General features: G+C 43.8%; 57 protein-coding genes and 2 tRNA genes (2 of these 59 running past the window's edge). 30 read left to right on the forward strand and 29 right to left on the reverse strand.

Annotated features, from left to right (window positions below; translation table 11 throughout):
* Positions 1–186, reverse strand: the beginning of a protein-coding gene (locus tag LU297_RS03800) for a S6 family peptidase (RefSeq protein ID WP_263077088.1). It extends 5,124 nt beyond the left edge of the window; only the first 186 of its 5,310 coding nucleotides appear in the window; it begins with the start codon at positions 184–186; the stop codon falls past the left edge of the window.
* A 258-nt stretch (positions 187–444) separates the two neighbouring features.
* On the opposite strand from LU297_RS03800, the gene LU297_RS03805 reads away from it, so the two are divergent.
* Positions 445–1,911, forward strand: coding sequence for a porin family protein (locus LU297_RS03805; protein WP_263077089.1), 1,467 nt, complete (start codon positions 445–447; stop codon positions 1,909–1,911).
* 78 nt (positions 1,912–1,989) lie between these two features.
* Here LU297_RS03805 and LU297_RS03810 read toward each other — a convergent pair whose 3' ends face one another.
* The 4 genes from LU297_RS03810 to LU297_RS03825 form a co-directional block, all read right to left on the reverse strand.
* Complete coding sequence (locus LU297_RS03810) at positions 1,990–2,265, reverse strand: hypothetical protein (RefSeq protein ID WP_263077090.1); 276 nt, start codon at positions 2,263–2,265, stop codon at positions 1,990–1,992.
* A gap of 79 nt (positions 2,266–2,344) precedes the next feature.
* Complete coding sequence (gene mqo, locus LU297_RS03815) at positions 2,345–4,045, reverse strand: malate dehydrogenase (quinone) (protein WP_263077091.1); 1,701 nt, start codon at positions 4,043–4,045, stop codon at positions 2,345–2,347.
* Between the two features lie 407 nt (positions 4,046–4,452).
* Positions 4,453–4,950 (reverse strand): hypothetical protein, encoded by a 498-nt coding sequence (locus LU297_RS03820; protein ID WP_263077092.1) that lies wholly within the window; start codon positions 4,948–4,950, stop codon positions 4,453–4,455.
* A gap of 21 nt (positions 4,951–4,971) precedes the next feature.
* Complete coding sequence (locus LU297_RS03825; RefSeq protein ID WP_263077093.1) at positions 4,972–6,555, reverse strand: peptide chain release factor 3; 1,584 nt, start codon at positions 6,553–6,555, stop codon at positions 4,972–4,974.
* Between the two features lie 153 nt (positions 6,556–6,708).
* On the opposite strand from LU297_RS03825, the gene LU297_RS03830 reads away from it, so the two are divergent.
* Positions 6,709–7,536 (forward strand): lysozyme inhibitor LprI family protein, encoded by an 828-nt coding sequence (locus tag LU297_RS03830; RefSeq protein ID WP_263077094.1) that lies wholly within the window; start codon positions 6,709–6,711, stop codon positions 7,534–7,536.
* 260 nt (positions 7,537–7,796) lie between these two features.
* On the forward strand, positions 7,797–10,691 hold the full coding sequence (polA, locus tag LU297_RS03835) for a DNA polymerase I (RefSeq protein ID WP_263077095.1): 2,895 nt from the start codon (positions 7,797–7,799) through the stop codon (positions 10,689–10,691).
* Between the two features lie 524 nt (positions 10,692–11,215).
* On the opposite strand, the gene LU297_RS03840 is transcribed toward polA, so the two are convergent.
* Complete coding sequence (locus LU297_RS03840) at positions 11,216–11,737, reverse strand: cytochrome b (protein ID WP_263077096.1); 522 nt, start codon at positions 11,735–11,737, stop codon at positions 11,216–11,218.
* A 198-nt stretch (positions 11,738–11,935) separates the two neighbouring features.
* Between LU297_RS03840 and LU297_RS03845 the strand changes: the two genes are divergently transcribed.
* The 6 genes from LU297_RS03845 to LU297_RS03870 all read left to right on the forward strand — a co-directional run bounded on the left by LU297_RS03845 (position 11,936) and on the right by LU297_RS03870 (position 18,293).
* Positions 11,936–12,904 carry an efflux RND transporter periplasmic adaptor subunit gene (locus LU297_RS03845; RefSeq protein WP_263077097.1) on the forward strand — a complete coding sequence of 323 codons (969 nt, stop codon included), beginning with the start codon at positions 11,936–11,938 and terminating at the stop codon, positions 12,902–12,904.
* Between the two features lie 178 nt (positions 12,905–13,082).
* Complete coding sequence (locus LU297_RS03850; RefSeq protein WP_263077098.1) at positions 13,083–13,805, forward strand: response regulator transcription factor; 723 nt, start codon at positions 13,083–13,085, stop codon at positions 13,803–13,805.
* Between the two features lie 42 nt (positions 13,806–13,847).
* The gene (locus LU297_RS03855) at positions 13,848–15,425 is read left to right on the forward strand and encodes a sensor histidine kinase (protein WP_263077099.1); all 1,578 of its coding nucleotides are present in this window, start codon (positions 13,848–13,850) and stop codon (positions 15,423–15,425) included.
* Between the two features lie 64 nt (positions 15,426–15,489).
* The gene (metN, locus tag LU297_RS03860; RefSeq protein ID WP_285894531.1) at positions 15,490–16,551 is read left to right on the forward strand and encodes a methionine ABC transporter ATP-binding protein MetN; all 1,062 of its coding nucleotides are present in this window, start codon (positions 15,490–15,492) and stop codon (positions 16,549–16,551) included.
* Entirely contained in the window at positions 16,544–17,233 is a 690-nt protein-coding gene (locus LU297_RS03865; RefSeq protein WP_263077100.1) for a methionine ABC transporter permease, read from the forward strand. Before metN ends, LU297_RS03865 begins: the two co-directional genes overlap by 8 nt.
* A 223-nt stretch (positions 17,234–17,456) precedes the next feature.
* Positions 17,457–18,293: a MetQ/NlpA family lipoprotein gene (locus LU297_RS03870; RefSeq protein ID WP_263077101.1), complete on the forward strand. Its 837-nt coding sequence runs from the start codon at positions 17,457–17,459 to the stop codon at positions 18,291–18,293.
* A gap of 166 nt (positions 18,294–18,459) precedes the next feature.
* Here the strand turns inward: LU297_RS03870 and ccmE are convergent, their stop codons facing one another.
* The 3 genes from ccmE to LU297_RS03885 are packed head-to-tail and all read right to left on the reverse strand — an operon-like array spanning position 18,460 to position 19,989.
* The gene (gene ccmE, locus LU297_RS03875) at positions 18,460–18,969 is read right to left on the reverse strand and encodes a cytochrome c maturation protein CcmE (protein ID WP_263077102.1); all 510 of its coding nucleotides are present in this window, start codon (positions 18,967–18,969) and stop codon (positions 18,460–18,462) included.
* 13 nt (positions 18,970–18,982) lie between these two features.
* Positions 18,983–19,189 carry a heme exporter protein CcmD gene (gene ccmD / locus LU297_RS03880; protein WP_263077103.1) on the reverse strand — a complete coding sequence of 69 codons (207 nt, stop codon included), beginning with the start codon at positions 19,187–19,189 and terminating at the stop codon, positions 18,983–18,985.
* Positions 19,186–19,989 (reverse strand): heme ABC transporter permease, encoded by an 804-nt coding sequence (locus tag LU297_RS03885; protein ID WP_263077104.1) that lies wholly within the window; start codon positions 19,987–19,989, stop codon positions 19,186–19,188. The genes ccmD and LU297_RS03885 overlap by 4 nt, the downstream gene beginning before the upstream one ends.
* Before the next feature lie 242 nt (positions 19,990–20,231).
* Here LU297_RS03885 and LU297_RS03890 point away from each other — a divergent pair, with 242 nt between their 5' ends.
* Entirely contained in the window at positions 20,232–20,780 is a 549-nt protein-coding gene (locus tag LU297_RS03890; protein WP_263077105.1) for a hypothetical protein, read from the forward strand.
* Between the two features lie 27 nt (positions 20,781–20,807).
* Complete coding sequence (locus LU297_RS03895; protein ID WP_263077106.1) at positions 20,808–21,962, forward strand: glutathionylspermidine synthase family protein; 1,155 nt, start codon at positions 20,808–20,810, stop codon at positions 21,960–21,962.
* Between the two features lie 41 nt (positions 21,963–22,003).
* Here the strand turns inward: LU297_RS03895 and LU297_RS03900 are convergent, their stop codons facing one another.
* The 7 genes from LU297_RS03900 to rsmH all read right to left on the reverse strand — a co-directional run bounded on the left by LU297_RS03900 (position 22,004) and on the right by rsmH (position 30,996).
* On the reverse strand, positions 22,004–23,230 hold the full coding sequence (locus tag LU297_RS03900) for a multidrug effflux MFS transporter (RefSeq protein ID WP_263077107.1): 1,227 nt from the start codon (positions 23,228–23,230) through the stop codon (positions 22,004–22,006).
* A gap of 160 nt (positions 23,231–23,390) precedes the next feature.
* A complete protein-coding gene (mraY, locus tag LU297_RS03905; RefSeq protein ID WP_263077108.1) occupies positions 23,391–24,488 on the reverse strand; it encodes a phospho-N-acetylmuramoyl-pentapeptide-transferase in 1,098 nt (365 codons plus the stop codon).
* A 13-nt stretch (positions 24,489–24,501) separates the two neighbouring features.
* Complete coding sequence (locus tag LU297_RS03910; protein ID WP_263077109.1) at positions 24,502–25,977, reverse strand: UDP-N-acetylmuramoyl-tripeptide--D-alanyl-D-alanine ligase; 1,476 nt, start codon at positions 25,975–25,977, stop codon at positions 24,502–24,504.
* Positions 25,978–26,008: 31 nt separating this feature from the next.
* Positions 26,009–27,565: a UDP-N-acetylmuramoyl-L-alanyl-D-glutamate--2,6-diaminopimelate ligase gene (locus LU297_RS03915; RefSeq protein WP_263077110.1), complete on the reverse strand. Its 1,557-nt coding sequence runs from the start codon at positions 27,563–27,565 to the stop codon at positions 26,009–26,011.
* A gap of 35 nt (positions 27,566–27,600) precedes the next feature.
* The gene (locus LU297_RS03920) at positions 27,601–29,625 is read right to left on the reverse strand and encodes a peptidoglycan D,D-transpeptidase FtsI family protein (RefSeq protein ID WP_263077111.1); all 2,025 of its coding nucleotides are present in this window, start codon (positions 29,623–29,625) and stop codon (positions 27,601–27,603) included.
* 2 nt (positions 29,626–29,627) lie between these two features.
* Positions 29,628–29,978 carry a cell division protein FtsL gene (gene ftsL / locus LU297_RS03925; protein ID WP_263077112.1) on the reverse strand — a complete coding sequence of 117 codons (351 nt, stop codon included), beginning with the start codon at positions 29,976–29,978 and terminating at the stop codon, positions 29,628–29,630.
* A gap of 37 nt (positions 29,979–30,015) precedes the next feature.
* Positions 30,016–30,996, reverse strand: coding sequence for a 16S rRNA (cytosine(1402)-N(4))-methyltransferase RsmH (gene rsmH / locus LU297_RS03930; protein ID WP_263077113.1), 981 nt, complete (start codon positions 30,994–30,996; stop codon positions 30,016–30,018).
* 301 nt (positions 30,997–31,297) lie between these two features.
* Between rsmH and gltX the strand changes: the two genes are divergently transcribed.
* The 5 genes from gltX to LU297_RS03955 all read left to right on the forward strand — a co-directional run bounded on the left by gltX (position 31,298) and on the right by LU297_RS03955 (position 34,726).
* On the forward strand, positions 31,298–32,800 hold the full coding sequence (gltX, locus tag LU297_RS03935; protein WP_263077114.1) for a glutamate--tRNA ligase: 1,503 nt from the start codon (positions 31,298–31,300) through the stop codon (positions 32,798–32,800).
* 324 nt (positions 32,801–33,124) lie between these two features.
* A complete protein-coding gene (locus tag LU297_RS03940) occupies positions 33,125–33,595 on the forward strand; it encodes a Dps family protein (protein ID WP_263077115.1) in 471 nt (156 codons plus the stop codon).
* Between the two features lie 162 nt (positions 33,596–33,757).
* Positions 33,758–33,833: transfer RNA gene (locus tag LU297_RS03945), tRNA-Ala, on the forward strand.
* A 73-nt stretch (positions 33,834–33,906) separates the two neighbouring features.
* Positions 33,907–33,982 (forward strand) — tRNA-Glu (locus tag LU297_RS03950).
* Positions 33,983–34,051: 69 nt separating this feature from the next.
* Positions 34,052–34,726, forward strand: a complete 675-nt coding sequence (locus tag LU297_RS03955; RefSeq protein WP_263077116.1) for a metal-dependent hydrolase — start codon at positions 34,052–34,054, stop codon at positions 34,724–34,726.
* A gap of 2 nt (positions 34,727–34,728) precedes the next feature.
* Here the strand turns inward: LU297_RS03955 and LU297_RS03960 are convergent, their stop codons facing one another.
* The 7 genes from LU297_RS03960 to LU297_RS03990 all read right to left on the reverse strand — a co-directional run bounded on the left by LU297_RS03960 (position 34,729) and on the right by LU297_RS03990 (position 42,566).
* Positions 34,729–35,172, reverse strand: a complete 444-nt coding sequence (locus LU297_RS03960; RefSeq protein ID WP_263077117.1) for a hypothetical protein — start codon at positions 35,170–35,172, stop codon at positions 34,729–34,731.
* A complete protein-coding gene (locus tag LU297_RS03965; protein WP_263077118.1) occupies positions 35,169–36,023 on the reverse strand; it encodes a DUF3025 domain-containing protein in 855 nt (284 codons plus the stop codon). Before LU297_RS03965 ends, LU297_RS03960 begins: the two co-directional genes overlap by 4 nt.
* An 84-nt stretch (positions 36,024–36,107) precedes the next feature.
* Entirely contained in the window at positions 36,108–38,582 is a 2,475-nt protein-coding gene (locus LU297_RS03970; RefSeq protein WP_263077119.1) for a TonB-dependent receptor plug domain-containing protein, read from the reverse strand.
* A 108-nt stretch (positions 38,583–38,690) separates the two neighbouring features.
* Positions 38,691–39,779, reverse strand: coding sequence for a cytochrome-c peroxidase (locus LU297_RS03975; protein ID WP_263077120.1), 1,089 nt, complete (start codon positions 39,777–39,779; stop codon positions 38,691–38,693).
* A 284-nt stretch (positions 39,780–40,063) separates the two neighbouring features.
* Positions 40,064–40,948, reverse strand: coding sequence for a class II glutamine amidotransferase (locus tag LU297_RS03980; RefSeq protein WP_263077121.1), 885 nt, complete (start codon positions 40,946–40,948; stop codon positions 40,064–40,066).
* Positions 40,949–41,110: 162 nt separating this feature from the next.
* Positions 41,111–41,575, reverse strand: coding sequence for a GNAT family N-acetyltransferase (locus tag LU297_RS03985; RefSeq protein ID WP_263077122.1), 465 nt, complete (start codon positions 41,573–41,575; stop codon positions 41,111–41,113).
* On the reverse strand, positions 41,559–42,566 hold the full coding sequence (locus LU297_RS03990) for a homoserine kinase (protein ID WP_263077123.1): 1,008 nt from the start codon (positions 42,564–42,566) through the stop codon (positions 41,559–41,561). Before LU297_RS03990 ends, LU297_RS03985 begins: the two co-directional genes overlap by 17 nt.
* A gap of 132 nt (positions 42,567–42,698) precedes the next feature.
* On the opposite strand from LU297_RS03990, the gene hisF reads away from it, so the two are divergent.
* The 9 genes from hisF (at position 42,699) to LU297_RS04035 (ending at position 48,836) form a co-directional block, all read left to right on the forward strand.
* Positions 42,699–43,469 carry an imidazole glycerol phosphate synthase subunit HisF gene (gene hisF / locus LU297_RS03995; protein ID WP_263077124.1) on the forward strand — a complete coding sequence of 257 codons (771 nt, stop codon included), beginning with the start codon at positions 42,699–42,701 and terminating at the stop codon, positions 43,467–43,469.
* An 83-nt stretch (positions 43,470–43,552) separates the two neighbouring features.
* Positions 43,553–44,047, forward strand: a complete 495-nt coding sequence (gene ribH / locus LU297_RS04000; protein WP_263077125.1) for a 6,7-dimethyl-8-ribityllumazine synthase — start codon at positions 43,553–43,555, stop codon at positions 44,045–44,047.
* A 105-nt stretch (positions 44,048–44,152) separates the two neighbouring features.
* Positions 44,153–44,698, forward strand: coding sequence for a transcription antitermination factor NusB (nusB, locus tag LU297_RS04005; RefSeq protein ID WP_263077126.1), 546 nt, complete (start codon positions 44,153–44,155; stop codon positions 44,696–44,698).
* 63 nt (positions 44,699–44,761) lie between these two features.
* On the forward strand, positions 44,762–45,634 hold the full coding sequence (locus tag LU297_RS04010; RefSeq protein WP_263077127.1) for a WG repeat-containing protein: 873 nt from the start codon (positions 44,762–44,764) through the stop codon (positions 45,632–45,634).
* A gap of 9 nt (positions 45,635–45,643) precedes the next feature.
* A complete protein-coding gene (thiL, locus tag LU297_RS04015) occupies positions 45,644–46,609 on the forward strand; it encodes a thiamine-phosphate kinase (protein ID WP_263077128.1) in 966 nt (321 codons plus the stop codon).
* The gene (locus tag LU297_RS04020) at positions 46,609–47,187 is read left to right on the forward strand and encodes a RelA/SpoT-related domain-containing protein (protein WP_263077129.1); all 579 of its coding nucleotides are present in this window, start codon (positions 46,609–46,611) and stop codon (positions 47,185–47,187) included. The genes thiL and LU297_RS04020 overlap by 1 nt, the downstream gene beginning before the upstream one ends.
* Before the next feature lie 17 nt (positions 47,188–47,204).
* Complete coding sequence (locus LU297_RS04025) at positions 47,205–47,615, forward strand: S24 family peptidase (protein ID WP_263077130.1); 411 nt, start codon at positions 47,205–47,207, stop codon at positions 47,613–47,615.
* Positions 47,616–47,645: 30 nt separating this feature from the next.
* A complete protein-coding gene (locus LU297_RS04030) occupies positions 47,646–48,272 on the forward strand; it encodes a phosphatidylglycerophosphatase A family protein (protein ID WP_263077131.1) in 627 nt (208 codons plus the stop codon).
* Positions 48,273–48,836, forward strand: coding sequence for a hypothetical protein (locus tag LU297_RS04035; RefSeq protein ID WP_263077132.1), 564 nt, complete (start codon positions 48,273–48,275; stop codon positions 48,834–48,836).
* Here the strand turns inward: LU297_RS04035 and murI are convergent.
* Complete coding sequence (gene murI, locus LU297_RS04040; protein ID WP_263077133.1) at positions 48,819–49,661, reverse strand: glutamate racemase; 843 nt, start codon at positions 49,659–49,661, stop codon at positions 48,819–48,821. The two genes, LU297_RS04035 and murI, sit on opposite strands and share 18 nt — an antisense overlap.
* A gap of 528 nt (positions 49,662–50,189) precedes the next feature.
* On the opposite strand from murI, the gene LU297_RS04045 reads away from it, so the two are divergent.
* Positions 50,190–50,462, forward strand: coding sequence for a hypothetical protein (locus LU297_RS04045; protein ID WP_263077134.1), 273 nt, complete (start codon positions 50,190–50,192; stop codon positions 50,460–50,462).
* 10 nt (positions 50,463–50,472) lie between these two features.
* Entirely contained in the window at positions 50,473–50,769 is a 297-nt protein-coding gene (locus LU297_RS04050; protein ID WP_263077135.1) for a hypothetical protein, read from the forward strand.
* A 43-nt stretch (positions 50,770–50,812) separates the two neighbouring features.
* Here the strand turns inward: LU297_RS04050 and LU297_RS04055 are convergent, their stop codons facing one another.
* Positions 50,813–51,184 (reverse strand): hypothetical protein, encoded by a 372-nt coding sequence (locus tag LU297_RS04055; RefSeq protein WP_263077136.1) that lies wholly within the window; start codon positions 51,182–51,184, stop codon positions 50,813–50,815.
* Positions 51,185–51,294: 110 nt separating this feature from the next.
* Between LU297_RS04055 and LU297_RS04060 the strand changes: the two genes are divergently transcribed.
* On the forward strand, positions 51,295–52,956 hold the full coding sequence (locus LU297_RS04060; protein ID WP_263077137.1) for an electron transfer flavoprotein-ubiquinone oxidoreductase: 1,662 nt from the start codon (positions 51,295–51,297) through the stop codon (positions 52,954–52,956).
* Between the two features lie 65 nt (positions 52,957–53,021).
* Here LU297_RS04060 and ahpF read toward each other — a convergent pair whose 3' ends face one another.
* Positions 53,022–54,575, reverse strand: coding sequence for an alkyl hydroperoxide reductase subunit F (ahpF, locus tag LU297_RS04065; RefSeq protein WP_263077138.1), 1,554 nt, complete (start codon positions 54,573–54,575; stop codon positions 53,022–53,024).
* Between the two features lie 225 nt (positions 54,576–54,800).
* On the opposite strand from ahpF, the gene LU297_RS04070 reads away from it, so the two are divergent.
* A complete protein-coding gene (locus tag LU297_RS04070; RefSeq protein WP_263077139.1) occupies positions 54,801–55,022 on the forward strand; it encodes an HP1242/YdcH family protein in 222 nt (73 codons plus the stop codon).
* A gap of 62 nt (positions 55,023–55,084) precedes the next feature.
* On the opposite strand, the gene ahpC is transcribed toward LU297_RS04070, so the two are convergent.
* The gene (gene ahpC / locus LU297_RS04075) at positions 55,085–55,651 is read right to left on the reverse strand and encodes an alkyl hydroperoxide reductase subunit C (protein WP_263077140.1); all 567 of its coding nucleotides are present in this window, start codon (positions 55,649–55,651) and stop codon (positions 55,085–55,087) included.
* Between the two features lie 258 nt (positions 55,652–55,909).
* On the opposite strand from ahpC, the gene LU297_RS04080 reads away from it, so the two are divergent.
* Positions 55,910–56,806, forward strand: a complete 897-nt coding sequence (locus LU297_RS04080; RefSeq protein ID WP_263077141.1) for a hydrogen peroxide-inducible genes activator — start codon at positions 55,910–55,912, stop codon at positions 56,804–56,806.
* Here the strand turns inward: LU297_RS04080 and LU297_RS04085 are convergent.
* Both LU297_RS04085 and LU297_RS04090 read right to left on the reverse strand, forming a co-directional pair.
* Positions 56,801–57,478: a M48 family metallopeptidase gene (locus LU297_RS04085; protein ID WP_263077142.1), complete on the reverse strand. Its 678-nt coding sequence runs from the start codon at positions 57,476–57,478 to the stop codon at positions 56,801–56,803. The genes LU297_RS04080 and LU297_RS04085 overlap by 6 nt on opposite strands.
* Before the next feature lie 128 nt (positions 57,479–57,606).
* Positions 57,607–57,671, reverse strand: partial view of a YiaD family glycine zipper/OmpA-like lipoprotein gene (locus LU297_RS04090; protein WP_263077143.1) — the 3' end only. 610 nt of this gene lie beyond the right edge of the window; the window shows 65 of its 675 coding nt (coding positions 611–675); its start codon lies off the right edge, out of view; its stop codon occupies positions 57,607–57,609.

Raw genomic sequence — 57,671 nt, forward strand, 5'->3', positions numbered from 1 at the left:
GATGCCCTGTTTGTTCACAATATCGATATTGCTCGCCCCAGCATAAAACTCACCCTTATTTTCTGCCAAATCACGAAAATATTGATAATCAATATCATCTCGCACAGTCGACGCATGAGCGACATTGGATAAAATGGAAGTAATGACGACAGCCAGCACAGATGGCTTAAATAAGTAATGTTTCATGGGTACAATCCTCAGCGTTGGTCGTAGCCAAAACTGCTCTAATACAACAATCTTCTCTATGATTTATTATAGTTCGATGTCAAAAATTTTCAATGACTCCTTCCCCTATCTTATCCACATTACAACAATATGATACAAAACATTACGCAATCACCTTATTGACAATATATTTAATAATAAGTATCATTTACATTTTGTCATTTAGCTTGATTTTTTATCAAACTTGATTCGATTGATGGGTTTAGACAGGATTGTTGTATGCAGATATTTTTAAAGCGTGCTTTATGGACAACGATGGCATTCTTGGCGGTCAATATCCTCATGCCCAACGCCCACGCCAATGATGAAGAGATATTAAACAATCAAGACGACAGACGCTGGCAAAACAATCAAACCGCCACGCTCATTTCGCCACCGATAGACTCTTTTGACGCCCCAAGTCTGCCCATCAATAATGATGGCGTCGCCCAAGTTGATGAACAGATTTTGCTTGCCAATCCAGATTTATTGTCTCGTGCGATGCTGTCCGCCTTGATTTATAATAATCTTGAAGGCGTGGCGGTATTATTACCCATCTACCAAAAACAAACCGATGAGCTGATTGAAACACAGATGGTTGCTTGGGCAAAAGCAGTCTTGGCAACCAAAAATCAGGATTTTGCCGCCGCAAGCCAACTGTATCAGACGCTGCATGAACAATATCCCACCAATTCCCTATTTGGCATTCGCCTGATTCAAAGCCTCTTTGCCAATCGGCATTATGTTGAAGCCAAAACCCTGCTGGAACAACAGCCAGACTACATTCAGGCACAGCTGATTGATTACAAAAACGCCCTGCATGAACTTGGCAAGCCAACACTGCAAATCGGCGGTCATGTCATCATGGACAAAAACATCAACAACGCCCCAAAACAGACCGACTTAGGTGGTGGTTGGACAGCCAATGCCGCTCAATCAGCACATGGCGTTGCCCTAAATGTCAGCGTGGACAAAAAAATCCTACTGCCAGATGGACTGTCTTTGACACCCGCTCTAAGCCTTCAAAGCAAGCTATATCAAGACACCAAGCAGTATAACGAATTATTGGCACGGGCAGGGTTGTCGATGGGCAAGGCAAATCACAAAACCAGCCTTAGCATCACGCCTTTTTTTGAGCAAACCCACTATGCTGGCGGTCGAGCCGAACAGCACCAGCTCAAACATTTCTCCGATGTTATTGGCATAGGCATTGATGCCACCCAAAAAATCAGCCCAACAAGCCAGCTTGGCGTGTCTGCTGAAATCAGCAAAAACTATCACCAGACTCGCCCACATCTGGACGGACACAGCATCAGTATCAGCCCAAGTTTTGCCACTCGCCCTACTTGGCTGACGCATGGCTCATTAAGCCTTGTGGCGGATTATCAATACACCCACACCCAAGACAAAGACGACTCTTATTATCGCATGGGTCTGCGTGCATCGGCTCATCAGCAATGGCAACATTTGGGGTTGCGTGGTAGCATTGGCATTGCCCAAAGACGATACCTTGCCCCAATGCCCATCTTTAACCAAACCCAAATCAATGATGAATACACCGCAAGCCTAAGTCTGTGGCACAGAAAACTCGCTTATCAAAATTTGATGCCACGCCTGACTTGGCAATATCAAAAAACCGACAGTAGCGTCGCCCTATACAGCTATGATAAAAGCCGAGTCTTTGTGGAGCTAAGTCACGCTTTTTAAGCCATGACGACCATAGCATCAGATGTTGTGTCTTTTGGTATGCTAAACCATAAGACCGCCTACTGGCGATTGGATTGTCTATAATGCTCCGTACTGTTGCCAAGTGCCTGCTTGATTTTGTATGGATTTTTGGTGCGTGTGCGTTTGATAGGCACGCACCTGATGAACGGCAAGCATCATCAAAATCAATAACAGACCAAATATTTGCCAACCCTTAACACAAAATCTGCCGCCAACCATCAGCACCAAAGGCAACAACCATAACCAAAAACTTTGTCCAAATAGCCACAAATACAAGCCAAATAGTATCAAACCACCAGCAAAAATACGCATCAATTTTTGGGCAATCTTCATTTTTTGCTCCATCATTCAAAAACATAATAAAAAAATAAGGGGTCATCAAACCCCTTATTTCATTCATCAACGCCGATGCTTAGGCAGCAGGTTTTTGGGCTGCTGGTGCTGGCACGACCACTTCATCAGAAGTTTCATTGAGGCGTTTGATGTTCTCTTCATTGGCAGGTGTCGCAACTGGTGCGGCATTTTTTGGCGTATAAACCAATCCCAAAGTACGGCTGGTATCAGTACGCACACGGTCTAGCAATGCTGCATCTTTTGACAAATCCTCGCCATAAGATGGGATGATTTCTTTGATTTTGGCGTTCCACTTGCCAGCGACTTGCTCTGGGAATGATTTTTCAAGCAAGTTTAGCAAAATGTGCGGAGAAGTTGAAGCACCTGGCGATGCACCCAATAGGGCTGCCACTGTACCATCTTCTGAGGCAAAAATCTCAGTACCAAATTGCAATTTGGCAGGCTCATTCGGCAATTTTTTGATGATTTGCACACGCTGACCACCTTGGCTGGCCTTCCAATCTTCCAGCTTAGCATTTGGATAATATTTTTGCAGCTCTTTTAGGCGTTCTTCATCAGTCAGCATGACTTGGCTGACCAAATATTTGACCAAATCAGTATTTTCAAGACCAACCGCCGCCATTGGCAAAGCATTATCTTTGGTGGCTGATGCTAACAGGTCAGTTTGCGAACCATTTTTTAGGAACTTGTTCGAATAGGTCGCAAACGGTCCAAACAGGACATATTTTTTACCATCGATATAGCGAGTGTCGATGTGTGGTACTGACATTGGCGGTGCACCAAGCTCAGCCTTGCCATACACTTTGGCAGTATGTTGCTCAGTGATGGCAGGATTGTCTGTCATCAAGAATAGACCGCCCACAGGGAAGCCTGCATAGTATTTGCTTTCTGGTAAGTCGGTGTATTGTAGTAGTTTGATGGCTGCACCACCTGCACCAACGAACACAAACTTCGTCTTGGTATGTGAAGTCTGACCTGTTTTGGTGTCTTTGACGCTTACTGTCCAAGTTTTATCAGCATTACGACTGATGCCAACCACTTCTGAATTAACAGACAGCTTAAATTTATCACTCTTAGTCAAGCCATCAATCAGCTGAGTGGTGATTGCACCATAATTGACATCAGAGCCAATATCCATGCGAGTGGCGGCGACTTTTTGATTGGCATCACGACCTTGCATGACAAGCGGTGCCCAGCGTTCAATCTCTGCCTTATCTTCGGTATAAATCATGCCCTCAAACAGTGGAGATGCAATCATCGCCTGATGGCGTTTTTTTAGAAAATCCACTTCGTTTTCCCACACAAAGGCAATGTGTGGCACAGGATTGATGAAGCTTTTTGGCTCGCCCAATCTGCCTTGTTTGACTTGATATGCCCAAAATTGCTTGGCAACCTCAAACTGGCTGGCGATTTTTTCGGCACGCTCGATGCTAATTTTGCCATCATCGCCCACTGCCGTATAGTTCATCTCCATAAAGCCAGAATGCCCTGTGCCTGCGTTATGAAAACCATACGAGCTTTCTTGACCGACCGCATCAAGGCGTTCAAACATACGAATCTGCCAGTCAGGTTCAAGCTCACTCAAATAAGTGCCTAGCGTGGCACTCATGATGCCACCGCCAATCAACACCACATCAACCACAGGCTCCTCATCAAGCCCGCTCACTTGCTTGCTCGCCACAGGACGGAATAAATAAGCAAGTAAAATAATCAACAAAAGCAAAGCAAATGCGATTAAAAACTTTAAAAACTTTTTCATAAAACCAACTTTTATACAACTGTTTTTTGCTGTGTGGACAAACCAAACGAGCGATTTGCTCAAACAGCAAAAAGACAAAAAAAGACAGCCTAAATCACTAGGCTGTCCAAATAGCGACTTATATCAAAGATAAGTTACGCTATTATAAACAAAAATTAGCGTAAAGTCGGTAAAATTTACCCATCGTAACAATTTTATACAGATGATAAAGCCAATGGGTATGGGGTGCGTTGGTATTGGTTGTTTTATGAGCAGTTGGCAGTTCTAAACTCTTGATAAAATGCTTTATCGTCATAACTTGGCGGGTTTAATTGGTTCGTTATACACCCAAGTTTCAAAATCAGACAATGAACCTTATTCTAATAGGAGTGTAAAGAAAGGTTTTTGTCAGTCAAAGGGTAAAGTTTTCATTTTTTCTGACCATTATCATACACCCATCGACGACAATCATCATATTGATAAAAACCGACATACAACCTTATATGATATAAATTGTCAAAATTATAATCACCCACCGATATGGCATTTTCGCCCACGCAAAACCGCCTTTTAAAAGAATGACTGCTGGTGTCGTAGACAGATAATTCTGTGTCAGAAATTTTTTGAATGTTTTTTAGTAGCGTTTCAATATCGCTTACTTTGGGATTATGATAATGGTAGGAAATGCTAATGGATTTTGCATCAGTCTTTTTATAATCCTCTCGTTTATCAAATTGGGGCAAGCCAATGGTAATGGTGTCTAATATGTATTGCAATTCGATTTTCTTTTTATCATAATCTAGTTTGATAGGCTTATGAAATTCAGCATTTTTAAACCTATCCACCCAAGAATAAATCATGATGGGCAACATACAAGCCAAAACAGCGGCGATAAAAACACTACGAATCACTGTTTTGATTTTCATATTACCCAATTCACATTCATATCAATGCTCCCTCGTACTTCTAAACTCCACCTCAGGATAGCGTTCTTGCATTAACTGCAAATTAACACGGCTTGGGGCAAGGTAGGTCAAATAACCACCGCCATCAAGCGACAGCTGGTCGTGGGCTTTTTTCTTAAATTTTTCAAACGCCACTTTATCATCACAATGTACCCAGCGGACGGTGGCAATAGAAATCGGTTCAAAGGCACATTGCACCTTGTATTCTTCTAGCAAACGATGAGCCACCACTTCAAATTGTAGCACGCCCACCGCCCCCAAAATCAGGTCGTTATTGATTTGGGGCATAAAGACTTGGGTTGCTCCTTCTTCGGATAATTGTTGCAGTCCCTTTTGTAATTGTTTGGATTTTAAAGGGTCTTTTAGCACCACACGGCGAAACAGCTCTGGGGCAAAGTGCGGAATGCCTGTAAAATTAAGGGTTTCGCCACTGGTGAAACTGTCGCCAATCTGAATCGTGCCGTGATTGTGCAAGCCGATGATGTCGCCAGCATACGCCTCTTCAAGGCTTTCACGGTCGCCTGCCAAAAACATCAACGCATCTGATACTCGCACTTCTTTGCCGATACGCACATGGTTTAATTTCATACCTTTTTCGTACTTGCCAGAGCAAATCCGCATAAAGGCGACACGGTCTCTATGTTTGGGGTCCATATTGGCTTGGATTTTAAAGACAAAACCTGTGAAATTGGGTTCGTCTGCTTTTACCACTCGCTCCACGGCATTGTGGTCTTTGGGGGCTGGGGCGTATTTGGTTAGGGTATCTAGCACCATATCCACGCCAAAATTGCCAAGGGCTGTGCCAAAGAGTACAGGCGTTTGCTTGCCTGCCAAAAACTCATCAATATCCCAATCGCCAAACGCCATTTCGGCAAGCTCCACCCCTTCCAAAAACTCATTCCAAAGTAGCTCGCCAAGTCGCCCCTTAATCTCATCGTGGTCGTAGCCGTCTAGGGTTTCAATGTCGGTTAATTGCGTGCCAAAGCCTTTTTTGTATAGATAAGTTTTGTTATCAAAAAAGTTATACACCCCCACAAAATCCTGCCCCATACCAATGGGATAACAAAACGGCACGCATTTGATTTTTAGTACGCTTTCAATTTCATCAAGTAGGGAGAGCGGATTTTGGATTTCACGGTCCAATTTATTGACAAAACTGATGATGGGCGTATCACGCATACGGCAGACTTCCATCAGTTTAATGGTGCGTTCTTCCACGCCCTTTGCCCCATCAATGACCATCAAGGCACTATCAACGGCGGTCAAAGTGCGGTAAGTATCTTCACTAAAATCAGCGTGTCCGGGGGTGTCAAGTAGGTTTACCATACAATCGCCATAAGGAAACTGCATTACCGAAGTGGTAATCGAAATACCCCGCTCCTGCTCCATACTCATCCAGTCGGAGGTGGCGTGTTTGTCAGTTTTTCTGGATTTTACCTCGCCTGCGGTTAAGATGGCTTTGCCCCACAAAAGGAGCTTTTCGGTCATTGTGGTTTTGCCTGCGTCAGGGTGGCTGATGATGGCAAAGGTGCGGCGTTTTTGGATTTGATTGAGTGTGTTTTTCATAAAATAATTAACAGATTTATCTAAATAAAGTCGAATGAATTATACCATAAATCAACTTCATTGAACACACCCAAAGAGCGTTGCTGTTGGCTTGATTTTCTGGATAAATTTGCTTAAAATTGCACCATCGGATTACACAGATTGGGAAATATAATGCAAGCAAAAAATTGGTGGTATATTGCTCTTGTTGTCGCAGGGAGTGTTGTCTTGACTGGCTGCCCTTTTGACAAACACACAGGGTGCAGCGATGAAGAGGGACTGGCTGCATTAAAAGAGATAATTCTTGAAAGCACCAATAAAGAGCTGACGGAACGACTGGGTGCAGAACAAAACACTGCCATCAAAAATGCTCTTGAATCCATCAATTTTGATGTCATTGGCGTTCGCACCATTGACAAAAGCTCAAAAAATACCCAAGTATTTTGTGAAGCCACACTACAAACCTCCCTGCCAAATACATTGCTTGCCAACGCTGATGAAGCCTTGAAGCTTGATGGTAGCAGCCAAACTGCACAAGAGATTCTAAACAGTAACTCTTACCAAAATAATGACGACGGCACTTTTGACTACGAAATTGGCTACACCTTACAGCCTAGCGATGATGGCAAATGGATTTATGCCCAGCTAGACAAAGGTCAGCCTGCACAAGGGCTGACAGATATGCTTTATTGGAGTCTATCCAAAGAACAAATCGCCACAAAAATCCAACAGCAAAACGAGCAAGAAGCTGCCGACCTAGAACAGGCGAACGCCAATTATCACGCTGCTGTCGCCCGCATTAACCGCACTTGGAACTCGCTAGACCCCTATATTCAAGATATGCTACGCCCAGAACAAAAGTCCATCAACAACCAGCGAGAAGCAGAGTGCCGAGCCGAATCATTAGGCGTGGACGGTTCATTTGCCGCCCAAGAAATCTACCGTCTAAATTGTGAGGTTGAACGCCTAGACAGTCGCAACGAGGAGCTTGGCTACTACTAACATTAGCCAGATGGTTTTTAAATTTGATATCTTTAAACCTGATGGTAAAACAAATCAACATTCAAGCTGTTTTTGTCAATAAGAATCTCTTCAAAAAACAAAAACAGCTTGTTATTTTATCCATAACGCCAAAGAAATCTATCAAGAAAATTATCAAAATATTTAAATAAAAATTTAAAATTTATCATCATAAAATTTTAAAATATCGCCCAAAATGTGCTATACTGGTCGTCAATAATTATGATGATGAACCAAATTTGATGACCGCAATGAACAATTATCAACAAATTCCCAATCTTGCTCACTTTGACACAAGCAATATCGACACATCTGCCGCTCCTGTGGTGCTGGTCGATGGTTCTTATTATTTATTTCGCTGTTTTTATGGTCTGCCACCCTTATCCAACAAAGACGGACTGCCCACCAATGCCGTGCGTGGCGTGCTAAATGCCCTAAACAAGCTCATCAAAAAATACAAGCCTGCCTACATGGCGGTCGCTTTTGATACCAAAGCCCCAACCTTTCGCCACGAATTATCGGAGGCTTACAAAGCACATCGCCCACCGATGGAAGATGATTTGCGAGTACAGATTCCTTATGTGCATGAACTGATTAAACAGCTTGGCATTCCCCTCATCACCATTGATGGCTATGAAGCAGACGACATCATCGGTACACTGGCTCATACCGCTTGCCAGCACAGACTGCCTGTCGTCATCTCAACAGGCGATAAAGACATGGCACAGCTTGTCAATGATTGCGTCATCTTAGAAGACAGCTTTACTGGCAAAATCACCGATAAAGCAGGTGTCATCGAAAAATTTGGGGTGCAAAATACCCAAATTGCCGACTACCTAACGCTGATGGGCGATGCCTCTGACGGCATTGCAGGAATTCCAAAAGTAGGACAAAAAACCGCCGCCAAACTGCTTAATGATTATGGCGATATTGATGGTATTTTGGCAAATATCGAACAAATCAAAGGCGTGGTTGGCAAAAACATCAAAGAGCACCAAGATACCATTCCGCTCAATCGTACGCTGGCAACCATCGTAACCAATTTGGATTTGCCCATTGGTTTTGAAGACATCAAGCTGGGCGATGCTAATGACGATGCCAAAGAACAACGCTTGACCAGTTTGTTAAGTTTTTATCAAAAGCTAGAATTCCGTCAAGAAATTACTGCCGTTTCAGAACAACTTGCCAAGCTAAACTTAGACCCACAGCACAGCACGCCAGTCGAGCAGACAGACGACCAAAATGATGCTGGCATCGTACCAAGCCTGCCTGCCGACACCGTGCAATATCACACCATCAGCACCGCACAAGAGCTTGATGATTTGGTTGCCACGCTGGCACAATCGCCCTATTTTGCCATCGACACCGAGACAACACACCTAGATTGGCAACAAGCATCATTGGTGGGTGTCAGCATCAGCCACACCCATCATCAAGCATACTACATTCCCATCAATCATGTTGATGATTTGGGCACAAGACACGATGGACAGCTTGATGAAAACACGGTTTTGGGTGCTTTAAAGCCGATTTTACAAAACCCTGCCATCGGCAAAATCGGTCAGCATCTTAAATACGACACGCATATTTTTGCCAAATACGGCATTGATTTGCTTGGCGATATTCACACCCAGCCTGACAACTGGCACATGGACACCATGTTGGCAAGCTATGTGATTAACGCTGCTGCCACACGGCACAATATGGACGACTTGGCAAAACACTATCTAAACACCACAACCACCACCTTTGAAGAAGTGGCAGGCAAAGGAGCCAAACAAATCACTTTTGATAGAGTGGACATCGATACAGCCAGCCACTATGCCTGTGAAGATGCGGATATTACTTTTAGATTATTTACGATATTCTCACAATATCTTGCCAATGACCATGCTGCCTCCAAGCTACTTCATCGTCTTGAAATACCCACCGCCAAACTATTGACCCAGATGGAGCGGGCGGGTATTTTGATTGATATTGATATGCTAAGCAAATTATCACATCAATTTGATGAAGAAATTTTGGCATTAGAACACCAAGCTCACACTTTGGCGGCAGAGAATTTCAACCTTGCCAGCCCAAAACAGTTGGGCGAAATTTTGTTTGAAAAACTTGGCATTGCAGGCGGTAAAAAAACCAAAACAGGACAGTATTCCACCTCAGAAGCCGTTCTATCCAAAATCGACCACCCGCTGGTTGAGACCGTTTTGGCACATCGTAGCTTATCAAAACTAAAAAGCACCTACACCGATGCACTTGCCAAAGCTGCTGATGACGCAGGGCGAGTACATACCAGCTATCATCAGGCATTGACCAGCACAGGCAGACTGTCGTCATCTGACCCAAATCTACAAAATATCCCCATTCGCACCGATACAGGTCGCCTGATTCGTCAGGCATTCATTGCACCAAAAGGTCGTGTGATTTTGGCAGCTGACTATTCACAGATTGAACTTCGACTGATGGCACATTTTAGTGGAGATGAGCGATTGATTGCCGCCTTTAATGATGGGCTAGACATTCACACCGCCACCGCTGCTGAAATCATGGGTAAATCACTTGATGAAGTAACCAGCAATGAACGCCGTGCTGCCAAAGCGGTCAATTTTGGTCTGTTGTATGGCATGAGTGCCTTTGGGCTTGCCAAACAATTAGGTGTGGATAGAAGCACCGCCCAAGACTACATCAAACGCTATTTTGCTCGCTATCCTGCAATTCATGACTACATGGAAAACACCAAAAATCATGCAAAACAGGCAGGCTATGTAAAAACCTTATTGGATAGAAAACTCTACTCGCCAGACATCAATAACAGCAACCGCATGATAAAAGAGGCTGCCGAACGAGCCGCCATCAACGCCCCGCTTCAAGGGTCGGCAGCTGAGCTGATTAAACTTGCGATGATTGCGGTGGATAAAGTATTGCCCAAAGAGCACGCCAAACTATTGCTACAAGTCCATGACGAGCTGGTGTTTGAAATTGATGCCGATAAAGCACAAGAGATTGGCACACTCATCAAAAATGCCATGCAAAATGTACTGACCGACACCGCCAAAACGCTTGGCTGGACGGTGGATTTTGCTGTACCGCTGCTTGTCGAGATTGGTACAGGTGATAATTGGGACGAGGCTCATTAACACCCCAAGCCCAACATCAAAAAAAACCGCTTGTTTTGCCCAGTTTTGGACATATTAAACAGGCGGTTTTTTTGATAAGTGGTACATCATCAATCATCGATAAAATCAAAGCCATGCATCATCTGCAAGCTCATTCATCGGCTGTTTGGACAATAGGTTGTTAAAAGTTAGCATTAAGAAAAACCGTTCGTGATAAGCTAAGTTTCAGCCATCAAGGGTTTCACCACTCTTGGGCAAGTCTTTGAGCGAACACAAAATCCAGCATGAAAAAATCTCATAAAAAACAACGGGTCAGACCAAAAAGCCTAACCCGTTGTTTTTCCAAGATTTTACCAAAAGTAAAATCCGTATCCTTACCAACCTTCCTTGAATAGCACCTCATCCCTGCCCTGCTCCATCAGGGTTCTCCATTGCTATGAGGCGTATTATGCTGGATTTATGCCAAAATAAAAAGACGCAAAAATCGTCAATCCATGTAAGAAATTTCCTACAAATCTACCATCAGCATACCACATACTTTGGCATTAACGCATTCTGGCAAGCAGATTGTCTTTTTTGACAAATTGATGATACAACGCCGCACCGATATGTAGCACCACTAATGCCAATAAAGCATTCCACATCAACCCACGATGCACACCCATCAAAGTACGAGCCAAATCACGGTTTGCCTCAGCCGCCCCTGCTATCTGAAAAATACCAAAGACATCAACGCCATAACCGCCAAAATATGCCGACAAAAAACCAGTTACAGGCATGCCAATCATCGCCACATATAACGCCAGATGCGTCAAGTGCGATATGGCAGTTTGCCACGCTGGCATCGGCAGAGCAGCAGGTGCTTTGCTAACAACACGATTGATGAGACGAAGTAGCGTCCAAATCAAAAAACTAAAACCCACCGCTTTATGCAAACCGATAAAATCCTCGCCTTGCTCCACCAAAAACCAAGCTGTCACAATCAATAATGCACCCACCCAGTGAAACAGGCGAGCGGCCAGATTGTATTTTTGAATTTGCATTGCATTTGTTGCTAGCTGTGTCATCATATCACCAAAAAAATAAGCCATAATTGCGATTATTCTATCAAGCCAACCTTAATTTTTGATAATAAGATTGTAGAAATTTTGTATATTTATTCAGCAATACGCATTAAATACGCATTGATGATTAGGCGGGTCGATTGGCAAGCATCAAAATATGTTAAAATGCTGTTTGTTGTACTTAGTTGATTGATTGATTTTATGAACCATTTTGCCTTGGGCGTATGCCTGATGATGCTTGCTTGCCTGCTGTCATTGACCGCCTGCAAACCAAAATCCGCCACGCCATCGCACGACACGCCCATCACTCTTAGCACCGACCAAGTCGCCAGCGTCAAAATGACTCGCTATCAGCCCAGCTTAACTTTGGCTGGCACCATCAAGCCACATCGCAGCCAACGATTGCACATGCCGTTTGATGGCAAGATTCTCTACATCGCCAAAACAGGTACTCATCATCAAGCAGGCAGCCCATTGGTGCAGATTTTGCCAATTCATCAGAGCGACATTCAGATGCTCACCACGCTCAAACAGTACGATGCACACAGTCAAAGTTATCAGCTGATGGTCGATTTTGATGGCACGATTGACCAACAATTTGTCCAAACTGACGATGAAGTGCTTGCTGAAAGTACGCTATTAAATGTGGTTGATACTAAGACACTTGACATGGTCAGCCTTGCTCCTGTCAGCATAAAATCATATTTGCACATCGGTACAACCGTGCAGCTGAACACCCAAAACACCCAGCAAGGTCATTTTTCAGGGCAAATCAGCCAAATCGATGAAGAACAAAATCTGCTCAAAATCCACATTCGTATCAAACCAAAACCCGACCAAGCACCACTTGCTCTTGGGCAATCAGTCTATGGCAGCCTAGACTATGGGCAATCTGCGGTGGCTGGACTTGTGCCATATCTTGCCATCAGCAATGAGCAAGGCAAATCTTTATCATTGGCACAGTTTCACCCACCTCGCCCTGCCCTGCCTGTCAAAGGTTACATTTGGCTCATCAAACAAGACCATACTTTGCACAAAAAATTGGTCGATGTCATCGAATATCGTCAAGCGTCCAATCAATTTTTGGTCACAGGTGTCAGTGAAGACAGTCTGGTCGTTACCACACCGCCAAACGATGCACTTGATGGGCGTACTGTCAGACTGCACTAAACGCACGATGTCAGCTTGCGTTACATTATTGCTGACAATTTGCCAAAATCACGGATTTGTGTGCCAATTGGCAAAAAATAATGCAAATCACTACAATTTTGTGCTTGCCAAGCTGTACAAATATTGGCAAGATATAGCAATTAAACAGTTATCCGATAAAAGCAAGATAAGGCTTAACATGAATAAACAAATTTTATTGATTGAAGACGATCCAGATTTGGCAGAATTGATTAGCGACTATCTGTCGATGAACTACTACGAAGTACACCATGCTGCCACAGGGCAAATGGGTCTGGATATCCTAGAAGCCAAAGAACGAGAAATCAGCCTGATTGTGCTGGATTTGATGCTACCTGACATGGATGGCATGCAAGTTTGCCAAAAAGTGCGTTCATCAAAAAATACACTCATCAACAAAGTGCCAATCGTAATGCTGACCGCCAAAGGCGACACCACCGACCGTGTTTTGGGCTTGGAAATGGGTGCAGATGATTATGTCGCCAAGCCCTTTGAGCCACGAGAGCTGTTAGCTCGCATTCGTGCAGTATTGCGTCGCCATGAAACGCCCAACCAAGCAGATGCCAATTTGGGTAGTCTTAGCTTTGGTCGCTTATCGGTATTTCCCGACAGCCATGAAGTGACCATCGATGAAAAGCCTGTGCGTCTGACCACACACCAGTTCCAACTACTTCATTATTTTGCCACTCACGCTGGCAAAGTGCTAAGCCGTGAACAGCTGTGGCAAGCAATGCCAAATGATGACAGCTCTGAGAATATTGACCGTGCCATTGATGTGCACATCTCTCGCCTGCGTGCCTTGATTGAAGACAATCCACGCCAACCAAAACGCATCATCACCGTGCGTGGCGTTGGTTATCAATTTGCAACCGATCAGGTCTAATGAGACATTGGCGTGCCAATCGGTACGCCTTTTTGGTGTTTTATGCAAAATCAACATGGTAAATTCGGCTTTCGTTCTGTGGCGGCACGCTTATTCATCAGCGTGTTTTTGGCGTTAATCACTTTTACAATTGCATTCATCTTACTATCCCAATTTGCCCACAATAATTCAGATGCTGCTCGCTCTCGTGCCATCGCCAGCCAGATTCTAAGTCAAATAGACCCATTTTTGATTGAAGCTGAAACACTCAGCAGCCAAAACAACCTACTACAAGCCAGATTTTCTATGGTGGTCATCAAAAAAAGTTTTGATATTTTTGATGAAAGCCTTAGTGCCAAGATTGGCTTATACGCTCCTGATGGTCGTCTCATCTTACAAACCGAAGACACCGAGTTGCCACAGCAGCTACCACCCAACCCGCCTTGGCTAAGCACTTTGTTTGCCCCAAGTCCGCCTCATACCACCATCACCAACCCACTGGGTTACACCATTTGGTATGAAAGTCGCACACCGCCAATCCAGCGACCTTTATCAGGCTGGTTTAACTTATTTTCTGGGACGATTTTACTGTTGGTCATCATGTCGGCGGTGCTGTGGTGGATTTCACACAACATCACTTGGCGTATCAATCAGATGAGCCGTCAAATTGGCAGATTGGGCGATGGTGATTTTAGCGTCAGGGTCAGCGAAGAAGGCAATGATGAGATTGCTGCTCTTGCCTATGGCTTTAACCAATCTGCTCAAAAAATCGAACAACTCATCAATGCCAACAGCCTGCTTTTGGCACACGCCTCACACGAATTTCGCACCCCCATCACTCGCATTCGCTTGCAGATTGAGATGATGGACATGCTGGCTGCCAAACTAAGCGAGGAAGATAAAGCCAAATTTGACAAACGAGCTTTTGCCATCAACCGTGATTTGACGGGGCTAAATGACCTTGTCGAGAGTATCCTGCTGATCAGTCGCCTTGATGCAGGACACGCCCTACAAGCCACCGAGCAAGTTGATTTGTATGAGCTGGTTCGCCAAGAATGCCAGCATTATCCAGAAGCCAGTCTTGCTGCCGAAGCCATCGTTTTGCCCGCTCAGCCTAAGCTATTGACACATCTGGTTCGCAATCTGCTTAATAATGCCATGATTCATGGCGTGCCACCCGTACAAGTCTATCTATACGGTGTCAGTACACCTGACGATGCCCAACTCATTCCACAGGCACTCATCGACTGCATGAACGATGACTGCACCAGCGATGTCTTGTTTGAAAATACGTCAGATGATGAGGATAATACCCACAAAAAAACCGCCTTTTTAAAACGGTTTGGCAAAGATAAACCCAAAGAAAAGCCTAAGCCAAATTTTGCCGTACTGTCTTTCATCGATCAGGGCGATGGCATTGCCGAAGACAAACGCCAAGATATTTTTAGCCCCTTTGTTCGTCTAAAACAAGAGAAAAAAGGCTCAGGATTAGGCTTATCATTGGTATCGCAGATTGTCGAAGCCCACAACGGACAAATCTATACCGACACCTATCAAGGCAAAACTCGATTTGTGGTCATCTTGCCCACCAAGCCCAAAGCCACCTTTGATGACACCACCGACAAATCCGCCACAAAATAAACCAACGATTTTGTCAATTTTGTGCTATATTATGAGGTTTTAAATTTTATCACCTCATCAATTTATGAATACAGCCAAGCCCATGATACAACTGGACAATGTCAGCAAAGAGTTTTTGCTTGAAAAAGACGGCAAGCACACGCCATTTTTGGCGGTCAAACCCACCACTTTACACATCAAACAAGGCGAAATCTTTGGCATCATCGGTGCTTCTGGTGCAGGAAAATCCACACTAATCCGCTGTGTCAATCTGCTTGAACGCCCCACCACAGGCTCGGTGGTGATTGATGGCGAAGATTTAACCAAACTAGACGACCGCCAGCTCATCGCTGCACGCCGTCAAATTGGTATGATTTTTCAGCATTTTAATCTATTGCATTCTCGTACTGTCTTTGACAATGTAGCATTGCCACTAGAATTGTCAAACACCCCAAGACAACAAATCAAACAAAAAGTCGATGAATTATTGGCATTGGTGGGCTTGACCGAACGACAACATGCCTATCCTGCTAACCTGTCTGGTGGACAAAAACAGCGTGTTGCCATCGCTCGTGCCTTAGCCTGCGACCCAAAAGTCCTGCTGTGCGATGAAGCCACCAGTGCCTTAGACCCTGCCACCACACAGTCTATCCTAAAACTACTCAAAGACATCAACGCCACGCTTGGCATCACCATCTTGCTCATCACGCACGAGATGGAAGTGGTCAAACGCATCTGCCATCAAGTCGCCATTATGGATCAAGGACAACTCATTGAACAAGGTAGTGTCAGCGATATCTTTGCCAATCCGCAAACCGCACTTGCCAAACAATTCATTCAGTCCACACTAGACATAGGCTTGCCCGATGAATACATAAAGCGTCTATCCGCCAAGCAAATCGCTGGCACATATCCTGTCATCAAGATTGAGCTGACAGGAAATTCAGACGACTTACCTTTATTATCCCAACTTGCCAAACGCTTTGATGTCGAATTTGACCTACTAAGCTCGCAAGTAGAATATGCAGGCGATGTTCGTTTTGGATTTATGATTGCCAGATTGGTCGGCAGTCAAGATGCCATCAATCAGAGCATCGAATTTTTGCAAACGCACCAGACCACCGTAGGAGTACTTGGCTATGTTTAATGAAATGTATCAAGATTTTCTGAACGAACTTAGCCCAAAAATGTGGGAAATGGTCGGTACTGCTACTTATGAAACGCTGTACATGGGGCTGGCATCAACCCTGCTGGCGGTGTTGATTGGCTTGCCACTTGGATTTTTGGCATTTTTGACGGATAAAGGTCGCATTTTGCAAAACCGCACCATCTTTAACCTTCTTGATGTCATCATCAATGTCGGTCGGTCAGTGCCATTCATCATTTTGCTGATTGTCTTATTGCCTATCACTCGTATGCTGGTTGGCACAACACTTGGCACGACAGCCGCCATCGTACCACTAAGTATCGCTGCCATTCCATTTTTTGCCAGATTAACCGCCAACGCTTTGGTTGAGATTCCCACAGGTCTGACCGAAGCCGCCAAATCAATGGGGGCAACGCATTGGCAAGTGGTCAGTAAATATTATCTGCCAGAAAGTCTGCCCATCATCATCAATGCCATCACTTTGACGCTGGTGTCGCTCATCGGTTATTCAGCGATGGCAGGTGTTGTCGGTGGTGGCGGTCTGGGTAGTCTTGCCATCAATTATGGTGAGCATCGCAATATGATTTATGTCAAATGGATTAGCACCATCATCATTGTCGCCATCGTGATGATTTGCCAAAAAATCGGTGATATCCTAGCAGCAAAAGCAGACCATCGCTAGATGATTATGCCATTTTGGCATGAAGTTTTTTCATTTTAACTTGAAAAATATTGTTGTGAATCATTGTCATTTTATGGTTTAATATGCACAAGCAAACTTGGCGTCGATACCGCCCATTGTCTTTATACCAAAAGCAAATCGGGCAAGTCATTCGGTGCCAATGAAGTCAAGGAATGTCTTTGACAGGCTTTATGATTGGTTAATTTTTATTAAGGAATAAATCATGCAATTAACAAAATTATTTGGTATCTGTGCCATCGTGTCAGGCTTGGCATTGGCTGGCTGTGGTAATGATAAAAAAGCAGAACAACCTGCCGCTGATACTCCTGCTGCCCAAAGCATCAAAGTGGGCGTGATGAGCGGTCCTGAACACGCTGTTGCCGAAGTGGCTGCCAAAGTCGCCAAAGAAAAATATAACCTTGATGTGACTTATGTCGAATTTAACGACTATGCCCTGCCAAACACCGCCGTTTCCAAAGGCGATTTAGACGCTAACGCCATGCAGCATAAGCCATATCTGGACAAAGATAAAGCCGAAAAACACCTAGACAACCTTGCCATCGTGGGCAATACTTTTGTCTATCCATTGGCAGGCTATTCAAAGAAAATCAAAAACATCTCAGAATTGGCTGATGGTGCGACTGTGGCTGTGCCAAACGACCCATCAAACCTAGCTCGTGCATTGATTTTGCTTGAAAAACAAGGCTTGATTAAACTAAAAGATAACAACAACCTATTCTCAACTTCACTGGACATCATCGAAAATCCAAAAAATCTAAAAATCCAAGAAGTGGATACTTCTGTTGCCGCTCGTGCCTTGGACGATGTGGATTTGGCAGTGGTTAATAACACCTATGCAGGTCAAGTTGGTCTAAATGCTACTGAGCATGGTATTTTTATCGAAGATAAAGATTCACCTTATGTGAACATCATTGTGGCTCGTACCGACAACCAAGATTCAGAAGCGGTTCAAAATTTCGTCAAGGCCTATCAGTCTGATGAAGTAGAAGCCGAAGCCAAAAAGCTGTTTAAAGAAGGCGGCGTGGTAAAAGGCTGGTAATTTTCAAGCCCACAAAAAAAATCCCTTTTGATGAAGGGATTTTTTATTTGTTGGCTTGACCACACCAATCAAGTTCCAAGCCATTAACGCTTAACTTATGACATCATGCCACCTGTATCTTGTACGGCTCTTTTTTGGTTTTATCACTCAAATTACTGGCACTAGATTATTGGCTTTGATTTCGTTCGTCAATCTCACTCATTGGCGTTGCTGGCACAAATTGCCCATTATTCACATCTGTGCCACGCTCGCTGTGTTCGGTTTTTAAAGACTTGGCAACTTCTGGTGGCATGTAGTTTTCATCATGTTTGGCAAGCACTTCGCTGGCAACAAACACACCATCTTGAAGTTTGCCTGTGGCAACCACGCCTGAATTTTCAGCAAACAAATCAGGCAATACGCCACGATAGGTCACAGGCACAACCGATTTGAAATCGGTGATTTGAAACTGGATATTAAGCTGGTCGCTTGGGTCACGCTTGACCGAACCTGCCACCACCATACCACCTGCACGAATGCGTTTATCCTCAGGGGCTTGTCCTGTGCTGATGGCGGTTGGGTCAAAATAGTAGTCAGTTTGGTTGCGAATGGCGTATAAAATCAACGCAACAGCAACAATCGCCCCTAATAGCACCGCCATTACCCACATCATCTTTTTTTGTCGTACTACATTCATGTCATCACCACAGTCAGCTTGATTGTTGTTTGCGTTGTTTATTGGTTAGGCGTGATTGGTGCTGTCTGCCTAATCGTGCCAGCACCTGCCGTCTTTCGATTCTGGCATACATAATCAATGCAAACACCGCCACAAAAACGATGGCATAGCACAGCCAGACATAAAAACCATGCCCACCCATCGCCAAAAACGCTTGTATGCTTTGAAAATATGGGGTCATGACGACACCTCCGCAGGCTTGGTAAGTTTACGAAGTACCCACGCCTTATTATATTCTCTGCCTAAAATCAGCGAATTGGTGCGATAAATCGCCAAAGCCGCCACCAAAAAATACATACCAAGTAACATTACCAATAAAGGCAACCACATTGATGCACTCATCTTTGGGGCATTGGTCACCGTAAAAGTCGCCCCTTGATGTAGCGTATTCCACCATTCAACCGAATATTTGATGATGGGCAAATTGACCGCACCCACGATGGATAAAATCGCCGCCGCCTTGCCTTTGTTGGTGCTATGCTCAAAGGCGGTAAACAATGCCATCACGCCAGCATATAAAAACGCCAAAATCAACATCGAAGTCAATCGTGCGTCCCACACCCAATAAGTACCCCAAGTCGGCTTTGCCCAAATCGACCCCGTCAAAAGACTAAGCACGCACATCACAAACCCAATGGGAGCGATGGCTTGGGCGACCAGATTGGCGGTCTTGATTTTCCAAACCAAAAAAATCACGCCAAGCACTGCCATCGCCAGATAGATAGACATCGCAAGGCTGGCGGTCGGCACATGAATGAAAATGATGCGATAGCTATTGCCTTGCAGATAATCAGGGGGTGCAAATCCCAAACCCCAAATCGTCCCAATGGTCAATAGCACGCCTGCAATCATCGCCAGCCATTTGACCCATGGCGAAAAAATATGAAAAAATCGCTCTGTGCCAACAGTTGTCAAAAATCCCTGCCACAAACGCTCAAAAAACCCTGTCTTGGCGGCAGCTTTTGGGGTATTATTTGGCATATTCATCAACCCAATCTCATCTGATGAGAATATTTAGATATGTGTTTAAATCTGCTTATTATAACACAAAAAGTCGATTACGGCATTGCTCTTGCCATTTTATCGAAGTTTGCCAAGATACCCTGATTCTGGCAAATATGACAGCAAAAATTCTTAAAATATTAGATTGGTAAAAATCATCATAAAAACTTGTAAAATTGTTCATTTGCTTGCATAATGAATTTTTTGTTTTGGAGATTACGATGACTACTTCTTCACGCCGCTCAGCACAAATTTCTTTGGTGTTACTTGGTACAGCAGGGCTTGGCTTGACCGCCTGTTCGCCTGAACAAGCTGCCACTCCCGCCCCAGTTACCCAAGAACAAACCACAGTTTCACAAAACGCACAGCCCACCTATTCTAGCCCAGAGGCACAAGCACTCCAAGAGCAAGCCGCTGCTCTGCAAGCCCAAGCAGCTCAGCTAGAAGAACAAGCCCTACAAACCGCCCAAGCCGAACAAACAGACCAAGCGTCTGCCGACAATGGTAGTGGTGTTGGCACAATGCTTGGTGCGGCAGCAGCTGGTGCGGCGGCAGGCTATCTGGCAAGTAAAGCTGCAAACAATCGTGCCACCGCAGCCGCTCAAACCGCTCAAACACCCACCACCACTCAGCAACCTGTCCAATCACAGGCTGCCACCAATGCCAACAACCAAAAAGCTGCTGCTGCCCAAAACAGCCAAGACGCTCGCACAGGCACAAACCGTAGTGGTTTTGGAGCGACGGGCGGAGCAACAGGTGCTGGCTCATAAACAACTTTCTTAGATGGCTAAATAACGATGAAACGCATTCAAGTAACACCTCGTCCAAATTGGCAAGATGAAATGAGTCGAATTGGCTTTGATTATCACAGTATTGATGGTAATTATTGGCAAGAAGATGCCTGCTATCTGTTTGATGAGCAAGAAATTGATACCCTAGAAAGCACCACCGAAACCTTGCACGCCATGTACATGCAAGCAGTAGGACAAGTGGTCAAATCTGGCGACTATGCCAGACTTGGTATCAATGATACTGCCGCCACGCTGATTGAACGCAGTTTTGCTCGTCAAGAAATGAGCCTATACGGACGATTTGATTTATGCTTTGATGGCAAAAATCCCCCCAAGCTCTACGAGTATAATGCTGACACGCCAACCTCTTTGTTCGAGGCAAGTGTCGCTCAGTGGTATTGGTTGCAAGCTCAGACAGGAGAGCTTGCCAATGCCGACCAGTTTAACAGCATTCACGAGCGACTTTTGGTACAGTTTGGTGCATTAAAAGCACAAAGTTTGGGGGAGTTTTTCTTACATTTTACTGCCGTCAGCCGTAGTGATGAAGACCGCATTACCACCCAATACTTACAAGATGTTGCCATTCAAGCAGGATTGGCGACTGATTATCTGGACATTGGGGCGATTGGCTGGCGACAACATGACCTAAACTTTACCGACACCCAAGATAGGGTCATTCGCCATCTGTTTAAACTTTATCCTTGGGAGTGGCTGCTTGCCGAAGAGTTTGGGCAGCATATCGCCAGCAGTCAAACCAACTTTATCGAGCCTGCCTACAAGCTACTGATGAGCAACAAGGCTCTGCTGGCGGTACTATGGGAGATGTTCCCTAACCACCCCAATCTATTGCCCGCCAGTCTTAATCCCAACGAGCTGGGCGGTCAGGTTGTCAAAAAACCTTTCTTTTCTCGTGAAGGGGCAAATATTCATTTGCAATATGGCAACACCACGCTCAATACAACAGGCGACTATGGCAATGAAGGTTTTGTTTATCAAGCCACCCATCCTCTACCAGCATTCACCAACAATCACGGACAGACTGTCTATGCCGTCATCGGTAGCTGGATTGTCGGCAATGGTGCAGCTGGTATTGGCGTGCGAGAAGATGACACACTCATCACCAAAGACACCAGCCTGTTTGTGCCACACGCTTTTTTGTGAAGTAAAAAAAATCCTAAGTCAGATTGACTTAGGATTTTTGTTTAATCCATCTTGGATAAGTCCAATGTTGGGTCAAGGCGATACACCAAAAAAGTACCCATCGCCACCAAAATCGTGATGATTGTACCTAGTTTGGCGACAGCATTGACATCAGCCAAGCCGATGAGCAATCCACCAAAAATCCCCACCGAAAACTGCAACGCCCCCTGCAAGGCACTTGCCATGCCTGCTCGCTTTTTCTGAAACGCCAAAGCGATGGCAGCAGCATTTGGTTGGGTAAATCCTAAGCCTGCAATGCATAAAAAGATACTGGCAAATACCAACCAAAAATTCGCCTGCTTACCAAAAATCAAGCCCAGCCCAAGCAAGCATACAGCAAAGACCAACTGCATCAATGCCCCAAAACGCAGTAGTTGCACTAAGCGAAATTTTTTGGTTAAAAATTGATTGACCTGAATGAGTGCCATGAACCCAAACGCATTTGCCCCAAAGACGATGGCAAACTGCTGTTCAGAAAGCCCGTAATTGACCATAAACAATTCACTAGAAATCGATAAATAGATAAAAAATGCACCTTGCAATAAGCCTGCTGAAAATGCAGGAATGATGAAGGTCTTATCTTGCAATAAAGATAGGTATTGCGAAAAAGTCTCTCGCACAGGTCGAGTGTTGCGATTTTCAGGAGCGAGCGTCTCTTTGAGAAAAACCTTAGTCAAAATCAGATTTAGCACACCATAAGCGGTCAAAAACCAAAAAATCATGTGCCAACTTGCCACTTGCAGGACTGCCGCTCCAAGTGTTGGGGCTAAAATTGGAGCAACTCCCATCACCAACATCATCAAGCTAAACGCTCTGGCAGACTGGACGGGGCTAAGAGAATCTCGTACCGCTGCCCGAGTCACCACCGCCGTCACACACGCTCCCAACGCCTGCAAAGTACGGGCAGCAAACAACACATATTCATTCGTCGTGGTCGCACAGATGATGGAGGCAATGATAAAAATCGTCATGCCAAGATACATTGGCTTAACCCTGCCCACCCGATCGCTAAACGGGCCATAAAACAACTGCCCAAACACTAATCCCACAAAATAAGCTGGCACAGATTTGGCGATACTACCCACATCAACCCCAAACTCTGCCGCCATGCTAGGCAAGGCGGGTAAATACATATCAATCGATAAAGGACCGATGGCGACCATCAAGCCCATCGCCAAAATCCACAAAGTTGGTAATGGTGCTTGGCGAGCATTGGTAGAGTGTGTCATGGCATAATCCTAAATAAACGGACTGATTATTATAGCACAAACCAGCATTTGATGAAAAATCATACCGTCCAACGCCCAGATACTCATCATGTCAATGCCTAAATGCACAAAACCCCAAATCCAACCAAGTCAGATTTGGGGCTGTTGATGTATGGGGTAATCAGCGTAATTTGAGCGTCATCAAGCCAAGCACCACCAAAATGATACACACGATATAAAAACGAGCCACCACTTTGGTTTCTTTAAGACCTTTTTCTTCAAAATGATGGTGCAATGGTGCCATCAAGAAAATGCGTTTTTTACGCAGACGATACGAGCCTACTTGCAAGATGACCGACAAAGCCTCCGCCACAAAAATACCGCCCATGATGGCAAAGGCGAGTTCTTGACGGGTCATCACCGCCATCGTACCCAGCATACCACCCAATGACAACGCCCCAACATCGCCCATAAATACATCGGCAGGAGCAGCGTTGTACCACAAAAATCCTAAGCCTGCACCAATGATGGAGGCACAGACAATCGTGACTTCGGCATTATAAGTAATGAAAGGAACATGCATATAATCTGCATAATTTGGCGTGCCAGAAATATAGGCAAACACTCCCAAGCCTGCCGCAACCAACACCACAGGAAAAATCACCAAGCCGTCCAAGCCATCGGTCAGATTGACCGCATTGGACGAGCCTGCCAGTACAAAATAGGTTGCCACAATAAAGCCCAACCCAAGCGGAATGGCAGAGAGCGGAATCGTCAAATCCTTAAACATCGGAATGAGCATGTCCTGCATCGCCATCATCGTGGTTGCGTCTTGCTTGGTGGCAAGATAATACAATGAAATGCCTGCAAATAACGAGCCAACCGATAGCCAAAAATATTTTTTACGAGCAATCAGACCTTGTGGATTTTTATGCTTGATTTTTAGCCAATCATCAGCCCAACCAACTGCCCCAAAAATGACCATCACGACCATCAAAATCCATACATAAGGATTGGACAAATCCGCCCATAACAAAGTCGCCACACCGATGGCAGCCAAAATCAGCACACCACCCATCGTTGGCGTTCCCTGTTTTGCCAAATGCGTCTTAGGGCCATCATCACGCACTGCTTGCCCATATTTGAGCGTACGCAGATAATTGATGACAGGCTTGCCACCAAACAGCACGATTAAAAAGGCAGTAATTACGGCAAAAAGCGACCGTAAAGTCAATGAGCTAATCGCCAAGTCGGTTTGTTGCAACAACCAATAAAGCATAAATCAATCCTTATTATTCTTTGTCTTTTGTCAAATCGGCAATCAAACTTTCCATTTGCATGCCACGAGAACCTTTAAATAGTACCGTAGATTGCTGATTGAGCAACTGTGTTAAATGGGCAAATAAGGCAGCTTTATCAGCAAAATGCTTAGCAATGAGGCGTGTTTGATTGATGGCAATGGCTGTTTGCTCCATGTGCTTACCTACCGTCAAAACAGCATCCAATGCCAATGTCGCCAATGCCTCTCCCAGCTTAAAATGCTCATCATCGGCAGCATCGCCCAGCTCAAAAATATCGCCTAATACCAAAATTTTTTGCCCCATTTCACCTTCCAATACTTTGGCAGCAGCAATCATTGAGGTTGGGTTGGCATTATAAGTATCATCAATCAGCGTATGCTCGCCAAAACTTAGACGGGTCAATCGACCTTTTGGAGCAACTGCCTGCTCCAAGCCTGATTTAATCTGCTCAATCGACACGCCAAGTGCATGACAAGCAGTGGCAGCCGCCAACGCATTGATGATGTTATGCTCGCCAATGAACGGTAGTTTAATCAATGCACTTTGAATCTTGTCATCGTCTTGGATATTTAGGCTAAAAGTGCTGTGTGTCGCTAAACATTCGGTATCATCAGCAAACACATCGCCCATCAATAGCACCTGCTCAACACCCTCTTGACTTAGCATCTGGCGGTCTTCTTGGGTTAGGTCAGCTTCATCAAGACCGACCAATCGTTCGCCAAAACTCAGTTGCTTTTGGGTAAATTTGCCAGCTTCATTGGTAAGTAAATCAACAAACTCATCGCCAAATGGCAACACCGCCACACCATCTTGGCTTAGTGCAGTATAGATTTCTGATTTGGCACGAGCAATATTTTCTCGCCCACCAAATTCGCCCAAATGAGCCGTGCCAATATTAAGCACACACGCCACATCAGGACGCACCATGCTGGCGGTATAAGCAATCTCGCCCAAATGGTTTGCTCCAAGCTCCATCACGGCAAAACGATGCTCGTCTGATAAACGAAGTAGCATCATTGGCACGCCCAAATCATTATTCAGATTGCCATGCGTCATCAGCGTTGGAGCAAGTTGCCCAAAAATCGCCCCAATCATCTCTTTGGTGGTGGTTTTGCCACTTGAACCTGTCAATGCCACCACCGTCAAATCAGGGTGTGCATCACGGCGATATCTGCCCAAATCGCCTAGGGCAAGTTTACTGTCTGCCACCACTAATTGAGGAATGTCACACGCCACCACTCGCTCGACAATCGCTGCCACCGCACCAGCATCTTTGGCAGTCTGCACAAAATCGTGTGCATCAAACTTATCGCCACGAATCGCCAAAAACACATCGCCAGCCTCAATCTTGCGAGTGTCGGTGATGATATTGGTGCTACTGATGGGCTTAGGCAGTTGATGCCAAGAGCCATTGGTTGCAGCAGCCAGACTGTCTGAATGCCAAGTATAGGCGGTGAGTGTGGTCATTTTTTTACCTTAATGTTACTCAAATCGCAAATTATTTTTGATACTTTTTTAATAAATCATTTAAAATAGCCAAGTCATCAAAGTCATGTCTTACGCCTTTGATTTCTTGATAAGTCTCATGTCCCTTGCCTGCAATCACTACAATATCTGACGCTTTGGCAGAACTAACTGCTAATTCTATCGCTTTTTTACGATCTGCTTCTATAAGAATTTTGTAATGCTCTTCGCAGCTTAATCCTTGTTGCATGTCCGACAAAATGGCTGATGGCTCTTCGCTTCTTGGATTATCAGCGGTCAAAATCACTTGGTCAGCATAGTCTAAGCCTGCCCGGGTCATCAATGGGCGTTTGGTTTTATCACGGTCACCGCCACAGCCAAAGACAGCAATCAACTTGCCAGTGCAATGCTTGCGTAAGCTGGATAGCACCTGCACCAAAGCATCGGGCGTGTGTGCATAATCAACAATGAACGACCCTGTCTGGGAATTGGCTCTTTGCATTCTACCCCTTGCTCCTTCTAGGGTTTGCACCATCTTGGGAATGTGTCGAACCTGCTGTGGATACAAACTGGCGAATGCCGCTACGCTTGCTAGTAGATTATCCACATTAAACAAGCCAAGCAGTGGGCTTTGTAGCGTCATTGACCCATGAGGCGATTGCAATTCAATGCGTACGCCGTCCAAACTTGGCTCAACCGATGTCGCCACATAGTCGCCCTGTTGCCAAGAATAACGATATACAGGATAATCCACCTCATCGTCCAATAAAGCATATTGTGCATCGGCATTGACCACGCCTGCTTGCAAGGTGGGAAATAATGCTGGATTAAACAATCTGGCCTTTGCCAAACGATACTCTTCCATGTTGGCATGATAGTCTAGATGGTCGTGTGATAGATTGGTATAAACCGCCACCGCCACAGGCACGCCTTGCAATCGATACTGGTCAAGTCCATGCGAACTGGCTTCTAACGCCACTACTTGCACACCTGCCTGACCCATCTGATACAAAAATTTTTGGACAAGTAGCACATCGCCTGTGGTGTTGGCAGATTGGACAAGCTGACCTAGCTTACCATTGCCAGCCGTGCCCATGATGGCAGCAGAGATGCCTGATGCCTGACACAGCTGAGCGATGAGCTGACTGACGGTTGTCTTACCATTCGTGCCTGTGACGGCAATGACTTTTGGTAAAGTCACGGCAGATTGTAATTGCAAAGAAGCGGCTATCAAATCACCCAGCACCGTGCGAATCTTTGGCACAAAAACCATCGGCACTTGACTCTCTGATAATGCCAAATCAGCCGCATCAAACTCGCTGATGATGACACTCGCTTTATCCTTGACCATCTCAATATATTCACAGGCTCGCTTGCTGGCGGTCTGTTTGTCTTGACTGCTGCTTTTAAGTAGCACAAATGCACAGTCTTTTGTCGCCTGACGACTGTCCAGACAAAACTCACTGACCGACTGCTCCAAAATCGGTGCAAACCATGCCAACAACTCGTCTGCACCCAAAGCCTGTGCGTGCGTCTGCTGGGTGTTTACTGCTTTCTCGATGATTTGTTTGATGGTCATTGAGTGTGTCATTGGTCGCTCCGATAAAATGTTACTATTGTCCTGCATCATTGAGTTTTTGGTTTGTCATGACTGTCAGTCTGTGTATCGTTTTCAACATACAAAGGCTTATCATAAGGCACATTATACAATCTTAGCGTCTCTTGCATCACATTGTGAAACACAGGGGCAGAGACTTGACCTGCATAAAACTGCTTTCTAGGGTCTTCCACCAAAATCGCCGCCACAAAGCGTGGGCTAGACGCTGGTGCCATGCCTGCAAAAATCGCACGATGCTGGTCGGTATAATAGCCGCCCTTTGGATTGGTGCGTCGAGATGTCCCTGTCTTGCCAGCCACACGATAGCCATTGATGGCGGCAGCTTTGGCTGTACCACCATCAGCGGTCACCAGTTCCATCATCTTAATGATATCTTGGGCGTGCTTGGCTGAGATGACTTGTTTTGGTTCTTCCGCCTTGACATCTTTAACCAATGATAATGGACGCATCACGCCCTGATTGGCAATAGTGGCATACGCCTGAGCAATCTGTGCCAGCGTCACTTCCTGACCGTAGCCATAGCTTAATGTCGAACGCAATGAATATTCCTTTTCTTTTGGCGTGGGGACTTTGCCTTTGGCTTCGGCAGGGAAATTCAGGTGTGTTTTTTGTCCAAAACCAAACTTTCGTTGCATGTCCACAATGCTACTGGTCGGCAAGCTCAATGCAATCTTGGCAGAGGCGACAGTACTGGATTTTTGAATCAATTTTGAGAGTGTGATTGCCCCAAAATTTGCCCCATCACGAATGGTATAACCACCGACAAATAGACTACCTGGCGAAGTATTGATGATAGAGCTGGTGCTGTATTTGCCAGACTCTAAGGCAGCCGCCACCGTGATGGGCTTGACCACAGAACCTGGCTCAAAGACATCAAGCAAAGGGCGATTTTGTTCATTGCCACCATTGATTTCAGACAGATTGTTGGAGTTAAAAGACGGCCAAGAAGTCATCGCCAGCACCTCGCCTGTTTTGACATCAACCACGATGCCAGAGCTAGAACGAGCTGATTGTAGGCGACCTACCTGCTCCAATTCTTTGTACAAGACATATTGCAAGCGAGAATCAATCGTCAAGTGCAAATCTTTGGCATCAATGCGTGGCTTGATTTCCTCGATTTCGCTGATGGGCTTGTTGTTTTTGTCTCGCAAAATACGCAGCTGTCCTGCCTCGCCAGACAAATAATGATTGTACTGTGCTTCAAGCCCTGCACGCCCTATCAGCCCTTCGTCCTTATCCGAACGCCCCATGTATCCGATGAGCTGGGCATTGGGTTCAGCTTGTAGATAGTAACGGCGATATTGGGTCTCAACCGCCAACACATTGGATTTTTCATTCAACGCCAATACAGGGTCGGCAACCTCTGGCGATACCTTATCCAGCAGCACGATACGGCGACTGCCCTTGCCTGTTGGGAGAGATTTTTGGATTTGTTCGTCAATATTTTCTGCTTTATAATCTAGCGTCTGATTAAGCTTAACCGCTGCTTGTAATTTTTCCAATGGATAATTGGCGGTTGCTGCAATCTTGACCAAATCCACTTTTTCTAGCTCAGCGATGAGCTTGGCTCTGCGTGCTGGATTAGTGGTTTGCTGTAATTTTTTATGCGTTTCATAAAACAGCTCGGCATACGCTCTTGGGTCAAAAATAACCGTTTGCAAAGGTGCATTTGCCGCCAATGCCGCCCCATGTCTATCCAAAATCAAGCCACGCTGCGTATCAAGTTTACGAACGGTGGTCAGCATTTTTTCGCTTTTTTCCATGTAGGATTTGGCATTCACTACGCTAACCCATAAGGATTTTAAGGTCAAAATACCCAAGCCTGCCGCCATTGCCAGCCAAATGGCATGATACCGCCAAGCATCTTGTCGATAGCCACCACCCTCAACCGCTGATTTGGCTTTTTTGCGTTTACCAAAATTGCCAAATAAAGCGAAGCGTTTGGCGGTATGTTCCTTTCTGGTTTGCTGTCTTTTTTGTCGCAGTGGTGCAGTAACACGAGAAGCAGATGTCTGAACAGGTTTTTTTGCCATACTCACTCTCCTGCTTTTGGGGTTTGTGGGGTAATGATACGGCGATTATTGCCCGATGGAAAAAACATACCAAGCTCGCTGACGGCACGCTGAGCAACTTGCGGTGTGGCACTAAATGTCTGCTGTTCAATCAATAATCGTTGCTGCTCAGTACGCAATTTATCCATCTCAACATTCAGCTCTCGCAATTTGATGTGCGTCTGATGGCGTTCGTGCGTCTGTTGGACAGTTGCGATTGCCGTCCAAAAAATCGCCAGCACCAATACAGCCAATGTCGCACGCAATCCCCACAGGACGCTTTTTTGAAGCTCCTGAGACTCTGGTAACTCATGCAGTTGCGAATTGATGCTCATTGTCATTTCACCGTTTTTAATTCATCGATTAGGCACATCATGCCTGACCATACTCTTGTTTGGTGCGAACCGCCCCACGCAGCCACGCACTTCTTGCTCTTGGGTTTTGTTTGATTTCATCATCACTTGGGGCGATGCGAGCAGGCTTACCAAAATATTTGGGTCTGACTGGCGGTATCGGCAAATGCTCATCTTCCTCGTAGCGTCCACGACTGTGCTTTTGCAAAAACTGCTTAATCAGTCTGTCTTCTAATGAATGAAAACTAATGACCGCCAGCTTGCCATCTGCTTTTAAGGCGGTCAAACTTTGCTCCAAAAATGACTCCACATCACCCAGTTCATTATTGATAAAAATCCGCATCGCCTGAAAGCTCTGGGTTGCTGGGTGTTTACCCTTCTGCCAATTTGGGTGAGCTTGTTTGATGACTTCGGCAAGCTGCAATGTTGAATGATAGCTATCCATCGCCTTGATGGCACGGGCAATCTTACGAGAATGTCGCTCTTCGCCATATTGATACAACACATCAGCCAGCTCATCGGTAGAAACCACCGACAGCCACTCCGCCACCGTCTGACCTGTCGTGGTGTCCATACGCATGTCCACCGCCCCATCATGGCGAAAACTAAACCCACGAGAACCATCGTCAAGCTGAGGGCTAGACACCCCCAAGTCCGCCATCAATCCATCGACTTGTGCAATGCCTAATCTGTCAAGCTGTCTATTTAAGCTGGCAAAACTGTCATGCACCACCAGCACTCTGTCATCTTGTGCTGCCAGTTCATTAGCCACCGCAATCGCCTGTGGGTCTTTGTCAAAGACGATAAGCTTAGCATCATCTGCCAAATATTGTAGCAACAGGCGACTATGCCCACCACGACCAAAGGTTGCGTCCACATACACACCAGACACGCTACGTTTGTCCAGCTTGGTCAAGGAATGCACGCCAAGCACCATCGCTACGGTCGGTTCAAGAAGCACTGTCGTATGAGCAAAAACTGTATCGGCAGACTGCGTCATTGTCTTTTATTGTCCAAAAAAATGAAAGTATGAATAAAGATTTGCCAAAAATAAAATAAGCATACTATTTTAGCAGATAAATCATTGCTTTGTGGCAGTTTTTTGTGTCAGGATTATTGCTATTGGTGGGTTTTTTGGCAATTTTTTGCAATCGGTGGATAAATCTTTGCCAACGCTACCAAAAGTGATGCAAATTTGATATGATAATGGGCAAAATTTTGCCAAATTCATCATCTAATTTGACAAGCAAAACTAATTTTTATTATTTAGTACATTGATTTAGCACATCGAGAAAATAACCATGACTCGTCCAGTTCGTACCCGTATCGCCCCAAGCCCCACAGGTTTTCCACATGTTGGCACGGCATACATCGCCCTGTTTAACCTTGCTTTTGCCAAATCGCTTGGCGGTGAGTTTATCTTACGCATTGAAGATACCGACCAAGTTCGCTCAACCGCTCAGTCAGAGCAGATGATTTTAAACGCCCTTCGCTGGATGGGATTAGAATGGGCAGAAGGTCCTGATGTTGGTGGGCCGCACGCTCCCTACCGCCAAAGTGAACGCAGTGATTTGTACAAAAAATACGCCAATCAACTGCTGGACGACGGTCACGCTTTCCGCTGTTTTTGCACACCCCAAGAATTAGACGAAATGCGTGAACAGCAGATGGCACAAGGATTGCCTGTCAAATATGACGGCAGATATGCCAATCTATCTCGTGAAGAATCAGACGCATTGGCAGCCTCTGGCAAGCCCTTTGTCATTCGTATGAGAGTACCCACCGAAGGCGTGTGCGTTGTGCATGATATGTTGCGTGGCGAGGTGGTCATTCCTTGGGAGCAAGTGGACATGCAGGTGCTACTAAAAACAGACGGTCTGCCCACTTATCATCTTGCCAATGTGGTCGATGACCATTTGATGCAAATTACTCATGTGCTGCGTGGCGAAGAGTGGCTACCTTCTGCCCCAAAACATCAACTGCTGTATCAATATTTTGGTTGGGAGATGCCCGTACTGTGCCACATGCCATTACTACGCAACCCCGATAAATCCAAGCTATCAAAACGCAAAAATCCCACTTCCATCACCTACTACCGTGATGCAGGCATCTTGCCAGAAGCTCTGCTAAACTATCTAGGACGCATGGGTTATAGCTTGCCTGACGAACAAGAAAAATTCACCCTAGATGAATTTATCAATACTTTTGACATCAATCGTGTCTCACTGGGCGGTCCTGTTTTTGACATCGAAAAACTATACTGGCTAAACGGCGAATATCTGCGTGCCATGCCTGTCGAAACACTCAAAAACACCATTTTGGCATGGGCAAGCAATGATGAAAAACTGACCGCCATTGCCAAAGCCATTCAGCCACGCATCAACCTATTGTCTGATGCGGTGAATTGGGCAGGTTTTTATTTTCAAAATCTACCTAACATCAGTGCCGATGATTTTGCCCATAAAACACTGGATAACGATACACTGCTTGAAATTCTTTATCTTGCCACTTGGCAACTTGAAAGCCTGCCTGTATGGAGCGAAGAAAACATCTATCAAGTCCTCAAAGGTCTGGCAGCAACTTTTGAGATTAAGCTTAAAGACTTCATGCAGCCGTTTTTTGTGGCGATTGCAGGTAGTACCAGCAGTACGCCTGTCATGAACTCGATGGCGGTCATTGGAGCAGACATGACGCTGGCAAGACTTCGCCACGCTTGTGAAGTGCTGGGCGGTCTTGGTAAGAAAAAGCTAAAAAAACTAGAAGAGAAAAACAAATCTTTGCCAAATTTTCTAGACCAAGCCTAAACCAACAAAAACAAAAAGAGCCAATACGGCTCTTTTTTTATTGCCTTACCAAAATTATCACCGATAAGCAGTATCGTTTGAGGCTTATTTTCGTCAAAAACAAACCAACAATGATTAGCGAATGATAGTGGCTATATTTTGATAAAAAACTTCATTTGATAATGAATTTTATTTATGAAAATTTAATTGATAATTTAAATTATCAATTAAAAAAGCCAATCCATCACATAATAATATTTAATTTCACTTTACCGATTGTTTTTGTTATTATATCTCCATAAACACAATGTGTGTATTTATTAACCAAAACAAAGAGAGTCTATCATGAGTATCAATCAAATCGGTCTGACCAATGACAACGCCCAACCTGTCATCAACGCCCTAAACAACCTACTGTCAAGCTATCACATCTACTACATCAATGTGCGTGGCTATCATTGGAACATCAAGGGCGAACATTTCTTTTCATTACACGCCAAATTTGAAGAACTGTACACCCAGCTACAACTGCAAATTGACGAAATCGCCGAGCGAATCTTGACTTTGGGCGGTGTACCATTGCACGCTTATAGCGATTTTGCCAGCCACACCAGCATGAATGAAGACAAAAATGTACATGACGGTCGAGCTTGTGTCGAGGGCTTGGTCAAAGGACTAAGACACCTAATCGAAGAGCAACGCACTTTGGCGGCACTTGCCGAAGAAGCTGGCGATCAAGGTTCAGTGGATTTGGTGTCAGGCTATGTCCAAGAACAAGAAAAATTGGTCTGGATGTATAATGCCTTCTTAGGTTAATTCATCTTAATACTCCATAAAGCCGTGAAATTCTCACGGCTTTGTTGTATGTTTTTTATAAAAAAATATAATAATTTCAATAAGTTGTGATTTTTTTATAAAAAATTTCAAAAAAGACTTGACCCAAAATCAAATTGCTGTATAATACGCACTCATTAGCAAGGGGCTATAGCTCAGTTGGTAGAGCACTTGCATGGCATGCAAGGGGTCAGCGGTTCGACTCCGCTTAGCTCCACCAAATTATGCTAATAAGAATGTAAGCACCTAGGCATTTTCTTACATTCTGATGAGTTGAAAGACTTTTTTCTTGCGCTCCATTCGTCTAGAGGCCTAGGACACCGCCCTTTCACGGCGGTAACAGGGGTTCGAATCCCCTATGGAGTGCCAATATTTTCTCATTGAGAGCAAAAAGCCAGTCAAAATAAGACTGGCTTTTTTGTCATTGATGGATTGATGATGGCTAATTTTCGTACACATCTTGGCGTGGCTACTGTTGCCAGTACCGCATTATCAGGCGGTGGTTTTTATCTTCACATCTATGGTCTTAGCACAGCGGTACTGCTTGCCATCATCGGTGCGATGGGTGGCTTATTGCCCGACATTGATCTTGACCACTCAAAACCTGCCCAACAAGGTTTTTTTGCATTTGCCCTCATCGGTTCAACGCTCATCACCATCTTATATGCCAACAGCTATCAACAAAATGAGCTGATACTTGATTCTTTGATTTTATGGGCGGTGTGTTTCCTGTTTTTACGCTACGGTATTTTTGAGGCGTTTAGTCGGCTGACCATACATCGTGGCATGGTGCATTCTGTGCCTTATATGGCGTTTTTTGGACTGATTTTGACGCTGGTGGCGTTCTATGGTCTTAAACTAACCGCCTTTGTCAGCTGGCTGTTTGGGATATTTTTATTCTTGGGTGGATTGGTGCACCTGCTGCTTGACGAGCTATACAGTGTCAATGTCTATGGACTAAAACTCAAAAAATCCTTTGGAACGGCGTTTAAATTCTTTGAACACTCAAAGCCATTGCCCTACTTATGTCTATATTTATTTATCGCTGGGCTGCTGTATGTCGCACCGCCCGTCAAAGATATTTTGCTTAGCATGGGCAAATTCATCAAATAATCTTAACCAAATGCCAATCCTGTCGCCACAAATGCCAGCGACCACAGACAAATCAAGATGATATGAACATACATGATTATCAAGGTGTTTGGCGTATGGTTGCCATTGATTAGTTTTTTGACCACAAAAAATCTGGCGTGCAATGCCGTGATGAGCGTCAATAATAACCAAAATAGCTTGGCAAGCACCAAATGTCCAAGCACACCCGCCCTACCATCAATGAGCATCGACCAATCGGGCAAATAGCGATGCACCATGTATAACCCTGTCACAACCTGTATGGCAAGTGCAGTCATGCCAAGCGGTTCATAGCTTTGTTCAAATGCCAAAAATGCTTTGACATCGCCAGTCTTTAAGATGGGTGGCATCACTCGAATCAATAGATACAAATGACCACCCACCCAAATGCTTGCTCCAATCAGATGCAAAAATAAGACCATCATCATCGTCTGCGACCTGCTCGAAATACGCTGGCATCTTGATAAAATTCATCATCTTGATTTGCCCAAAAATAAGGAATGCCTAGCACGGGTAACGGCTGCAAATCTCTTGGCGTGGCATCATCACGACCAAGCCAATCATCAAGTTGCTGTGCCAAAAGTTGGTCTAGATACGCCAGTTTTTCGTCCATCGTCCAGCCAAAAAATTCTGCTTGAACAGGCACTACTAATGTATGCCCACAGAGATTTTTGCGAGGATTGATTAGCTGTTCTAATAAAGCGTGTCCAAACAAAAAACTCTGGGCATGCGTTTGATGATTTGGCTGGTCAGGATTGTGCCAATATTGTCTTGGAGTAACCAAACTGTGCTGCCAATCAAAATGGCATAGACGACTGGCGATTTGCTGTCCAATCTGCTCGGTCGATACCGCAAGCACAATGCCATTTTCATCGAACACCGTGATGGCATCTCGCACTCGATTGCGTTTATTTTGTGTGTCATCTACAAAAATATGTCGCAAATGATGCTTGTTCAAGATTGCTTTTGCACGCCCAAACACCGACCAAACACACGCCCCAAACCAATCATGCAGATTGTCTCTGGTGGGAATTTTGTGAAAATCACCAATAAACTGCTCATAAGCTGTGCCGTGTGGCAAATCATTTTGATGAGAAAATATGAGTGGTTTGTCCTGATAATTATTTAGGATAATTTTATTATCTGCAAAATAATCGTTCAGCCATGCATGAAGTGGCACATTCCCACCATTTACAAATGCCTGATGAATGAGCAAATAAGGCGATAACCAAAGTTTGGTTTGGTCAATGGTGTGAAAATCGTCAAAAAAAGTATGCATAAGTAAGCTAAAATGAAAATTAGCATAGCACATTTTGGTAGGTTTGAGAAGTCAATAAAAGCTCCCCAGTTGGGGAGTTTTTACCTAAAATTTAAAGGTCAATTCTGCCAAATATTGTCGTCCGATTTCAGATTCTAGTGACGAGCCGTTTAGGTATTTGTTTTGGCGGTTTAGGACATTATTGACCGTTACGCCCAAGATGGTTTGGTAGCGGTTGCCAAACGCATATTGGGCTTTTGCGTCCCATTCTAACGCACCCCCAATGTGCGTGGGGTTGTAGGCGGTGCGTACCAGTTCACCGTCATGATAAAACTGTTCGGCAGTAGGCAAACGACTGCCAACAGTAGCTTGATAATCAGTGCGATATCGCAGGGTATTGGTGAGTGTAAGCGGAATTTTGTGAAATTGGCTATTAATTCCTAGTCGATAGGTTCTAGGCTGGTTGTAGTTGTCAGCAGGTCTGTCCACATTGGCGATGACTTGACCATTATATAGGACGTATTTGTCTTCGTTGAGTGTGCTGTCGTCATAATCGTTAAAATTGCGATAAACATCGCTGACATCTGCACCAAAATACAACTGGTGATTTGCCCCTGCAAAGTCAAGCGGTTTTAGGGTGTTTAGAGTTAGACTATAATTTTTGGCATGACTTTGCCCCAGATTGTCATAGGACCACACAAGAGGTGAGAGGCTGACTCGGTAACGGCGAATCTGGTCTTTGTAGTCTCGTTCTACATATTTAAGCTGCCAAGCAGTATTATAAGCCTTACCAAACAATGTCAACACCTTTTCATCTGCATAAGGTGTGGCAAGAGTGTTGCGACTGGTATTGGTTGCCAATAAATTACCTGAGGTTACCCAGTCACTGTTGATATTGGTGCGAGTTTGTGTCCAGCCAAGTTTATTGATGCCGTCTTGTAAAGCAGTATTAAAAGCATTGCGTCCATAATAGCGGTTGTAGCCGACATCAATCGCCAGTTTGTCATTGGCAAATGGATAATAAGTTGCATTTAGGCGTGGGGAAAGCGTATCATCACGGCTTAGATTATCTTTGTCAAAACGCACACCAAGATTGGCTTTTAGATAGTCGCCAAAACTTAGATGGTTTTCAAGATAAGCCGACCAACTTGTTTGATTGACGTCAATTTTACCTGCTTGATTGTAAGTGCGGCGAACATGAAACTGTCCGACAGTTTTGCCGTTTCGTTCATATGTAGGGTCGCAATAAGGGTCAGTTGTACCGTCTGTACGCACACAGTTTGTACCATCGCCCCCAGTAGCGTTAGGAGCAAAATATTGATAAAAATCATGAGGGCGATACCAATTGGCAGTTTGTTTGCTTAGATTCGCCCCCAGTGTTGCTTGATAACCAAACCAGCCTTTTTGGTAGGGATTGAAGACAGATTTGACATGATATTCTAGGGTTTTGCCATGATGTTCCAAAGGGGAGCCTGCTGTCCCATCTGTTACCACACCTGCAACTCCCCAATTTTTGGCAGGTGATGACCGCCAAGGAACAGATTGGTTGGCATCGGTGGTGCGAGCTTGCTCTTTTTGGCTGTATGTTAGCCCGTGGGTCAAAACAGCGTTTTGCAACGCATGTTTAAAGGATAAATCAAAAGCATTCACTTGGGTGTTGATGTCCATGCGACTGCCCAAAACATTGTTTTGGTAGTACTCTCCGCCTGTGGTAGCATGGTTTAGATTTAATTTAACTTGGTTATCATCATCAATATCATAATACAATCCAAACATGACATTATCAGCTTGGCGTGTTTGGTTATAAGGGCGTGCGTCTGCTAGGCGAGATTTTAAATAAATATCCGACCAGCGATGAGATGCAGATAATTGCACACCAAGATTTTTGGTGGGATTGCCGTGCAGGGTTAAAGACACACCTTGTTTTTTGAATTCTTTTTGGTAATTGACATTGGTGCTGTCTTCAAAATTATCAATTTCAGATTGCGATACAGGATTAAATTTTGCCCAATCACTACTGGTATAATCATAGCTAACACTTCCATGAATTTTACCAACATCACTGGTGGGGCGACAGGTATTTGCTTTAACCACCCCACCAACAAAACTACCGTATTGAGCAGAGATATTACTATCCAAGACTTCTAGGCTGCACAATAAGTCTGTGTTGATTGTGATGTCTTGGGCGGTGGCAGGCAAAGAATCAGTAGCAGATGGATTATCTCCATTACCCGCAGGATTAATGGTATTAGCGATATTAATGTTGTCTAGTAGGATTTTGTTATCATAAAACAATGCTCCATTAATGCTAAAATCCCCTGCTGATAGCTCGCCTTGCTTACCTGCACGGCGATGAGCTTTGTCAAATTGAATGTTGGGGTGTTGTTTTAGAATGTCGCTGACAGTTTTATTGATGGTGGGGGCATTAGCAAGCTGTTGTTGAGTTTGGACGGTCTTGCCTGTTGTTCGTTCTAATGTGATGAACATTGGGTCAAGCTCAACATAAGGCAGTTCATCAGCATAAGCAGACGCACTGATAATCATCATTGATATGATAAGGAGAGTAGGTTTAGTAGTCATGGCTTTTCTCATTAATCATAATATTAATAATAATAATAATTATCATTAATTTAAATAAAAATGTCAATGGTAACATTTATTAATAAAAATTTACATTGTAACACAATGTTAAAGAGTCATTAAAAATGCTGTTAGAGCATCCATTTCGTCAGTGCTTAGCCCTAGTGGTTTGATGAGTGGGTCTAGGTGGTCTTCATGGGCAATAGGTGGAGCATCTTTGGTGGGTGATAAGGGCATGCCACGATTATAAATTGCCACTACGCCTCGCAGATTAATAAATAGTCCATGATGAAACCAAGGTTTAGAAACAGATAGATTGCGTAGCGATGGGGTTTTAAATTTACCAAAATCGCTTGGATTGTTCGTATTGGCATATCTGCCAAAATCTTGCCATTTGCGACCTGATAGGGTTTGATTGAGATTGTGAAATTGGTTGTCAGTCAAGGCTTGCCCAAAATGACAATTCATGCAGCGAGCTTTGGTGCGAAACAAATGCAGACCTAAAATCTCAGTGTCGGTCAAGGCGGTGGGGTCGCCATTTAAAAAATCATCAAAGCGTGTAGGATTGGGTGCAAGCGTTTGGAGATAAGCAGTCAAGGCTTGGGCAACTTGACTGATGTCAATGTCGGTCAGACGCTCACCAAAAACCATCTGAAATTTTGGCAAATAGCCTGCACTCACCAAGCGTGTCGGTACGCTATCAAGGGTAATGTCCATTTCATTGTGGTCGGTCAATGGCATAAGCACTTGCTCATCTAGTGTGCTTGCTCGCCCGTCCCAAAAAAATCCATTGGGTACAGGTGCATCAAGCCCCAGATGCAGTAAAGATTGAGCATTGCGTTTACCTTGCCTACCAAAGACACCAAGCGACACTGTGCGTGGGTCAGCAAAGGCGTGGGCTGGGTCATGGCAACTGACACAGGCGATTGTCTGATCTGATGAAAGTGCTTTTTCAAAAAATAAGGCTTGACCCAGTTTGACAAGCAAGGTGGGAGGCGTTGGATTGCGAGTGATGGGAGCAAGCTCAGTCCAATTTACACCTTCATCAATGGTGGGGGCGTGCCATTGGGCAGTTGGTTTAGTATAATGTGTGCGTAAGCAGGCGATGTCATACGCATGGTTATCCTGACAGACGGCAAATGCCCATTGGCTAACAAATAATAAAAAACACAACAAATATCTATAATGACAAAACATAACAATCCTTGCAGTAACAAAGATTTGCCTAGCATAAAACAAAAATACCAAATAGTAAATGATAATCAATCGCTATTCACCAAATTAAACCATTGGCTGTAATACATAAATTCATGATTTTTGTATTGTTAATACACTTTCATCATGGCTTAGAGGTGATTTTTGATGGATTTTTTGGTATTAAAATTCTTGATATGGATGCCAGCAACCAAAATTTTTGTAATTCTTGGTTGCATTTTTCCAATCTATATGTTGTCTTGATGATTTGTTGTTTTGTTTTCTTATCAAATACTCGCCCCAACCGCTCTGGCTTTTGCCAAACCCTCCTCAATCGTCAGATAGGTTTTTTTGCTTGGTGTATCGGCAAACACCACGCCACCATCTTGAAAAATCAGACATTCGTCCACGGCAAGCTGTTGCCATTTTTCATTTTTTGTCAAAGGAATGGTGGTCAAAATCGTCACCCTATCCTTATCTGTGGTGACATCGCCAAAGTTCACGCTCATCTCGCCATCTGATAATCTAGCCTCGCCAAAAGGTGCTTGACGAGTTAAATAAAACAGCAGACTACCAGCATAAGCCAATTGCCAATTGCCATTGGAAATGAGGCAATTAAATAAACCATTGGCGGATAAATAACGGCATTGGGCAGTCAAAAAAGCAAATAAGGCTTCATCAGATGGGCGAGATTTAAAAGTGGCTTTAAGACGATTTAATAAATAACAAAACGCAAGCTCGCTATCGGTCGTTCCCACAGGCGAATAATGCTCGGCATTGCCGTTGTTCATCAGTCGTGTTGTGCGAGCGATAAAGCTGTCTGTCATCTGCCCATTGTGAGCAAATGCCCATTGTTCGCCCCACACTTCACGCACAAAAGGGTGCGTGTTGGCAAGACAATTAACGCCTGTGGTTGCCTTTCTGATGTGGGCGATGACATTCATGGCTTTGATGGGATAGCTGTTTACCAAATCCGCCACAGGCGAGATATGGCAAGGCTTATCATCATGAAACTGACGAAGTCCTAGCGTGTCGCAATCACTTTTTTCAAAAAAGGCGATGCCAAAGCCGTCCTCGTGGTGGTCGGTCAAGCCCCCACGCTGGCGAAAGCCTGTAAAGCTAAATCCGATATCGGTTGGGGTATTGCAGTTCATTCCAAGTAGTTGGCACATTGTTTTACTCTTTTTGTGTAATGTTGCTTGGCAAATAATCGTGGCTATATTCAAATCTATACCAATACACCCCCAGACCCTGACTTACTCCCTTGGGAATAAAATTCAGACTGGGGCTGTCTTTTGTGTGTTTAGCATGGTCAATGATAATAAGATAATTTTTTAATCAATTACCTTTCTATACAATATCACTTCTGGTGTATCAGCAAATTTATTATAGACACGCTGAGCATCGTGATTATCTTTATCCGTTACCCAATAAACCCTATGCCACCCATTGTCTTTGGCTAAACAATAAATTTGCTCAATAGCAAAGCTGGCAACACCTTGCCGCCTTACATGATGTGCCACAAACAAATCTTCCAAATAACATACTGGTAAAGTATGCCATGTATTTGGGTGAATGACACAATGAGCAAAGGCGATTAGCTCATTATCTTGAAAAACACCAAATCCATGAATGTCTTTGGTTAATATTCTTTGCCATAATGTTTGAGTAACCACATCATCAACATCGGCTTTATAAAATTCCAAATAATCTTGCCATAAAGATAGCCATTTTTGTTGATGATGAGCAGTTAGATAGGTGAAGACAAGCTGACCTGCCATATCACACGCTCTCCCCATGACGATTTTTCCAATGATAACTCGCCAGCCGTTTCATCAAATCAGGATTTTTGACCATAATATCATCGCCTGTGCGTCCTTGTTCACGATTGTAATAAATGACATTGAGGCGAAGTAGCCAAAAAATCGTCGCCGCATAAGCCAGCATGATTGGCAAAGCATCTTGCTCATCAGCCGTCAAAGGACGCACACTTTGATAGCCTGCGATAAGAGCGGTTTTTTTCTTTTCGTCAAAATAGACACTCTCGCCATCACTAGCATTACCCCAAGTGGTGCAAAAATCATTGATGGTGATGGCAATATCCATCAAATAATGCTCCACCGACACTTCGGTAAAGTCAAGCAGTCCAGTCAGACGGGCTGCGTCCAAATCCCATAGCGTATTATCAGCAAATAAATCCAAATGACACAGTCCCTTTGGTAAATCTTTGGGCAAATGCTCGTACGCCGCCCAGATGTCATTCATTAGCCTAGCTTCGTCGATTGGCATGAATGCCGTCTCACGCTCCTTGACTCTCGCCCAGTCGTATAATGGCACACCATAATCTTCGGCAGGTTGTAGTGTTTTTAGGGTGTCGTGCAAGGTTGCCAACGCACGCCCCATTTGTTCGCACATCGCCTCATCAGTGATGGCAGGGTGCTTGCCTGACAATTTTGGCACGACCAAAATCGCCTTATTTTCATATCGCATCACACAATCTGCCCCAATATTCACACCTTTGGCGGTGCGTTTGACCAGCGGTGCTGCGATGGGCAGCTTGTCTTTTAGGGCGTGCATGATGGTTGCCATTTTTTCAATATCGGCTGGCACTCGCTCCTCATAGAGGGTAAAGACATAGCTAAAATCATCATCTGCGTCTGTTGTCGTCTGAATGAACCAGTTAGAATTTTTGACCCCTTGCACAATAGGAATGGCATTCTTAAAATTCACGCCATACAAACCACAAAATGCAAAAAATTCATCATCAGATAAGTGGGTATAAACAGACATATAAAATTCCTAAAATCCAAGCAATAATTGCTGTTATTTTAATGATTTTTTGTTAAAATTTCCAAAATATTTTTGCATATCTATTTGAACGATGAGCATAACCATCATCGTGATTAGCCAAAGGAAACTGTCATGCTAGCCAAACGCCTAATCCCTTGCCTTGATGTTGAAAATGGACGAGTCGTCAAGGGGGTCAATTTTGTGGACATCAAAGACGCTGGCGACCCTGTGGAAATTTCCAAACGCTACAACGACCAAGGGGCGGACGAGATTACTTTTTTGGACATCACCGCCACCTCAGACGGTCGAGACACCACTTATCATACTGTCGAATCCATCGCCAAATCGATTTTTATCCCGCTAACCGTGGGTGGTGGTGTGCGAAAAATTGATGACATTCGAAATCTGCTGAGTGCAGGGGCGGACAAGGTGGGCATCAACTCTGCCGCCATCACCAATCCTGACCTAGTCAGTGATGCCGCCGCTCGTTTTGGCAATCAATGTATCGTCGTCTCCATCGATGCCAAAAGAGTCATCAAAGCAGATGGTACGATTGGTTTTGAGATTTTTACACATGGCGGTCGTAAAGCAACTGGCATTGATGCAATAGACTGGGCGAAACAAATGACCGACAGAGGGGCTGGCGAACTCTTGGTTACCAGCATGGACGGCGATGGCACTCGGGCAGGCTATGATTTGTTACTGACTCGCACCATCTCGGAGATGGTTAATATCCCCGTCATCGCCTCAGGCGGTGTGGGCAATTTGCAGCATTTGGCAGACGGTATCCTAAAAGGCGGTGCTGATGCAGTGCTGGCAGCCAGCATCTTTCACTTTGGCGACTATACCATCAGGCAAGCCAAAGAATACATGGCAAGCCAACATATCCCTGTTCGACTGTGAAGTAGATTTGGGACAAAACAGCCCCAACTTGTGCTATAATGCTGGGGAAAATTTTCATACATCATCATTTACAAGGCAATTTTATGACAGTATTCACCTCCCAAAAAGCTGCCGTTACTCACATTGACGGTGCATTACACAACAATCAAAACCTACGCATCGGCATCGCTGTTGGGCGTTTTAATGGCTTTTTGGTTGAAAGTTTGGTTGAAGGAGCGTTAGACGCTCTACTTCGTCACGGTGTCCTTGGCGAAAACATCACGGTCGTGCGTGTACCAGGGGCATTTGAGTTGCCTTTGACTGCCAAGCGTATGGCAACTTCTGGCAAATTTGATGCCATTGTGGTGCTTGGGGCAATCATTCGTGGGGCGACACCGCATTTTGACATCGTGGCAAGTGAGAGTGCCAAAGGTCTCTCCAAAGTCGCCTTAGACCATGGCATTCCTGTCATCAATGGCATCTTGACCACCGAAAACATTGAGCAGACCATCGAACGAGCAGGCACAAAGGCTGGCAACAAAGGCTATGAAGCTGCCATGACCGCCATTGAAATGGTTAGCGTTCTACAAGACATTTGACACAATACTGTCAGCACTTAGGCAGGTGCTTGATGATTATAAAGCTCCTGCCAATTTTTTCCATTAAAAGATGATTTTAATGCAGCACTATTTATAAGGTAAATTATGACCAACATCACGCCCGACAACGACCAATTTGACATCAACGAAACAGGCTATAAGACCACCCACACTGCTGTTCGCAAAGCTCGCCGTTTTGCCCTACAAGGTCTATATGAGTGGCTTTTGACCGACCATCGTTTTGCCAAAATCGACCGCCATCTGATGGGTGGTAACGAACCGCACACCATCGCTGCTCGCACTCGTGCAGATAATGCCATGCATACGGTACATCTAGGCTATTATCACGAAATGATGCGTCGCATTCCCGAAAAAGCTGATGAATTGGTGATGGAGTTGGCACAACACATCGACCGTAGTTTTGACCGTCTAGACCCCATCGAAAAAGCGGTACTACTTATCGGTGCTTATGAACTCAAATACAGTCTGCATATCCCTTACAAAGTGGTGCTTGATGAAGCGATGCAACTAAACACTCACTTTGGGGCAACCGATGCCCATAAGTTCATCAATGCGGTGTTGGACAGATATGCCAAGCAGACACGAGAGCTTGAATATCAAGCCAACAAAGCTCAAAAATCTACAAAATAAGAACTGACAATAAACCAAAATACGCTATTGCAAAATGGCGTATTTTTCTATAAAAGAGGCTAAATGGCACAAAAACATCATGCTAACCATCGTCAGCAATACGATGATGACATCTTTTTAATCAAAAAGAATAAAAAGTTTGGACTGGTTGATAAGAATAACAGCCCCATCACATCGGTGATGTATGATGATATTTTGCCACCTGAAAATGGTTTGTTTCGTGCCATTTTAAACGATGAGTGGTACATATTAAATCAACAAGGTCACGCCATAAGTCCTGCTTATCATTATATTGGCTACATTGAAGACAATCGTACCAAAGTTAAGTTATTTGACAAATTTGCCTTGTTTCATATCGACAATGGCTTATTGACGGATTTTGTATTTGATGGGATTGATGATTTCATCGAAGACCTAGCACGCATTCGTCAAGGCGACAAGTATGGCTATCTTGATAGAAATGGGCAAATTGTGATTGATTGTCGATATGACGATGCGGGTTATTTTTCACAAGGATTAAGTTACGCCCGAAAAGATGACAAATATGGCTATATTGATGCTCAAAATCAAACAGTCATCGATTTTATTTATGATGATGCTGACTCATTCAGTGAAGACTTGGCATCAGTGATGAAAGATGGCAAGACTGCCTTTATTGACAAAACTGACAAAGTGATGATTGGCTGGGCGGACTATGAAGCCAAATATTTTTTGCGTGGTGTCGCCCAAATCATCATTGATGAAAAAATTGGCTTTATAGATAAAGCAGGTCATATAATGATTGAACCACAATTTGACTATGCCAGTTATTTTGATGAAGAAACTGATTTGGCAAATGTAGAAAAAGACGGCAAAGAATTTAAAATTAACCGTCAAGGAAAGCAAGTAGGTAAGGCTAAGCAGGCTTTGCATTGGACTGACATATTTTTGACTTAAAAGGAATCTATGAGCGAATTTTCTTTAATCCACACCCATTTTAAACACGCCACCGCCAAACACAAAAACACCATGTTGGGCATTGGCGATGATTGTGCGGTAAGTGCCATTCCTTCTGATTGTGAACTCATCAGCTGTGTCGATACGCTGGTGGCAGGACGGCATTTTGTGTTTGAGACCGACCCACACGCCATCGGGTTTAAATCGGTAGCGGTGAATTTATCGGATTTGGCAAGTATGGGAGCAACGCCTTATGCAATTTTATTGGGATTATCTTTACCAAATAATGATAATGAGTGGTTAAAAGAATTTAGTCGTGGTATTAGCGATATTTGCCAAAAGTTTAATGTGGAGTTAATCGGGGGCGATACCACAAAGTCGGATATTCTGACCATTTCTATTACCGCACTTGGCTTTATTAAAAAAGGCAAAAGCATAAAAAGAAATAATGCCAAAATCGGCGATGTGATTTGTGTCAGTGGCAATATTGGCTCGGCAAGTTTGGCATTAAATCATATTTTGGGCGAAAATGGACATTGCAAACATTCTAACTCCTTAAATGATTTATCGCCCACATTATGCACCGCCCTACAATACCCAACGCCACAAATTGATTTGGGACAAAAGTTAATTGACTATGCCCACAGCATGATTGACATTTCGGACGGCTTGGGGCAAGATTTGGGGCATATTTTAAAAAATAGCGGTATGGGAGCAAAGCTGTATTTGGACAATATCCCTTGTGCTGATGAATTAAATGCTTTGCCGTTTGATAAAAAATATCAGCATATTTTAAATGGTGGCGATGATTATCAACTTTGTTTTACAATATCAAAAGATAAATTTGATGAATTTAATATGCTTTATCCTAATTTAATTTACCCCATTGGCGAAATTGTAGAAAAACAAGGGGTGGAAATTTATTATCAAAATCAAATATTGGATTTTGAGATTAAAGGTTGGGAGCATTTTTGATGAGCTTACAAACTGATAACATAGAAAAAACCGAACGCCTAATCCGTGAAATTAACTTAATTCACGCCAAATATTCGTCAGATTATTTTGAAACAGGAAAAGTGGAAAAAATCAATTTAAGCCGTAGCTTAAAAAATATTCCAACAGAACATATTTTCTCTTATCGGCTCAATTTACACGAAGCGATTAACGATTATTTGTTATTTTCTGACACCAAAGATATTAACTTTTATTATCGTGTCAAAACTTCTGAAAGCATTCAAGATAAAATTGAGCGTTATTTAAATCGTCAAAATCAATACCCAACCAATAATATTTTAAATGACATTTTTGGGGCAAGAATTGTTTTGCCGTCTGATGATATTGCCATTATTTTGGAAAAATTGGACAATTACAAAGACAAATACAGTCTTAAAAATTGGTATTTAAGAGATGTTGATGGTTATGTTGGTATCCATATTTATTTTAAAAATTCTAGTAATTTTTATTACCCTTGGGAATTACAAATTTGGGACGAAAATGACGCATTAAGCAATATTAAAAATCATATACTTTATAAAAGAAATTTTGTTAAATAATTTGAGAGCGAAAGGCAATGAATGAAATTCCATCGCATTTAATTTTTGGTAACACCTATTCTGATTTTGAAAAGAAGAAAGGTAATCCAACCGAATTTCTACCTATTAGCAAAGAATTGGCTGACGAATTGGGCGTGCAAGTTGAAAATTGTGCCTTTTTTCCTTATAGTGGCGAAACAATGAAACCAACTCTAAATGGCAAGGGTATTATGCTTGCTGATTTGTCCGATAATAAATTACAAGATGGTAAAATCTATCTTTTAAGTATCAATTCCAGACTAGTTGTTAGGCGAGTGCAGATTTTATTAGATAAAATTATTTTAATTGCAGATAATCCAAAATACCAAAATATTGAAGTTTTTGGCGAGCATTTAAATAATTTAAAGGTAATTGGAAGATTGCGTTATATTATGCAAAATTTTGATTAATTTATTGATAGAAATATAAGTAAAATTGTTATGACTAACCACAAACCCGATATTTATAAATCCAACCTGTGTCCGCCTTGCCCACCCACCGCCACCGCCTTTGAAAGATGTGTGTATTGGCTAGGCATTGGGCTTGGTTCTGGTCTGCCCAAAAAAGCCCCTGGTACTTGGGGAACGGTGGGTGGACTTGTTATTGCTATGCCAATGTTATTATTGGGGTTTTGGGGGTTTTTGATTATTACCATTATTGGCTGTTTAATTGGTAGTTATATTTGTGGTAAGACTTCGGATTTGATGAATGTTCACGATGACCCACATATTGTGTTTGATGAATGGGTGGGAATGTGGATTGCATTATTGCCCTATTCCTATTTTATTTTCAACGGTCAAGACATGCATGAACTCATTTGGCTTGGGGTTGGAGCATTGATTGCCAATCCTGTCATGACCATCTTTGCAACCATATTGGCTTTTCTACCGCCTTTTGCCCTATTTCGCTTTTTTGACATTATTAAACCATTTCCGATTAAATGGGTGGATAAAAATGTCTCGGGTGGATTTGGTATTTTGATTGATGATGTATTGGCAGGGATAATGGCGGCATCTGGTGTACTGCTTACCGTTTGGGGTATGGTGGCTGTGTTTGGTATGTCTTAGATGATTGCTGATTATTCTGTGGATTTGGGACTGATTGTTTTAATAATAAGTGCCGCATTGTTATTTGCCTTTAAACGAGCTGCCAGCTTGCACGAGTATCCAAAAGAACAAATTTTATATGCTTTTTTATTATTTGGCGGTGCATTAGGCGGTATCTTGACCGCAGGACTGATGATATTATTTAGTCTGTCGGCAGAAGACTGGCAATCCTTGTCATTACAATCACTTGATGTCGCCATCATCGCTCAATCATTGCTTGGTGGCGTTGGCTTATTCGGCATTACTGGGGCATTTATCGGTCTGATTCCAGCAGTCATCACAGGCATCATCATTACCAAAAAACGCTTCACTCTTGTGGCAGTAAGCGAGTATTTGTCAGTCTTTATCATCGGATTTTTGGTCAGTTTGCCCATGGTCTTATTGGTGCACTATTTATTTTTTGAAGAGATTTTAATCACCATCAAAGAACTCTTATTTATCCTTACCCCCTGTATTTCTGGTGGATTGTCCGCTATGATTTTGCTTAGGCTGTTTGTGCCAAATCGCTCACTCCATCAAAAATGACACAGGCATACCCGCCAATCTATTGGCAGTTGCTCGTACGCTGTCGGTCAAATCTGACGCATAAAACTGCACCTGCGTGCTGGCAGTGTTCGTATCATTTTGGGCGATTTTAAACAATTCCAACAACGACTGCACTCGCTTGGCGATGGCAACCCCAGAATCAATCAAAGTCATCTCAATGCCCTGCTCATCAATCCACGCCTGCAAAAACTCCCTAAAAAACGGATAATGCGTACAGCCTAGCACGATGACATCAACGCCCATCTGTTGCCATTTTTTGGTTTGCTCAATCAGTAAATCTGCCACCTGATGTGTGATGGGCATTCCCTGCTCCACCCACGGCACAAGCATTGGTTCAAAGTGCTTATATACTGTAATACCATTTGGTGTCGCCACCTCGTCAATCACTTGGGTCAGTAGCCTGCCTTGTAATGTTGCCTGCGTGGCAAGCACCGCTATTTGTCCTGTTTGAGTGATTTGGCAGGCTGGCTTGACCGCAGGCACCAGCCCAACAATCGGCACATGGCAACGCTCTCGTAGGGCGGACAAGGCGTGAGCTGAGGCACTATTACAGGCAATGACGACCAATTTACAGCCCTTTTTACACAGCCAATCCACCGCCTGTAAAGTCAGTAACAAAATCTCATCGGCAGATTTGTTACCATAGGGAACATTTTTGGTATCGGCATAATAAATATAGCTTTCATACGGCATCAACGCCGCCAAATGACGCAAGACCGATAGACCGCCCACGCCAGAATCAAACACACCAATCGGTGCTAAATTTGATGAATGATGGCTATCAAAGACAGGTTGGGTCGTCATAATCATTGCTCGTTTGGCTGATATTTTTGTGTGTATTTTAGCACCACTGATTTATTTTAGCATTATTTTATCATATTCTGACGGTAATTCTTGATGATTTGGCTGAATGTACCGCACCGAGCAAATGCACTTGTATGAGAGATTTTAAGCGTTTTAGACTTAGCCATCAAATAAACGAAAACACCGACCTAAAAAAACAGGCTAAAAACTAGCCAAAGACGAACAGGAACGCCAAGAGAAAGAGCGAGCCGAACAGCGAAGAAAAACACTCATTTAAAATGCCTGAGAGCCTAGATGAGCAATACCAAGGGCAGGCCCTTGATGAAGTTGCCAAGAGTTTTGATAACAGTATTTTTTTCAAAGTGGTTCAAGGAGGCATGAGAGCAAAGAGTAGCCCATAAAGACCCTAAATTCATTGGTAAGTTTTATGAGTTGTTTGGGTGGTGAAAGTAAATCTTATTTCAGTTGATTTTAAAAATATATCAATGTAGAATAAGTGAATTGTTTAATTTTAGAAGGGGTAAGACTATGCTCAAGAAAACATTAATTGTTTCAACAGCTTTACTTAATATGATATTATTTCCAGCAGTAGCCCAAGCCAAAACTTATACAGATACTGCAAAATGTGCAGTTATTGTGCATGATAAAAGTATTGCTCCTGCCAATCCACCACAATGGGTAACAGGTACAGGTACAGGAAAAACTAAAGCACTGGCTTGTACGGCTGCGAAAAAGAATGCAACGAGCAAAGCTCCAAGAGGCACTTATGCTCGTCATTGTGATTGCGGTAAAAGAATTTAAGGAGTTTTAAATGCCAATAGGCTATGAAGAAGTAGTCAGAACCGTTGTTTTTGATGTAATTGATACAGATGATGATGGTTTGGTTTATAGGCTTGAAGTACTTAAATCCAGTAATGGATTTAGGGGGCAATTATTCAGATTGGATTCATTTTCTTTGGAATGTTCTTTTTCTGATAATAAGCCTGATGAAAGTTTTTATGTGCTAGACACCCATTCTCATTCTGTAGATTTGGATGAAAAGGTATTTGATGACCCACAAAGTTGCATTGATTTTGTTGCCAATGCCTTACAAGAAAACTTTTCTTAGAAAATTAAACCCATTATTGTTGAAATCAATAATGGGTTTTTAATTACTTCAACTCCGCCACGCAATACCTATCGCCCTTACTGCCATAATTGCATTTGCTTTCAATGACTTTTACGCATAACCGCTTATCGCAATGACTGGTTTGTAGGCATTGCAGGTTTTGGGCTTTCTCAATTTTGGCGGTTAGGTGGTCTAGTTCCACTCGTCTGCTTGCAATTTCATCAAGGCTAGGCACAAACCACAGCATAAAGCCCATACAGCACGCCATAAACACCACAAAACCGCCAAAATACCAAAGGTTAATACATAAATTAAATAAGACAATTTGATGGATAAAAAAACCATTTTTGCAAAACAATGGTAAAAAATCGTGAGCAAATGCCGTCAATTTATCGCTTTTACCCAAATCAATCACATAAAGTCAATAAATTAACTTGCCTAATTGCATAAGATTGCTAAAATAGACATATCTAGCACGCTAATCCTGATGGTTAGCCAGCCATATTGATATTAAGGAATCTTTTTATGCAAATCGAACGAGAATCTATGGAATTTGATGTCGTCATCGTTGGCGGTGGTCCTGCTGGATTATCAGCAGCCATTCGCTTGCGTCAGCTTGCCATTGCCGCTGGCATGGACGAGTTTACCGTTTGCGTCATCGAAAAAGGCTCAGAATTTGGGGCTCATACACTCTCTGGTGCGATTATGGAAACTCGTGCTTTGGACGAGTTGATTCCTGATTGGCAAAATAAAGGTGCACCCATCACAGTCGCCGCCAAAGAAGACCGAGTCTATATGCTAGGCAGTGACACTCGCAGCACTCGCTTGCCTGATGCCATCGTGCCAGCCAGTATGCACAACAAAGGCAACTACATCGTCTCTTTGGGCAATGTGGTGCGTTGGCTTGCTCAGCAGGCAGAAGAGCTGGAAGTCATGATGTTTGCAGGTTTTAGTGCCAGCGACATCTTATACCACGAAGATGGCTCGGTGCGTGGTATCGTAACAGGCGACATGGGTGTCAATGCCAAAGGCGAGCCAAAATCATCGTTTGAGGCAGGTTATGAGCTGATTGCCAAATACACCATCTTTGCCGAAGGTTGTCGTGGACATCTGGGCAAACGCCTAATCAGCCGTTTTCATTTGGATAAAGACAAAGACCCACAACATTATGGCATTGGACTCAAAGAGCTGTGGGAGATTGACGCTGACAAGCACGAAGAAGGTGTGATTTTGCACGGTTCTGGTTGGCCATTATCGGAAACTGGCAGTACAGGCGGCTGGTTCTTGTACTTTGCAGAAAATAATCAGGTCAGCTTTGGTTTAGTGGTGGATTTATCTTATCACAATCCCCATCTGTCACCCTTTGACGAACTGCAACGCCTCAAACTACACCCACTCATTCGCCCAATCCTAGAAGGTGGTAAACGCCTGTCTTATGGTGCAAGAGCCTTGACCAAAGGCGGTCTAAACAGCCTGCCAAAACTTAGCTTTGCTGGTGGTGTCTTGGTTGGCGATGATGCAGGCTTTCTCAATCCTGCCAAAATCAAAGGCACGCACACCGCAATGAAATCAGGCATGCTGGCAGCCGAAAGCATTTTTGATGCCATCAAACAAGGTCGAAGTGGCGATGAGGTGGCAGAATACGAACAAGCATTCAAAAATTCTTGGTTGTTTGAAGAGGCTCATCAGGCACGCAACTTCTCGCCTGCGATGCACCGCATGGGGTCATGGCTGGGCGGTGCGTTTACTTTTGTCGAACAAAACCTACTTGGTGGCAAAATGCCGCTAACCATCAATGACACCACGCCTGACCATAGCCAGCTTGACAAGGCAGATTATGCTTATCGACCCAACTATCCTAAACCAGATGGCAAATTGACTTTTGATAAACTTTCTAGCGTGTTTATTTCTAATACCAACCACGCCGAAGACCAACCTTGCCATCTGCGATTGACCGACAACACAGTCCCCATCAGCACCAATCTACCACTCTATGCCGAGCCTGCTCAGCGTTATTGTCCTGCTGGGGTATACGAAATTGTCCAAAAAGAAGGTCAAGAACCCACCTTTGTCATCAATGCCCAAAACTGTGTGCATTGCAAAACTTGCGACATCAAAGACCCATCACAAAACATCACTTGGGTCACGCCAGAAGGTGGTGGTGGTCCAAACTACCCCAATATGTAAGCAAGCACATCATAAAAAAAGCGTACCTAAATGGCACGCTTTTTTTATCGCTCAATGCTGCTCAATCAATGACTCATCATCAAATATTCAAAGGCAGCCAGCCCTGCTTTTGAACCTTCGCCCATGGCGATATTGATTTGTTTAAATGGTACTGTCGTCACATCACCACAAGCAAAAATCCCTGCTTTGTTGGTACGGCATTTTTCATCGATGATGATTTCGCCTTGTGCATTGGTTGCCACCACAGATTTGACAACATCAGCATTTGGCACCAGTCCAATCTGCACAAACACCGCAGACAATGGCAAGGTTTTTTGTTCGCCAGTGCTGCGATCTTGATAAATCAATCCACTCACCTTGCCATCGGTAGCAAGAATTTCTTGTGTCGCTGCCATCTTGATGATGTCAATATTTTTGGTGGTCATCGCTTTGTCAATCAGCACTTGGTCAGCACGCAAGGACTCGCCAAATTCTAATACAGTCACATGATTGACAATGCCTGACAAATCAAGTGCTGCTTCAATACCAGAATTACCACCGCCAATCACCGCCACAGGCTTACCCTTAAAAAACGGCCCATCACAATGTGGGCAATACGCCACACCATTGCCAATGTATTCATCTTCTCCCTTGACACCAAGTTTACGCCAATTCGCTCCCGTCGCCACAATCACGGTGCGACTTGTCCAACTTGCCCCTGTATTTAGCGTGATTTGATAACCGCCTTGCACCTCATCGATTTGGCTGACACGCACATGTTCTTTGACAGTAATGTCATACGACTTGATGTGGGTTGCCAGATTGGCTGCCAGCGTATTGCCATTGGTCAAGGGTACTGAGATGAGATTTTCGATGTCTTGGGTGTCTTTGACCTGACCGCCAATACGGTCAGCAACCATCGCCACACGCAATCCCTTACGAGCAGTATAAATTGCCGCCGCACTGCCTGCTGGACCACCACCGATAACGGTGACATCTTGGACTGGCAAACTCTCATCAACGGTATTTAATAGTTGTGGATAATGTTCTTGTAATTTTTCAATCAATTTGGCGGTATCAATTTTACCATTAGCAAATGGCTGACCATTTAAAAACACCGCTGGCACACCCTGAATAGAATGCTTTTCCACCAACTCTGGGAACACGCCGCCATCAATCATCTGACTGCTAATGTTGTCATTAAGCAAAGCAAACTGGTTTAATGCCTGCACCACATCAGGGCAGTTATGGCAAGACAGTGACACAAAGGTCTCAAAATGCAAAGGCGTCTGAATGCTTTTGATTAACGCCTGAATGTCATCGTCCAATTTGAGCGTATGTCCACCTGCTTGCAAAATCGCCAAAATCAACGAGCTAAACTCATGCCCACCTGGAATACCGCTAAACACAATGCCTGTATCCTGCCCTTGTGTAGCAATCTTAAAACTCATCGGCGATAAATGCTCATCACGGTGCGATTCATCAAAGATAATCTTATCGCTGGTGCTGGCAAGTTTTTGCAAAAAATCAATCAATTCGCCACGCTTATGATGCTCCCCCTGCCCAATAATCATCTGAATGGGACGGGTCATTTTTTCACTATAACTTCTGACAGCCTCTAATAAATTTTGGTCTAGCATGACACACCTACCTGTTACTTGATAAGATTTATTGAAAAAATTATTATAACCCAAATTAACCAATTTCCCAAATTTATCATCAATACAGCATGACATTTGATGATTTTGCATGGGATTTCATCTGCGATGGCTTGATAATATTTGCCATTCTTGATAATATAAAGCCAAGGTTATTTTGACCGACTTGGAAATTTTTTTCCACATTCACATGATTAGGAGAACATTATGTTGCCAGAATACAGAGAGCTAATGACTCAACTAAAAACAGAAGGCGATGCACACTTTCTAAAACTATTCAACGAACACAATGAGTTGGACACCGAAATCGAAAAGCTAGAAAATGACCCAGTTGCTTCTGTCAGTCGTGCCAGCGAAATCGACGAAATGAAACACAAAAAACTACATCTAAAAGACGAACTAAAAGCCTATCTAGAAAGCAAAGCCTAATTTGCTCGTCATCAAAAAACCCCAAAATTGATTTGGGGTTTTTTAATCATCATCTTAGCAGATTAGATTTTGCCCACCAAGTCAAGGCTTGGTTTTAGGGTTTCTTGACCTTGCTCCCAAGCAGCTGGGCAGACCTCGCCATCATTCTCACGCACATATTGAGCCGCTTTTACCTTGCGAACCATGTCTTTGGCAGAACGACCAATGCCCAAATCGTGAATCTCTGCCACTTTGATTAGACCATCTGGGTCAACCAAGAAAGTGCCACGCAATGCTGCATGCTCACCCTCAATCATCACATTAAAACCACGAGTAATCTCGCCTGTGCCATCGCCTAGCATTGGATAATTGACTTTGGCAATCGCAGGCGAAGTGTCATGCCATGCTTTATGCACAAAATGCGTATCTGTTGATACTGCATACACCTCAACACCCAAGCCTTTTAGCTCTTCATAATGCTCAGCCATGTCTTCAAGCTCGGTTGGGCAAACAAAGGTAAAATCGTGTGGATAAAATAGAAAAATCGCCCACTTTCCCTTGACATCAGCGGTTGTAATGGTTTTAAATTCGCCATTAACATACGCTTGGGTCGAAAATTCTGGAATATGCTGATTGATGATTGCCGCCATAATTCACTCCTATTTTTTGCGGTAAAAAGACGATAATGCAGACAGTGATGATTTAATTTTATGATTAAAAAATACAAATCTGCTGTTTTATTTTATCAAACTTAGCCATGCTTGAATATGTCTTTTTATCAAAAAATACACACCAAATCCAAAAAAATTCATCAATATCCAGCAAAATCTCAAAATTTATTATCAAAAATCAGCAGAATGATTTATAATCTATATCATTGATGATGAAATGGAAAAATAGGATTTTTTATGATTACTTTACGCCAGTTAGAATTCGCTCTTGCTGTTGCCAAGCATCGCCATTTTAAACGAGCCGCCGAAGAATGCAATATTTCTCAGTCCGCCCTAAGTCTGGGCATTGCTGAACTAGAAAAACAGCTTAATACCCAGATTTTTGAACGCAATAACAAACAAGTACTCATCACGCCCATTGGCGAGGAGCTACTAGAAAGAGCTCAGAATATTTTTAGCGACATCAATGATTTGATTACCCGAGCCCAAAGCCATCAGACACCATTGACTTATCCAATGACCATCGGCATCATTCCGACCGTCGCCCCTTTTTTATTGCCAAAAGTATTGCCAACACTCAAAGAAAAATTCCCCGCCTTTGAATTGTCAGTCATCGAACAAAAAACCGAGCGACTCATCGATCAGGTGCGTTATGGGCATATCGACACCGCCATCATTGCCCTGCCTTATGCGGTGGAGGGTCTGCACGCCTTTGAATTTTGGGCAGAAGATTTTTATGCGATTTTGCCACAGCCTGCCCAAAATGGCACGCACAACGCCATCACTGGCGATGCTCTATCACAAAGCAATCTGCTGTTGCTTGGCGAGGGTCATTGTTTGACCGACCAGACTTTATCTGTTTGTTCATTGAACAAAAACCAAATCAAATCAAGCTTTTCAGACGCCAGTCTCAATACATTGATTCAAATGAGTCTGGCAGGCATGGGAACAACCCTAGTACCAAAAATGGCACTAGACCAATTTGCCAGCAATCAACAAATCCACGCTGTGCCACTGGCTGAACCTGGCCCACACCGCCGTCTGGCATTCATCACTCGCCTCAATTATGCTCGTGTCAATGATGTCAAATTGCTCAGTGAAGCCTTTAAACAAGCATTAAGCAGCCTATCATAACGCCTGTCCACGAAGCAAGCTGTGCCAATGCTGATAATCTGGCATGGCTTGTTTGACACTCTCCCAAAACAAAGATCCATGATTGGCATGATGCAAATGGCATAATTCATGCACCACGACATATTCTAAGCATTGGCGTGGATAGGCTGCCAGCCGACTGGATAAGGCAATTTTGGCAGTAACAACCTGACAACTCCCCCAGCGACTACGCATATTTTTGATGACGAACGCACTGGCTGACTTGCCAACAACCATCTGCCATCGCTGGCTGATTGAAGGCAGGGCTTGCTGAATTTCAGCTCGATAAATCCACTCCACCTGCTCTTCTTGACTTAATTGCCCAAAAGACAGTCGCTCCTGCTGACTAAGCCCTGCTTGATTTAGCCATTCGTCAATCACCAGCGGCTCTCCCCACAAAGTTGGCTTGACCATCTGCTGTCGTGCCAGCAGTCTTTGATGTGCTGACACCGCCCAATCATAACGCTTGGCAATCGCCTGTGCCACGACAAGCCGACTGATACTTTTTGGCGTACTGACATACAAATAGCCCAGCTTAACACGAAAATTGATGTTTTTGACCGCTTTGGTCTGAATCACAAGCGTCATGCCTTGCTTGGCAAGTCGTTCATGCAACTGCGTCAAGACTGTCACATCATCTTTGTTAAAAAACACACACCACCATCGACCAACTTTTCTTTAAAATGCCAAACCATTATATCGCACCATGACTGTTTGGTATATCATTCAAAAAAAGAAAAACGAGCCAATCACTTGGCTCGTTTTGTCTTATCGACCAACACTTACATATTTTGTGGTGTTTGGATTGTTAGCTCAACACGGCGGTTTTGGGCACGACCTGCGTCAG

It is taken from the genome of Moraxella nasicaprae (assembly GCF_025643275.1).
Taxonomy (GTDB): domain Bacteria; phylum Pseudomonadota; class Gammaproteobacteria; order Pseudomonadales; family Moraxellaceae; genus Moraxella; species Moraxella nasicaprae.

Excerpts from the sequence above, each read along its gene's own strand:
- LU297_RS03805 (WP_263077089.1), top strand. The coding sequence starts at position 445 with ATGCAGATATTTTTAAAGCGTGCTTTATGGACAACGATGGCATTCTTG.
- LU297_RS03810 (WP_263077090.1), bottom strand. The coding sequence starts at position 2,265 with ATGAAGATTGCCCAAAAATTGATGCGTATTTTTGCTGGTGGTTTGATA.
- mqo (WP_263077091.1), bottom strand. The coding sequence starts at position 4,045 with ATGAAAAAGTTTTTAAAGTTTTTAATCGCATTTGCTTTGCTTTTGTTG.
- LU297_RS03820 (WP_263077092.1), bottom strand. The coding sequence starts at position 4,950 with ATGAAAATCAAAACAGTGATTCGTAGTGTTTTTATCGCCGCTGTTTTG.
- LU297_RS03825 (WP_263077093.1), bottom strand. The coding sequence starts at position 6,555 with ATGAAAAACACACTCAATCAAATCCAAAAACGCCGCACCTTTGCCATC.
- LU297_RS03830 (WP_263077094.1), top strand. The coding sequence starts at position 6,709 with ATGCAAGCAAAAAATTGGTGGTATATTGCTCTTGTTGTCGCAGGGAGT.
- polA (WP_263077095.1), top strand. The coding sequence starts at position 7,797 with ATGACCGCAATGAACAATTATCAACAAATTCCCAATCTTGCTCACTTT.
- LU297_RS03840 (WP_263077096.1), bottom strand. The coding sequence starts at position 11,737 with ATGACACAGCTAGCAACAAATGCAATGCAAATTCAAAAATACAATCTG.
- LU297_RS03845 (WP_263077097.1), top strand. The coding sequence starts at position 11,936 with ATGAACCATTTTGCCTTGGGCGTATGCCTGATGATGCTTGCTTGCCTG.
- LU297_RS03850 (WP_263077098.1), top strand. The coding sequence starts at position 13,083 with ATGAATAAACAAATTTTATTGATTGAAGACGATCCAGATTTGGCAGAA.
- LU297_RS03855 (WP_263077099.1), top strand. The coding sequence starts at position 13,848 with ATGCAAAATCAACATGGTAAATTCGGCTTTCGTTCTGTGGCGGCACGC.
- metN (WP_285894531.1), top strand. The coding sequence starts at position 15,490 with ATGAATACAGCCAAGCCCATGATACAACTGGACAATGTCAGCAAAGAG.
- LU297_RS03865 (WP_263077100.1), top strand. The coding sequence starts at position 16,544 with ATGTTTAATGAAATGTATCAAGATTTTCTGAACGAACTTAGCCCAAAA.
- LU297_RS03870 (WP_263077101.1), top strand. The coding sequence starts at position 17,457 with ATGCAATTAACAAAATTATTTGGTATCTGTGCCATCGTGTCAGGCTTG.
- ccmE (WP_263077102.1), bottom strand. The coding sequence starts at position 18,969 with ATGAATGTAGTACGACAAAAAAAGATGATGTGGGTAATGGCGGTGCTA.
- ccmD (WP_263077103.1), bottom strand. The coding sequence starts at position 19,189 with ATGACCCCATATTTTCAAAGCATACAAGCGTTTTTGGCGATGGGTGGG.
- LU297_RS03885 (WP_263077104.1), bottom strand. The coding sequence starts at position 19,989 with ATGCCAAATAATACCCCAAAAGCTGCCGCCAAGACAGGGTTTTTTGAG.
- LU297_RS03890 (WP_263077105.1), top strand. The coding sequence starts at position 20,232 with ATGACTACTTCTTCACGCCGCTCAGCACAAATTTCTTTGGTGTTACTT.
- LU297_RS03895 (WP_263077106.1), top strand. The coding sequence starts at position 20,808 with ATGAAACGCATTCAAGTAACACCTCGTCCAAATTGGCAAGATGAAATG.
- LU297_RS03900 (WP_263077107.1), bottom strand. The coding sequence starts at position 23,230 with ATGACACACTCTACCAATGCTCGCCAAGCACCATTACCAACTTTGTGG.
- mraY (WP_263077108.1), bottom strand. The coding sequence starts at position 24,488 with ATGCTTTATTGGTTGTTGCAACAAACCGACTTGGCGATTAGCTCATTG.
- LU297_RS03910 (WP_263077109.1), bottom strand. The coding sequence starts at position 25,977 with ATGACCACACTCACCGCCTATACTTGGCATTCAGACAGTCTGGCTGCT.
- LU297_RS03915 (WP_263077110.1), bottom strand. The coding sequence starts at position 27,565 with ATGACACACTCAATGACCATCAAACAAATCATCGAGAAAGCAGTAAAC.
- LU297_RS03920 (WP_263077111.1), bottom strand. The coding sequence starts at position 29,625 with ATGGCAAAAAAACCTGTTCAGACATCTGCTTCTCGTGTTACTGCACCA.
- ftsL (WP_263077112.1), bottom strand. The coding sequence starts at position 29,978 with ATGAGCATCAATTCGCAACTGCATGAGTTACCAGAGTCTCAGGAGCTT.
- rsmH (WP_263077113.1), bottom strand. The coding sequence starts at position 30,996 with ATGACGCAGTCTGCCGATACAGTTTTTGCTCATACGACAGTGCTTCTT.
- gltX (WP_263077114.1), top strand. The coding sequence starts at position 31,298 with ATGACTCGTCCAGTTCGTACCCGTATCGCCCCAAGCCCCACAGGTTTT.
- LU297_RS03940 (WP_263077115.1), top strand. The coding sequence starts at position 33,125 with ATGAGTATCAATCAAATCGGTCTGACCAATGACAACGCCCAACCTGTC.
- LU297_RS03955 (WP_263077116.1), top strand. The coding sequence starts at position 34,052 with ATGGCTAATTTTCGTACACATCTTGGCGTGGCTACTGTTGCCAGTACC.
- LU297_RS03960 (WP_263077117.1), bottom strand. The coding sequence starts at position 35,172 with ATGATGATGGTCTTATTTTTGCATCTGATTGGAGCAAGCATTTGGGTG.
- LU297_RS03965 (WP_263077118.1), bottom strand. The coding sequence starts at position 36,023 with ATGCATACTTTTTTTGACGATTTTCACACCATTGACCAAACCAAACTT.
- LU297_RS03970 (WP_263077119.1), bottom strand. The coding sequence starts at position 38,582 with ATGACTACTAAACCTACTCTCCTTATCATATCAATGATGATTATCAGT.
- LU297_RS03975 (WP_263077120.1), bottom strand. The coding sequence starts at position 39,779 with ATGTTTTGTCATTATAGATATTTGTTGTGTTTTTTATTATTTGTTAGC.
- LU297_RS03980 (WP_263077121.1), bottom strand. The coding sequence starts at position 40,948 with ATGTGCCAACTACTTGGAATGAACTGCAATACCCCAACCGATATCGGA.
- LU297_RS03985 (WP_263077122.1), bottom strand. The coding sequence starts at position 41,575 with ATGGGGAGAGCGTGTGATATGGCAGGTCAGCTTGTCTTCACCTATCTA.
- LU297_RS03990 (WP_263077123.1), bottom strand. The coding sequence starts at position 42,566 with ATGTCTGTTTATACCCACTTATCTGATGATGAATTTTTTGCATTTTGT.
- hisF (WP_263077124.1), top strand. The coding sequence starts at position 42,699 with ATGCTAGCCAAACGCCTAATCCCTTGCCTTGATGTTGAAAATGGACGA.
- ribH (WP_263077125.1), top strand. The coding sequence starts at position 43,553 with ATGACAGTATTCACCTCCCAAAAAGCTGCCGTTACTCACATTGACGGT.
- nusB (WP_263077126.1), top strand. The coding sequence starts at position 44,153 with ATGACCAACATCACGCCCGACAACGACCAATTTGACATCAACGAAACA.
- LU297_RS04010 (WP_263077127.1), top strand. The coding sequence starts at position 44,762 with ATGGCACAAAAACATCATGCTAACCATCGTCAGCAATACGATGATGAC.
- thiL (WP_263077128.1), top strand. The coding sequence starts at position 45,644 with ATGAGCGAATTTTCTTTAATCCACACCCATTTTAAACACGCCACCGCC.
- LU297_RS04020 (WP_263077129.1), top strand. The coding sequence starts at position 46,609 with ATGAGCTTACAAACTGATAACATAGAAAAAACCGAACGCCTAATCCGT.
- LU297_RS04025 (WP_263077130.1), top strand. The coding sequence starts at position 47,205 with ATGAATGAAATTCCATCGCATTTAATTTTTGGTAACACCTATTCTGAT.
- LU297_RS04030 (WP_263077131.1), top strand. The coding sequence starts at position 47,646 with ATGACTAACCACAAACCCGATATTTATAAATCCAACCTGTGTCCGCCT.
- LU297_RS04035 (WP_263077132.1), top strand. The coding sequence starts at position 48,273 with ATGATTGCTGATTATTCTGTGGATTTGGGACTGATTGTTTTAATAATA.
- murI (WP_263077133.1), bottom strand. The coding sequence starts at position 49,661 with ATGACGACCCAACCTGTCTTTGATAGCCATCATTCATCAAATTTAGCA.
- LU297_RS04045 (WP_263077134.1), top strand. The coding sequence starts at position 50,190 with ATGCTCAAGAAAACATTAATTGTTTCAACAGCTTTACTTAATATGATA.
- LU297_RS04050 (WP_263077135.1), top strand. The coding sequence starts at position 50,473 with ATGCCAATAGGCTATGAAGAAGTAGTCAGAACCGTTGTTTTTGATGTA.
- LU297_RS04060 (WP_263077137.1), top strand. The coding sequence starts at position 51,295 with ATGCAAATCGAACGAGAATCTATGGAATTTGATGTCGTCATCGTTGGC.
- ahpF (WP_263077138.1), bottom strand. The coding sequence starts at position 54,575 with ATGCTAGACCAAAATTTATTAGAGGCTGTCAGAAGTTATAGTGAAAAA.
- LU297_RS04070 (WP_263077139.1), top strand. The coding sequence starts at position 54,801 with ATGTTGCCAGAATACAGAGAGCTAATGACTCAACTAAAAACAGAAGGC.
- ahpC (WP_263077140.1), bottom strand. The coding sequence starts at position 55,651 with ATGGCGGCAATCATCAATCAGCATATTCCAGAATTTTCGACCCAAGCG.
- LU297_RS04080 (WP_263077141.1), top strand. The coding sequence starts at position 55,910 with ATGATTACTTTACGCCAGTTAGAATTCGCTCTTGCTGTTGCCAAGCAT.